Here is a 57,671-nt window from a genome sequence, read left to right as displayed (position 1 = left end):
GTAATCAACTATAAAGTCGTATTATGTTGCAATAGGGATAATTCTCCTCAATCAATATGAAAATTCTTTGCATAATGAATATAGAGTAAAAACATTCAGAATTTTATTTTTTAGAATACCATTACCGTCGGTATTGCAATTAAACAAAAAACCGAACCAATCTTTTATCTGAAAGCAACGATATAAAACTTTGCAATTTAGGAAAAAATACATATTGATAATGTAAATATACTGGACACAATAAAGCAAACCATAAATGATACACTGTGTATGCTGCGGCATAGATATATTACCAACCAAATAAAAATATGGGACAAAAAGATAAAAAAAATCTCTTAAAAATTACTCCAAAAAATCATAAAATGCAGGATTGAATAGTAAGATATATTTTGCAAGATAGATAATATTTGTGTGTTAAATAATATCTCTTAACAATACAAGCTGTATACAAATCAATGAATCAATGAACCAATGAGCAAATAATGACATAAAATGTGGGTTTTCTAATTTAAATATACTTAGAAAAAAAGCGAAACAAAATAGCACAAAAATCAAAACAATAAGACCCTATTAACACCCCACATAAATACAAACTAAAAACACTAAAACCTAAAATATCCTAAAATCCAACCAACGGCTTTAGTTTATTAGCTCCTCTGTTCATTTGCTTCAATTTTTGCTTTTTTGCCCAAAAAACCAGCCCAAACCACCATACACACAAAATAAGCACAAAAACACCCAAAAATCTTTATTTGCCCTCCACAAAAAACATTCGCGCAAAGCATTTTATTCACATTCCAAAGCCTTTTCACTTGCCGCACCCCAAGCAAACAATAACAAAATCAACCACAAAAAGCGCGGAATGCAATTCGCTTACAACATTAGCCTTAGTTAAGCCGTAAATTATCTTTGATATTATAAAATTACGCCCTAGCTAAATCCACACAAAGCAAACAACCAAACTTAAGGAGAATTGATGGCGACTTGTTTGGACTTTGAAAAGCAGCTAAAAAGTATCCAAGATGACATTGATATGGCATCTATGCGCGGGGACAACGCCGCGAAAGCTATCCTAGAAAAAGACTACCAAAAAGAGTTAAAAAAAGTTTTTGGCAATATGAGCGACTACCAAAAGCTCCAGCTTGCTAGACATCCAGACCGCCCCTATGCCCTTGACTATATGGAGCTACTGCTAAAAGACGCTTATGAAGTCTGTGGGGATAGGCATTTTAGAGATGATAAGGCGATTGTGTGTATGCTTGGCAAGATTGATGAGCAGCCCACTATGGTTATCGGCGAGGAAAAGGGCAGAGGGACAAAAAACAAAATAGCACGCAACTTTGGTATGCCAAATCCAGAGGGCTACCGCAAAGCCCTAAAAGCCGCAAAACTCGCTGAAAAGTTTAATATCCCAATCCTTATGCTTGTCGATACAAGCGGTGCTTATCCCGGAATCGGTGCAGAAGAGCGCGGACAGAGCGAAGCTATCGCTAAAAATTTACAAGAATTTGCCGTGCTAAAAGTCCCTACGATTTCGATAGTCATAGGCGAGGGAGGTAGCGGTGGTGCGCTAGCGATTGCGGTGGCTGATAGACTAGCGATGATGCAGTATAGCATTTTTAGCGTGATTTCACCAGAGGGGTGCGCTGCGATACTATGGAATGACCCAAGCAAGATAGAGTCCGCCACAAAAGCGATGAAAATCACGCCCGATGAGCTAAAAAAAGCTGGCTTGATTGATGATATTATCCCCGAGCCTCAAAAAGGAGCACACAGGGATTTGCAAGGTGCGGCAGATATGATAAAGTCCTACTATCTAAAAAGCGTAGAAGAAATCCTAAAAGACAGACAATACCTCCAAAAACGATATGACAAAATAATGCGCTATGGAGCATTTAGCGAAGACTAAAGCAAAAAATCAAAAAATAATCAAAATACCTTAAATCTAAAAACACCAATCTAGTATAAATCTTACCTAGCACAGCACCAAAATCCATAAGCAAAATCTATGCAAACCAACAAAACCAAGCCAATACACAAAATCTAAAAAAGGACAACACAAACTTATGTTTTTCAGCATAGAATTTGGACTAGCATTTTTTGCCTTTTTTGTCGCTTATTGGCTATGCCGTGCCAATCATCGCCTCCAAAACCTAGTCCTACTCATCGCAAACTACTCGATTTTGCTCCTACTTGGCAATGCCTTTGTAGCCATAGTGCTTGCTTGCTACACGCTATTTATCTATGCTGCGAGTATCGCCATAGCCAAAAGCGAGTCAAAAGCCGTATTTTTGGCATTTGTAGCCCTTAGCATTTGCAATCTTAGCTTTTTTAAATACTACGCCAATTTCAAAGACGGCTTTGAATCCATTTTGACATTTTTTCATCTAAATATCGCAAATATCGACATTTTGATGCCTTTAGGACTTAGCTTTTATACATTTGCTTCTATCACTTACCTGCGCTCTATCTATGAAGCAAAGCGCGACAAAGCCACCCTCTCATACCAAGCACCATCTGATGCTTCAAACATAAACCCCACCACACAGATTTTGCCAACTAGCCCTAGTGGCGTAGCTGATTATGTCATAGAACAAAACCCCAAACTACAATCCCTCCCAAATCTTGCAATTTATCTCTCATTTTTCCCCACTATCATAGCAGGTCCCATAATCCGCAGTGATTTCTTTTTCTCACAGCTCCACGCCACTAGATTTTGGCGTGCCAAAAATGCCCACCTCATCATCGTGCTACTTTGCTTTGGGATTGTCAAAAAGGTGCTTTTTGCCACCTATGCTTCTAGCTACTCCTCTCCCATCCTAGCAAACCCACTCAATCACAACTCCCTAGAGCTGGCACTTGCTATGTGTGGGTATAGTGTGGAAATCTATTGTGATTTTAGCGGATATGTGGATTTGGTAAGCGCGGTGGCTTTGATGCTAGGATTTGTCTTGCCACCAAATTTCAATATGCCCTATATGGCGCGAAATCTCAAAGACTTTTGGGCTAGGTGGCATATCAGCCTATCCACATTTATAAGAGATTTTATCTATATCCCGCTTGGTGGCTCAAGGTGTGGATTTTTGCGCACGCAGTTTGCACTGCTTGTGGCGTTTGTGCTATCAGGCATTTGGCACGGAAGCACGATAAATTTTATGATTTGGGGGCTAGCACACGGACTTGGAATTGTATGGCTAAACACACTAAAGCACTTTAGCCACAATAGCTACAAAAGCACCACACCAAACCTAACTCAACAAGAAAAATCTATCAAAACTTCTACTAAATCCACCTCCAAAGCCTCTGCCAAATCAAAAACCCACCAAAAAGATTCCAAAGATTCCACGCCAAAAGATTTTACTTACAAAGATTCCCTTGCAAGCCAACCAAAACAACCTAGCCCATATCTTTTTGGCTCTAGTGCCTTTGGAGTGTTTCTAAGCTCATTTTGCACCTTTGCTTTTGTAACGATAGCGTGGGTGTTTTTCCGCTTTAGGGAGCTAGATGAGTCGCTTGGATTTTTAAGCGCGTTTTGGGAAAATCTCTCTAAACCCATTTATCTAAGTGAAACACTTATCGCGCTTTGTGGCTTGCTACTCTTTGCGCTCTACCCCAAGCTACAAAACTTCAAGCGAAGCTGTATCTACACACTTTACAAAGTCCCACCCATTGCCAAACCACTTGTGCTAGCATTTGTTTGGCTTGTGGCGTTTTGCTTTATGCCAGATGGGATTCCAAACTTCATTTATGCCAATTTCTAGCAGGGTAGATTTTAGTATGGCGATTTTTGAGATTTAGAGCGGAGCAAAAAAGCAGATGAGAATCTATGATTTTATCCTAACCCTCATAGGAAGCTTTATCCTTGTGGCATTGATGATGAATGCTAGCATACACTCCTATATCGAGCAAAAATACCACCTTGATGTTTTTGATGCAAACGAGCCGATTTTGGAGATTTTGGGTAAGCCAAAGGCGTGGCTTGATGATTTGAGGGAGCTGCTTTTACCAAGCGTAGAGGAGCTAGCACTTTCCCAATCCCTCCAAGATGAGCGCGAAAAATCCACAAAAGAAAAATCCGTGTGGGAAAGGCTTATGGGCACAGAATCGCTTGATTCTTTTTTCACACCAAAAGAAGAAACGCGCTATCCATTTATAGACAAAGATGGCAAGCTAGTGCTAAAGCAGGATTCGACTTTTATTTTCATAGGCGATTCGATGATGCAAGGCGTGGGGCTTACTCTAGCTAGTGAGCTAAAAAAGCGCGGATTTAGCGTGATAAATATCGCTAAGCAAAGCACAGGACTTACTTATACGCATTTTTTTGATTGGAGAAAGGCTCTAAGGGAAGCCTTTGCCAAAAATCCGCACATAAATATCGTAGTGATGATGGTAGGGGCAAATGACCCCTATGCTATGCCAAAGATGAAGTATGGAAGTGATGAATGGATAGAGACCTACTCATCTCGTATCAAAGAAATCATCGATATTTCGCTAGAAAATGACGCGGTAGTGGTGTGGTATGACGCACCTTATGTGCGAAAAGAGCCACTAAACACAAGGCTAATCTTTCTAAACACGCTTTATAAATCCCAAGTAGATAGCGCAAAACAGCTACTTTTGCACGCAAATTCTGCGCTTGCCCCAGATGGAGTCTACACTTCTTATGTCAAAAATGAGCAGGGCAGAAGTATCCGCGTGCGTGGGGAAGATGGGATTCACTTCAGCGGGGAGGGCTCAAGGGCTCTAAGCAGACTACTACTAGAGAGGCTAGAAGTAGTGCAAGAGCAAATATCCCAAGATGAAAGCACACAAAGCACCACCAAAACTACCCCACACACACTAAACACCCCAAGCACACAAAAAATCCAATACACTTATGATATAGACAAGCCAAAATCAACCCCCGCCAAGCAAAAAACACAAGAGATACAAGAATCCCAAGAGCCAAAAGAAGAACAAGCAATAGATTCTGCCAAAAATGACTTAGAGCAATACAGCGATGAGCAATCAGCAGAACAAAACCAAAACAAAGATAAAAAAGAAAGCAAAAGAGAGCAAAGAAAAAACAAAAAAGCCCAGCAAGACAAATCCCAAGAAGAGCAAAAGTCCCAAGAAATAGTAGTAGAAAAAATCAAAGACACCCCACAAAAAGAACCAAAACCACAAAAACGCAAATGGAAAAATATCTTTGAGAATAATGAAAAAGAGCCTAGCGATGAACCCACAAAAGAATCAAAAAAACCACAAAAAGATTCCAAAAAGGATTCTTTAGAGTCGCCAAAAGATTCCCACATAGAAAAGGGAGTAGAAAAAGGAGTAGAAAAAATCAATGATAAAGCCAATGACAAAAATCCACTAGAATCAAACAACTCCACACCTAAGAAAAAAGGTGCGTAAAATGCAAAAGATTTTATGCTTTCTTATGGGAGATTTTAGGCACTTTAGGTGGGGTTTTGCACGATTTATAGGGGGATTTGTGCGATTTTGTGTGGCTTGCCTAGCGTTGTTTGTCCTTTTTGCAGAGCTAGCCAAGCCAGATGCACCAAAGCCACAAGCCAAGCCACAGGCAAAAACACAGCCAAAAGCACCACAAGCAAAATCCACCCAAAAACCAAAAAACACCAAATCCCCCCAAAAATCCCCAGCAAAAACAAACACAAAAGCTAAGCCAAGCACAAAATCCAAAACCCCCGCCAAATCCACCCCAAAAAGCAAAACCACTCAAAAATCCCAAAAAGCAAAGAAATACACACCAAAGCCTTTGCCAAACGAAAAAGAAGTGCAAGACATAGCAAGCAAAGCAAAAGTAATCAACTATGGCGAGCCAAATCTAGCAAGGCTAAAGCGCGCACTAGAGGGCAAAAATGAGCTAAAAATCCTAGTCTTTGGCGACTCGCATATCGCAGGAGATACCCTCACACACCAATGGCGCAAAACCATTATGCTACCAAATTCTGTTGGGTTTATCTATCCTGTTTTCCCCACCTATCATCAAAACCTATTAGTAAAAACCATTAGCAAAGACTTTGAAGTGCGAAATTCACGCATTGATGCCTATGATGACTATCCTTTCGGTGGCGTCATCGCTAGGGCAAAAAAAGAAAACGCTAGCGTAAAAATCACACTAAAATTCCCCCCCGAGCACCAAGACTTCCTTATCCGCATAGTGTTTAAAGCACCAAATAATACTTTGGGTGCGTTTCTCATAAGCGATTCTAGCGGGCAAAGCTATCGACTTCAAGCAAAAGAAGCAAATATATGGGAGATTTCCCAAGATTTTGCTCTGCGATTCCCCATAGAGATAAAATCCCTCCTGCCAAATGCAACGCTTGGAGGGTATTTTATCTACCAAGATTCCAAAAACATAGCCGACACTTCGCGCACGAGCAAATCTCGGCTAAGCAAGCTAGAAAAGCTCCCCATAAATGAGCAAAAAGAAAGCGAACTAGATTCTAGCGAAGAGACAAGCGAACAATCTAGCCAAGACAAAGATGATTCACAAAATCCACCAAAATCCCAAAATCCACAAAAATTCTCTTATGCAAATCTCACAAACCTACCCAAAAATACCAACAACCTAATCGCTCATATCGGCTCAAATGGCGCACGAAGCGATATATGGCGCAAGTGGAATCAAAAAGCACTTAGCGACACACTTTGCGCGTTTAGATATGATTTCATCGTGCTGTCCTATGGCTCAAATGACGCACTTGTGATGCCTCTAGACACAAAAGCGTTTGAACAAAATTATAGCTCCTTAATTGCCCTAGTGCGCAAGTGCAACGAGGGCGCGGCTATCTTGCTTGTAGGACCGCCAAAAGTCATCACCAAGCCAAGAAAAGCAAAAAACTATCGCATAGCACCATACTTTGTCGCCGTAAGAGAATCCGTAAAAAAAGTAGCAAAAAAAGAGGGAGTGCTATACTTTGATATGCACGAGTTTATGGAGGATAGCGGTGGCAAAGACGCGTGGGTAGCAAAATCTCTATCCAAAAAAGATGTCCATCTCACGCCTTTTGGCTATTCTCTTGTCGCTGATGGCATAGCTTATGGACTGCACAAAGTGCTAAATATCCAAACCAAAGAAATAAAAGAATCTATGGAAGCAAAAGAATCTAAAGAGACAAAAGAAAATGCCCCCGCCACAAAAACAAATAAAAGTGAGCAAAAACCAGAGCTAAACACCCCTGATGAAAGCTCCGCACCACAAGAAATATGGCAAAGCAAGATAGAGTGAGATTTCTCTAGTAATTTTTTAGCAATTTTTGCTACGCCTAAAAATGCTCCCAAATAGCTCCCATTTCAAACAAAAGCCACCAAACAATCCCGCCAAATGAGACTACCAACACAAAAAATACAATATGTCTTTATAGATTGCCTTGACGACTAAAGGCAGGCATTTTTACTTCCCATAGTTCACTATGAGATGATTATAGGGCTAGTCTTATTGTATCGGTAGTTTTATTGTGTGTTGATTTTGCTTATTTAGCTTTTTAGCGCGTGTATTTAGAATCCATCGCAAACATAATCCCACTTCCCAACGAAGCCCACCTAAAGCAGTCGCAATGCCTCTTTGATGATATTTTGGGTATCGCTAGCACTGATTTGTGGGAGGACCTTTTTGATTTCGCTTAGTTTGTAGCCTAAACTCTCAAGCGCAGCGATTGCTTCGGCTTTTTGAGTCTCATTTGCAGGCATTGCTTTATCACTAGAATCTAGTGCACTTTCTTGGAGTATTTGAGAGCAAAATCCAGCCAAGTCAAGCAAGATTTTGCCTGCAGATTTTGCGCCCACACCGGGCACTTTTTGGAGTAGTTTTATATCTTTGCTTTGGACTAATGAAGCAAAACTTTGCGGGCTAAATGTGCTTAAAATCGCCAAAGCCACCTTAGGTCCCACGCCATTTATCTTTAGCAATCGCTCAAATGTGCTTTGCTCGACTTTGTCTAAAAATCCAAAAAGTAGCTGCGCATCCTCACGCACGATATGTGTCGTGCGTAGCCTAGCGACTTGCCCTGCCTTTAGCTTAGCACTCGTTTGCACGCTCAAAGCCACCTCATACACCACGCCATTTGCCTCTATCTCCGCACTCATCGCACCTAGCTCGACTACATTGCCCACTAGCCCACAAATCATTTTTGCTCCTTATTTGGATTTTAGTTTGAAGTTCTCATCTAGGATTATTTCCCCGCTTTGCCCCTCTTTTAGCTCCAAGCTATCAAGCGCGTTTTGTGTATTTACCTTTGTAAATGCCTTTGCAAAATCGCTATCTAGCCCACTGCTACCAAAAAACCCACTACCAAAATCTAAATCCTTGCTAGAATCTAGCGCATTATCTTTTTGGCTACCATTTTGATTGCCATCTTGGATATTTTTTTTGCTAGCTTGGCTAGATTCTAGCGCACTCAAATCTGGCTTTGCCAAAAACACATAGTTATCATACCCCCACACTTCTTTTATGGCTAGGCTTGCCTCTTTTAGCCTAGTTTTTAGGCTAGTGATTGCTTGATTGCGCGTGGCTAGGACTTGCTTTTGCAAAGATTGGATTTTGCCTTGCAAGATTTGGCTTACATTTGCTTGGGCAAGTGCTTCTTTGTATCTAGCAGCATAAGCCTCATCTTTTAGGGCGATTTGCTTTTGATACTCGGTAAATCCACTCATTTTTTGCAAAAATTGTGTCGCGCTTCCTTGCTTGTTTTCCCACACTTCTGCAAGTTTGGCTAGCTTTGAGATACTAGCCTTTTGGGTGGCAAAATACGCACTTGCTTTTTTGCTCCATTTGGCAAACACCCCTCCCGCATTGGCGCAAAAAATCATCTCATTTTGTCCGCCTTTGTTTTGCCCTATCACACAAGACTTGGCAAAAAACACGACATTATTGCTTTTTAGCTCGTGGATTGTGGCAGTGTCTGTGGCGATTTTTGCGCCATTTGCTCGCAAGATTTTGGCATTTTGAGCGATGACTTCGCCATTATCTAGGTTTTCTATTGCGCAGTGTGTGCACTCTAGCTTGCCCTTGTGAGTGCGGATTTGGGCAGCGTAGGCTTTGATATGCGCGCTTTTGTGTGTAGAGCCTTGCACGATTAGGGTGTGGGCTTTTATCCGTGTATTTTCAGCGATACAGCCACGAGTTTTTAGGCTTCCCACCTCACACCACACGCCCGCACCTATCGCATCTTCTGCAATGTCATAGCAAGATATTTCTAAGTCTATGTGCCCTCCTGCTAGCAGTGGTGGAGTGTTGCGAGTATTTAGCGCACCGCTTGGGATTTGGAAAAACTTAAACTCGCCATTCTCTATGCGTATAAATCCCTCTTTTTTGGCAGTGTAGATAATCGCTTCAGCCGTGTCGCTAGAATCTATATATTCTTGCCTTGTAGTGATAAGTTTTTGTGCTTCTATACTATTTGGAGTCTCATACTCCCCAAAAAGATTCCGCCCAGCATTGCCTAAAATTGGCTTATAAAGAAACGCGATTTGCTCTCCCTCCCTCACACCAAATACCGCATTTTGAGGGGCTTTGCCATTGCTAGCTTCCCAAGTCTCTTGCGGGACAAATCTAAATCTTGCTTGCTTGCTAGGCACATATTTTTTAGCCTTTAGCAGGCAAAATATCTCCTTTTTCTTGGCAGGATTTTTGGCGATAGATTCTAGGATTAGCCCTAGATTTTGCTCTACTTCATTTTTGCAAGTAAGCATCACACCACCAAGCGCAAGCACGCTTTTGACTTGCTCATAAAAATCCTCGATAAAGCCCTTGTCCTCGACTATACAAAACGCCTCATCAAAGCAAATATCCACCTTGAAAGAATCTATCTCTAAAGCAAAAAGTGGCTCTAGCACGCGAGGAAACACCCTCATATCACACACTTGGCTAATGCTAAAATACGCGCTATCATATAGTGGCGAAGATATAAGCGCGTCTAGCTGGGCTTGGCTTAGCTCTATTTTGGTAGTGCCCTCACTTGAAGTGAAGTCTTTATCACTAGATTCTAGCAGGGCTAAAATATCTGCAAATTTTGGCGTTGGCTTTAGTGCGTTGCTTAAAGGTGGCTTGGGCTCTCTAGCTGGATTTTCCTCACTCAAAAAAAAGCGTAGGTTTTGGAGGCGAAAATCGATATTTTGCAGTGTGGTGTGCTGATTTTTGGCACAAAATTCAGCTAACGCTTTAGACACATTTGTGCAATCCTTGATTAGCTCAAAGCCCGAATTTTGTATGCTTTGGCTTTGTAGTGAGTGCTGCTTAGGTTGCTCTAGGATTGGTGTGTCGATATATTCTTTCATCGTTTTTAGCTTTTATCGTTTGTTGGCGGTGCTTTTTGCAGTGTTTTTGTGATATTTTTTGTGCTAGATTTTGAGGCACTTTGCGCTAGATTTTGTAGTGAATTTTTCTTTGCCAATACCTCTCTCACTACCTCCCTATCATCAAAATCAATAGTTCTTTCCCCCAAAATCTGATAAGTCTCATCGCCCTTGCCAAGTATGAGCAAAACCTCATTTGATTCTAGCTCCTCTATGGCTTGTGCTATCGCCTCTGCCCTATCGCTTTGGCAAACTACGCGCCTATGATTTTGCTTGTGATTTGGCTTGGGAATCCCGCTTAAAATATCCTCTATGATACTTTGTGGATTTTCACTTCTTGGATTATCGCTTGTGATATATAGCTTTTTGGCATATTTATAAGCACAAAGCCCCATTTTTGGTCGCTTTGTCCTATCTCTATCCCCGCCCGCACCAAAGACAACTGCGATTTCCCTCCCTCTAAAGCTCTCAAAAATCTGCTCCATACCATCGTGAGTGTGAGCAAAATCCACAATGATAAGCGGAGAGTGGCTTACAACCTCCATACGCCCCTCTACACCGCCGAAATTTTGCAATGCCGCACTGATAGATTCCAAAGAAATTTGCGAAGTGGATTTTTTTGGTTCTTTTAGGCTTTTCACACACAAAATCGCAGCTAGGATATTATATAGATTGTGTTTGCCATAAAGATGCGCATTTATGAGGGTTTGCTCAAAGTTTTTTTGCCCTTTTTTATCGCTATTATCTTTGTCTTCGTCACTTTTGCCACCACACTCACTGCTACCACCTTTGCCACCACCACTTTTGCACTCAAAGCTGATATGCGCACTTATGCCATTATCTAGGCTATAAGCATCTGCTTTTAGGTTTACTTTTGCTAGCCTACCCTGCTCAATAGCATAATACAATACAGAGTTTTTGAGAGTATTTTTAATAGCGTCTTTTTCTATGCCTTTGCTCGCCACCCCAAAATTTTCATTTAGCCACGCATTTGGCTCATCGGCATTGATGATGACACTCCCCCCGCAAGATATATTGCCCTCATCAAGCAAAAAGCTATTTTTCACGCGGATATACTCCTCCAAAGTCTTGTGGTAGTCCAAATGGTCGCTTGTGATATTGGTAAGCACCTTTGAAGCAAACTCTAGCCCTGCTACGCGCTCTTGGACTATGGCGTGAGAGCTAACCTCCATAATCACAAAATCACAATCCCCGCATTCTAGCAAAATCTCATACAGCTCCAAAAGGCTTGGCGTGGTAAGTCCTTTTGGGCGGATTTTTTTGTCATTTTTATACGCTCCACGCGTGCCAAGCAGCCCACAAGTATAGCCCAAATCAAGCAAAATCGAATAAATAATCGCTGCGGTGGTGGTTTTGCCATTTGTCCCTGTGATAGCCACAAGGCTAGGTAGTGGAGCAAACATAGTGGCTAAATCTTTGGGTGTGATGATAAAATCTCTCAAGTTTTTTAGAGGACTTTTTGCTAAAGAATCACAAAAAGAGCTATCCAAAGAATTACTACAAGAATCCCCCAAAAGTTTGTCGATAAATCCCTCATTACCCTTAGTGCGGATAAGCAAAGTGTCCTTATCTAGCTCTCTTGTATCATCGGTAATGTATTTTTTGTGAGCGTATTTTGGATTTTGCTTAGATAAAATGGATAGATTTGCAGGGATTTTGATTTTCATTAGGCTTGCTTTTGGTGGTTGTTTTTGTGGACTTGCTAGTTTGGTTTTATCTAAGATTTTGGCTTTTACTTTGTGGGTAGAATCTAGCTTTGCTAATTTTTAGCTTACTCTAGTTTTTTAGCTTCTTAGTTTTTTGCTAGTTTTTTAACTTTTTTCTAATTTTTTAGCTTCTTGGGATTGTGGGCTATTTTTTGGGCTAGCTCATTTTTGTTTTGGATAATGCGTAAAATCTCTTTGTTGCGCACAATTTGGGGCATATCCTCGATATAAGATAGCGCGATATTTTCAAACCCATTTTCAATCAAGTCTTTTAGAAAAGTATAAAAATCCTCCCTAGAAGTAAAAATCACTTTGGTGCTAAAGATAAGATTTTCAAACACTTCTTTGAAGCCCTTTGTCTCACACATTTTTTGGAAGTCCTTATACGCCACGCCATCTAGGACTTCAGACTCAAGGTTCTCCTCTTTTTGCATTGTTTGTGAGATTTCGCTTAGTCCCTCATCAAAGGAGGATAGCAAATCAAGCATCTGCCTTTGCAAATCCACCCTGCCCGCACGAGGTGTGGTGGATAGCAAAATATGATAAAGCTCATTAAACACTTCTGCTTTTTTTGGAAAATCTGTGGCTATATCGGCGATAAGCACGCCGATTTTGGCTTCCAAATCGCCACTATCTAGGCTCAAAGCCTCGCTAAAAAACTTCATAGCACCCAAATATCGTCTTTCACTTAGCGCGTCAAACCCCTTTTTGATGAGTTTGCGTTTTTGCGGGGTGTATGAGGGGATAGACTCTAGCATATTTCCTCCCTAAGTTGCATCGTGCTAGCATATCACTCTTTATGCCTTTATGCCACGCACCTGCTAAATAAATCATTTTGGCGTAATTCTAGCAAAATTTTCTACACATTTTGCACAATAGATTATAATGCGCTCTTTTTGCAAATCTGCAAAAAGTGCCAAAAATCTACTTTAAGGAGCAACCAAATGAAACACGACTTTAATCAAAAAATCCAAAATGTGCTTATTCTAAATGGCGGTATGGAGTATGGCGAAAGCAAGGGCAAACTAAACCTTGCGTTTTGCGAGATAATGCAAAAAGAGCTAGAAAATCTAGGCAAAAAAGTGCAGCTAACCCATATCGCGCAAGGCTATGACACAAAAGCAGAGGTAGAGAAGTGGAAATGGGCTGATTGCGTGATTTTGCAGTTCCCGGGCTGGTGGATGGGCGAGCCTTGGATAGTCAAAAAATACTTCGATGAAGCCATAGGACCTGATGCAGAGGGCGTGCTGTTTGCAAGCGATGGGCGCAGCAGGGGCGATATAAACAAACGATATGGTAGTGGCGGGCTGTGCACAGGCAAGGCGATGATGCTAAGCACGACTTGGAACGCGCCTTTGTATGCGTTTAATGAAGTGGGAGAGTTTTTTGATGGGCGCGGTGTAGATGAAGTGTTTGCACATATTTATAAGATTTTTGCATTTTTGGGATTCACGCGGTTTTTGCCAAGCTTTATGGCAAATGATGTGCATAAAAATCCAAATTTTCCCAAATGGGAAAGGGATTTAAAATCGCATATAACGGAGAATTTTGGGTAATTACTAGGGTAAAATCCAAAAAAGGAGAAAATCTTGCTAAAAGCAGAAAATGATATAGGCAATGTAAGAAAAGCTAAAAGCATTCAAATCAAGCGACATATAAGCCAAATGAGCAAAAAAGGTGTAAAAATTTTGATTGATAAATTTAGCAAGCTAGATATATCAAAAACAACGATTGATGACAAGCATTTATCCAAGAAATGCAGGCAAAGAAATGTCAGCTTCAAAAAGCAAGATATTTATGATTTGCTTCATAGAGCGAGTTTAGGGGGGGGGCAAAGATTGCAAATATGATTGTGGAGTATAATAACACTCACAAAGAGCAGGGCTATGATGAAAGGCTAGTCTTGCGAGATGACAAAGTGGTGCAGACAGATAAAGGAGGGCAAAATCTCTGCATAGTCATCTCACTAACGCAAAATGAAGTGATAACAGCGTATTATAACCCACCAAAAGATAAGCACGAGAACATAGATATGCGCAGGTATTGTCCTTATCCACTAAATGGAATCTAGTGAAAGAAATCTAGAATCTAGACCAAACTCCACTTGGATAAAATCCTCATAAGAGCGCAGAGGCATTATGTCAATGCGATAGATTCCCTCGCTCTCTTTTTCTACTATCACGCTATCAAAGCCCAAATTTTCTAGCTTCTCTAGCGTAGCAATCTCGCCCTCTTTTAGCTTTAAAATCTTTCGCAAAAGCCAATTTGACAAAGCAGAATTTGGATTTGTCATTAGTGCTTTTGCATTATCTTGGCAGAGTTTCGCGCTCAAAATTTCCCCTAATGGCGTCTGTAGAGTGAAAGGCACTTCACGCGGTGGAAAAAAGCTAGGATAAAACTTATGAATCTCGCTAGGCACAGGGATATACACTTCATCAAAACTCCTAGCTCTACCACCAGCATTCCATTGATTTAGCCCACTTTTTTGTGGCACATTTTTACCACCCTTTAGGCTAAATAGTGGCAACACCACAAAATCCACTCCAGCGACTTTTGGCGCAGTTTGCTTAGCTTGTAGGATTTTATCTTTTAGTAGCGATAGTAATTCAAACGGATTTTCAACGATTTGAATATTTAGGCTAGAGTATTTTTGCGGGATATAAAATTTGCGTTGCAACACGCTTTTTGAATAATTGAAAGAATAGTCATTTTGCCCATCGCTAAAGGATAGTGAGGCTTTAGAATCTTTGATATTTTGCAAATTTGCAATGTCGATTTTCTCATAATCGCTTTCAAAAAATACCAGCTCATTATCCCGCCGTGCGATGATATGATACATTGAATCGCTTATGCCATACAAATCATTTGCGAGTTGCATTCGCTCATTACGCAAAGTCGCTAACTTTTCTGCCAAATCTCTATGGCGAATATTTTTTAGTGTGCTTGAGTCTTTATTAAACTCCGCAATTTTTTCCAAACTATAATCTTTTTGACAAATAAAAGTTTTTAAGCCTATGCCTAATTTGTCAATTTTGGCATCATAGGCGGTATCAGAGCGTGAGAGATTTTGCGCACCAAAGCAGGAGCAAAAGAGATTTTCCATAACGCGATAATGCAAATATGGTGTGCTATTGTCGCTAAAAAGTTTTGATAAGCTAGAGATGATTTGGATAGATTTAACATAATTTTTTGAATTAAAAAATTTACTCATCACAACCACCACTTACAAAATTTGTAAAATCTGCCTTGCAATGCGCTCCACCAAAGGCAAAGTGATAGAGTTCCCCGCTTGGATATAGAGCTTTGAATTAGCGATATTTGGCAGTTTGAAAGATTTAGGATAGCCTTGAAAGTTAAAGCACTCTCTCGGCGTAAGTTTGCGAATCCCAAAATCATCTTTGATGATTGGCACATTATGCCCACCTGTGCCCATATTTGCTGTAAGAGTGGGGCAAAGATTTGATTTATTTTCGCGCACATAGATTCGGCGGAGCTGATAAATCGTGTCCTTTTTTACCACCGCTTTTTGCAGCCACGCATAATATTGACTTTTGGGCGTGTAGTAAAATCTCTCATCTTGCTTTGTGCTATCAATGCAGTGATGAATCGTCTTTGTAAGTTTGATAGGTTTGGGAAAAGTAAATGTTTCATAATTTGGCACTTGGGCTTTGTCAAATGCAATGATAAAAATGCGCTCTCTATTTTGCGGGATATTTGCGTGAGTGGCGGAGTTTAGCACTTCATCATAGACACCGTAGCCTAGATTTTCTAGCGCAGTTTTGATAGTCAAAAAAGTGCGCCCTTTGTCGTGGGTTTTTAGATTTTTGACATTTTCCAAAAACAGCACTTTTGGCTTGTGAATCCTAGCGATTTTTTCAACTTCAAAAAATAGCGTCCCGCGCGTGTCATTAAAGCCTTTTTGATACCCCGCAATGCTAAAGGCTTGGCAGGGGAATCCAGCGCACAACATATCAAAATTGTTTGGAATCTCTTTTTGCGTGGATTCTTGCGTAATGTCGCCAAAAAGTGGTGTATTTGGGAAATTTAGCGCGTAGGTTGCTTTAGCGTTTGAGTCAATTTCACTAGCAAATACACACCGTGCGTGAAGTTTGCTAATTTTGGTATTTTTGGTGTGGCTTGTGGATTTGGCAGATAGTTCCCCCCCCCCCCCGCAAGTGCAGGAAGTATCAGTGCTTGTGTGCGGAGATTTTGCCCCATATTGCGACATAGCGCGGCTTAGCGCGAGATGAAATCCCCCTACCCCAGCAAATAAATCCACAAAATCCATTAAGCCACCTCTAGCGTTATCCTAAGTCTTTATTAAGCTTTTCAAAGCACAAATACTAACTTGAAATGGCAGCATTTCTGCAAATGCAATGATTTAATGTAATGACTTTTGGGGATAAAAACTTTGTGAGGTTTTGCTTTGTCTTAGATTTTTTACGCGTATATTTTTTTACAAAGCCAAACGCAAATATTTACTTAAAAAAGGCTTGGGATTTTTTGCACGATTTTTGGATAGGCTTGATAGATTTTGCCACCTAGCAGTGCGCCATTTTCTTTCTTGCTTCGCTTCACTCCATCGCTCCCCCACGCACCCCACTGCTTGAAGAAAAACGCGACATTTTGCGCTTCGCACTGCCTTTTGATATTTAGCACCCACTCCTCTTTCATCGCCCTTGCATTAGCCCCGCTCTCACCCCCTGCGACAACCCAATCAATACCGCGCAAATCCAGCTCGCCCAAATCGCTTATGAGCGGTTCGCAAGAGAGCCACTTCACGCTTGCATTCAAATCGCGTATCAAATCTATGCGCGATTTTACCTTGCTAGATTCTACCGTAGTGCCTAGCCACACATTTGGCGGAATATCACGCTTAGAAAAATACTCTTTCATTGTGTGCGGACGCTTGGTTAGGATTTGGTATTGGTGGTGTGGAGTGTCGGCTATCACTTGCATTACGCGCTCCAAAAAGCCAAAATCCATTTTTTGATGAAACAAATCACTCATCGAATTTACAAAATACAGCGTGGGCTTTTTGTTGCGCTTGGGCTCATCTAGCCTTTGAGGGAGCATTTTAAACGCAAAGCCATCTTTATAGTCAGGATTGCCAATAGCTTGCAAACGGTTTGCCATAGCTTGGGCATAGCAGTTTTTGCAGCCACTGCTTACTTTGTCGCAGCCTATCGTAGGATTCCAGCTTGCTTGTGTCCATTCGATTTTAGTGGGCTTCATTTAAAATTTAAACCTTTTTATTGCCTAATATCTCATCGATAAAATTTAACTTAATATTTGTTTAAATTCAGTGATTCTTATAAATCCCCCCCTACTTAATCACAAAAATAATGTCAGCTAGCGTTTTGTATTGCTTTTGATTAAATTCAAACTCAACAATATTTTTCAAAAATTTTGTCCTATCAAAACTATCCAAATAATCTAAAATCTTTGGTTTAATCAACTTAAAATTTCTTTTTAGTTTCCACGCTTGAGTAAAATCATCTAAATCAATCAGCACGATAAAAATCCTATTTTCCGAGCCAAACCTCATCTCGCCTTGATTTTCATAAAGCCACTTGATTAGCGTGTGTTTATTTGCCATTGTTGATTGTATGATTTCTGTGTTTTGCCTTTTTAGTTCATCAAACTTTGAAATCGCCAAATCATCATCAGAATCCAAAATTTGTTGCGTGATTTGATATTTGATAATATCCTCTTTGCATTCTTTATCAAAAGCAAAAGAATGTATTTTTGCAATATTTTTTAGCAAAGTGAGTTCATTTTGTAGTCCTCTCATCTTTCTTTGCGCTTTCAAAAATTCTTTTGGAAAATAAGTGATTTTTAAATCAATAGGGATATTTTGAATGAAAAAATCCACACTTTTTATTTTGCCAACTGCTGATATTACCTTAGGGTGAGATTTAAAAATATGCTCGGTAAGTATTGTTGTCCAATTATTATACCAACTGCTTAGTGTGTAATTTTTTACATTTTGTGCTATATCATTATCAAGTTTGCACAAAATATCATCATATTTGTAAATCTCTTTTACAAAGGAAACGATTTGTTTATCTAGCGAATTACTAGAATCCCCGCCCCAAGCAAAATAATCCATTTTATAAAGCTCTGATTCTATAAACCCAAAGTCTTTTTCTAATGCCTTAATTTCATCTTTGTTGTATTGTGATAGCACAAAATCTATTTGCTGTTGTGTTATTTTGTTATCTAAGACAAGATTATAAATTTCTTTAAATTTTTGTGCTTGAGTTTTTGAAGTCAGTTTAAATTCTAATCTTTGCTGCATAAAATCCAAAATCTCATTTCTAATCAAAGATTTGATTTTAAGCCATAAAACACCGCTTTCGTAAAGATTGAATTGATATAAGTCTTGTGAAGCAAAAATCTTACTCCACTCCTCGTAAGTTTTCATTTTTGCATTCCTTAATTTAGCTCTTTGGACTACAAATAAGCAATATTTCCTTGCTACCCTTTACACTACCCTTTCCACCTACGCTATTTTGATATGACTTTTCTTTAATCTCTACATTCTTGTATTTTCCTGCCAACTCTTTCATCATATCAATACTTGGGAAACTTCTATCATTGTAGCTAATAATCCAATATGGTATTTGCAAAGCAGTGTCAAATAATTTTTCAAATGAGGGCAATATATCTGCTTTTGTGTCAAAGCCACTATATTTTTTGGGCGAATAACGCTTAGTGCCATTGATAAATTCTTTGTCTTTCCAATATTGCGTATATGTCTCAAGCAGATGATAAAAGGCTTGATAGTCAGCGTGGCTTCCACAATAAGGCGGGTCAAAATAAATTAAATCTACCTTATCTTTCATCAAATCCACAAACTCAATCGCATCTAAATTGTAGCTTTTGTTGTCCTGCAAATTATCAAAAATACTATTGTTGTATGGCTGTATGAGATTTAAAAATATATCCTTTATTGGGCGGATAAGGTTTGGATTTCGTTTGATTCTATCCTCATTCTTTGCATAGTTTAGCGCACTTGTATGGGCAAAATGTCCCATTGTTACCTTTCGTGTTATGCTTCGGTTGATAATGCTAAAGGCTAATGGTTGTTTTTCTTTGGGGAGTGATTCTATATTGCTCCTAAAAGAATCTAAAAACGCTGATTCCTCCTCCTTAAAAAAAATATCTGTAAATAATTCTCTCATCAAATTAAAATCATTTGGGTTTTGATTTTCTCTTAGTAATATCTCTATGTCATCGCTACTAAGTTTAAAACGCTTGTTTTCTACCAGCGATTGTCCTATTTTATGGCTAAAAGATAAAAAATCATTGGTATAAACCTGATAGCCATTTTGCTTAAAAAAATAAGCCACCGATTGAGAGCCAGCAAAGGCATCTGCTACACTTTTGATATGAGTAGGCAAACACTCTCTAATAAAATCCAAATGCTTATATTTAGAGCCAAGATATTGCGGTTGTGGAAAAGCAAAGTGATAAAAATCGCCAAATAAACTAGCAGACATTAGGATTCCTAATTGTTATATTTTGCGCAATTATAGCAACATTATCATCTTATTGTGTGCGTTTTTGGATATAGATTTTACCCTGCCATATCACCCCTTACACCAAGTCCCACCAAGCCTTGCTAAGATATAAAGTTTTTCAAAATACTTTCAGAATCTAGATTCTGAAAGTATTTCTTTTTGCGACTATCTTTTTACGATTAAGGGGGTGACTAAACCCCCAAATCCCCCCTACATTTTCTCGTGGAATGTCCTTGAGATGACATCAAGCTGCTGCTCTTTTGTGAGCTTTATGAAATTCACCGCATACCCACTCACGCGGATTGTGAGCTGTGGATATTTTTCAGGGTGCTCCATAGCGTCTTTTAGCATTTCTTTTTGCAGCACATTGACATTGAGATGATAGCCCTCATCGGCAAAATACCCATCCATTAGGGATACGAGATTTTGCTCTTGTGTCGCCCTCTCGCTTCCTAATGCGCTAGGGATTATGGAGAATGTATTTGAAATCCCATCTTTTGAGTATTTAAAGGGCAGTTTTGCTACCGAGCAAAAGCTCGCCACACACCCGCTCGTATCACGCCCGTGCATAGGATTTGCGCCCGGGGCAAATGGCTCTCCTGCCTTTCGTCCATCAGGCGTAGAGCCTGTTTTCTTGCCATACACGACATTTGAGGTAATCGTTAGCACACTCATCGTAGGAGTGGATTCTCGATAGGTGGGGTGCAAGGCTAGCTTTTGGCTAAAGCCCTTTACCAAATCCACCGCGATAGTATCCACCCTATCATCATCGTTGCCATACTTTGGATACTCGCCCTCTATCTCAAAATCCACCGCCAATCCCGCTTCATTCCTCACAGGCTTTACGCGTGCGTATTTGATAGCACTTAGCGAGTCTGCTATCACGCTAAGCCCTGCGATTCCCCCTGCCATAGTGCGCACTACTTCTTCATTATGCAGTGCCATTTCGATTCGCTCATAGCAGTATTTATCGTGCATATAGTGAATGACATTTAGCGTGTTGATATAGAGCCGCGCAAGCCAATCAAGCACAATATCAAGCCGCGCTTTTACCTCATCATAGTCCAAATACTCGCTTGTGATAGGTGCTATCATCGGTGCTACTTGCATTCCTAGCTTTTCATCTTTGCCACCATTTATCGCATAGAGTATCGCTTTTGCGAGATTACACCGCGCACCAAAAAACTGCATTTGCTTGCCGATTTTCATAGGGCTTACACAGCAAGCAATCGCGTAATCATCGCCAAATTCTTTAAGCATTATCTCATCGCTTTCATACTGAATCGATGAAGTATCGATACTAACCCTAGCGCAAAATTCCTTAAAATTCTTTGGCAAGCGCGTATTCCAAAGCACCGTCATATTTGGCTCGGGCGCAGGTCCTAGATTATAAAGCGTATGGAGGAAGCGATAGCTCATTTTGGTTACCAAATGTCGCCCATCCATACACATTCCCCCGATACACTCCGTAACCCAAGTGGGGTCTCCGCTGAAAAGCTCATCATACTCTGGCGTGCGCAAAAATCTCACCATTCTTAGCTTCATCACAAAGTGGTCTATCATCTCTTGGATTTGGTTCTCATCGTATTTGCCTAGCTTCAAATCGCGCTCGGCAAAAATATCCAAAAATGTGGAGATTCTCCCTATGCTCATCGCCGCACCATTTTGCTCCTTTATCGCGGCAAGGTAGCCAAAGTAGAGCCACTGAATCGCCTCTTTTATGTCTTTGGCGGGTGCGGAAATATCAAAACCATAGCTTAGAGCCATAGTCTTTAGCTCATTTAGTGCTTTTATTTGCTCGCTTATTTCCTCGCGCAAGCGGATTACCTCCTCGCTCATCACATCGGGAGTGAGCTTTTTCTTTGCTTTGAGTTTCTCCTCTATGAGCCTATCTACGCCATAGAGTGCCACTCGGCGATAATCGCCAATAATTCTCCCACGCCCATAGGCGTCTGGAAGTCCTGTGATGATTCCTACCTTGCGTGCTAAGAGCATCTCATCACTATACGCGTCAAACACGCCGTCATTGTGCGTCTTGCGATATTTAAAGACATTTGCCACTTGTGCGTCCTCTTGCTTATCATAAGCCTTAAGCGAGTTTAGCACCATTCGATACCCACCAAAAGGCATTATCGCGCGCTTTAGAGGCTCATCTGTCTGCAATCCCACGATGACTTCCAAGTCTTTGTCTATGTAGCCTGCCTTGTGCGAAGTAATCGTAGAGATAATGTCCGTGCTGACATCATACACGCCCTTGCGCTCTCGCTCTAGCTTCATAAGCCCACACACTCGCTCCCAAAGCTGCTTTGTCGCGCTTGTAGGAGCGCAAAGGAAGCTATCATCGCCGTTGTATGGTGTGTAGTTTTTTACGATAAAATCACGCACATTGATTTCATCTTGCCATAGTCCTTCTTCAAATTCCCCAAGAATTTGGATTCCTCGTATTTCACTCATCGCTACTCCTTTCGCGCTTTTTCGCGCTTAGATTGTGCCTCTCTGCTTTTTTGTCGCAAAATCTTGCATAAACACTGCAAAATCTTTTGCGTAGGCTTAATTATACACTTTCGCACTTTTAAAAAACCTTATTTGCAGATAAAATGCACGATTTTTAGACATTTTTTTACAAAATTGCACACTTTTTGGCAGGTTTTAAGATTTTTTATAGAATTACCAAAAATTCTAAGCAAAAAGATTTAGCACAATTTTTTGTGATGACTACGGCATATAGTTTTGCTTTTTTGCTTATAATGCCAAGCAAAAATGCACCAATACACCTCAAAATCTCTCCACAAAAAATCCTAGAATCTAAAAGGCACAAAATGTCAGCTGCTATGATAATGCTTTTTGCCGTTGGCTTCATCGGTGCGATAACGCCCGGACCAGATATGCTACTTGTAGCTAGAAATACAATACTCTTTGGTGCGAAACGCGCCCTAATCGTGCTAGGCGGAATCGCATTTGGGTGGATTTTTTATCTAGCTATTATCTACTTTGGGCTTACACACCTGCTATCAAATGCCTACTCTCAAATAGCACTAGGAGTGCTAGGAGGCTTGTATCTAGGCTATATTGGTATCAATATTTTGCGAACGCGCTATGATGAGAATCGTGATGAGTCTAGCGCAAATTCTGCTTTGGCTACATTTAGCACAAGTCCAAATGACAATGAGACAAAATCTAGCCTAGATTCCAAAAAATCAGATTCTAAGCCTGATACATTTTTGCGAGGGCTTGTGGTAAATCTCTCAAACCCCAAAGCGATTTTATTTTTTGGCGTGGTGGTTACGCAATTTATCGGGAAAGATTTAGCCCTTAGCATTGTTGTGCTTTTTGCCTCGCTTGTGAGTGCGTTTGTCTGCGTAGTAGTGGTATCTAGCTACTTTAGAAAGCACATTACCTACAAGGTGTTTTTCTACATAGATAGACTAAGTGCGGTGTTGTTTTTGGGATTTGCTTTGTCGCTTTTTTATCACGCCTTTTGCGTATATGCCAATATCACACACTAAAATACACTGCCAAGATTGTAGCCACAAGCCCAGCCCCAAGCACACCAAAGCTCACAAGCCTATCTTTTTTGCAAAACGAAGTCATAATAAGCCCAGAGAGATAAAAAAGCAGTAGCGATACACCAAACCCCATAGCCAAAAAGTCAAAAAAATGAAACTTAAACCCCCCCACCTCAAACTTGCTTCCATTTGACTTGTGCATAAGCAAAAGCACGCCATAGAGATTTCGCTTAGTTACTTGCAGTATGACTTCTCCATTGCGCTCTTTTATGATACTTGCGCCATAGTAGACATTGCCCATACTTGGATTTCCGCGAAACATCTTTATGTCTGTATCTTTTGGGATTTCTAGGCTATTTTCCTCTAGGAGTTTTAGGATTAGTTCTTTTTCGCTGCCCCTTTTTGGCATAGATTCTAGTGGGATTTTTACTATCTGCGCACCAGAGTTTTGACGAATATCATAGATATATCCTACACCTGTTATTGCGTAAATAAGTGCGAGAGGGAGAAAAAACAAGCTCAAATAAGTGTGTAGCTTTATCCAAAATTTTTTGGGGATTTTGGGGGATTTTCCTTTTTTTGTCAGCCTTCTTAGTCGTACAAATCGCCTTAGAAAACGCACATTTGCGATTTTTAGGATTTTTTTCACTATTGCTCCTTAAGATATGTTTTTGAGATACGCTTGGATTTTGTGCTTTTTATGAAATTTAAAGCGGGTATTATAAAACGAATTTGTAAAATAAGTGTGAATTGCAAGATTATTTTTATGTCCAAGACTATTTTTATGTCAAATATTTTATCTAATATTTTTTATGAAGCATTTTAGAGTTTTCGCTACAATTATGACTTTTTGAGATTTTGCCCCCGACTTTACCACTCCCAAAACCACGCCAAAAATGAGGGGAACAAAATATCAAAAAAAGCAAAGTAAAAAATGGCAAATACAAGGCACATAATGACAACTTCGACAACCAAAATAACACTACCAAGCACAAGCAAAATCATACAAACTCTCAAAGCTAAAAAATACATTCTAAGCGCAAACCCCACCGCACTTCCATTGATACTCCTCACAATCCTCATACTTTGCCTACCGCTAAATCTCAAAGCCAAAAGCGACTTTGAGCGACTAGGAGATGTGCTGACACTAGCCCCTGTGGGCGTGCTAATCGTAAGCGTAGGGATAAAAGACTACGAGGGAGCATTGCAGCTTACTGCTGGCTCTCTCATCACTCAAGGAATCATTGAAGTAGTCAAAAGAAGTTTTGAGCTAGCCCACAAAAACGGACACAGCATAGCCTTTGCCAAACGCCCTTGCTGTGATGACTACAAAGGAATGCCAAGCGGACACGCAGGAGGGGCATTTAGCGCGGCTGGATTTGTTTTTTATCGCTATGGGTGGAAGCCCGCACTACCACTTATCGGGCTTGGGATTTTGACAGACGCTTCGCGCGTATATGCCCATAAGCACTCTATTTGGCAAGTGCTTGTAGGAAGTGCGATAGGCTGGGGAGTGGCGTGGGGGCTTACCACCCGATACAAACCGCGCAAACTCCTAATCACGCCTGAAATCAGCACAGACATAGCAGGCAAAGGAGTGTATGGCTTGCAAGTAGCTTACACTTGGTAGTTTGATAGCTTTTTCTTTTGGCTAGTGATTTTAGGGCTAGTGAAAATCTCTCATTTCTTAAGTAAGTATTTGCTAGCTATTTGCTACAATAGCAGTTTTAGATTTTGACTTTTGCAATCAAAGGCTTACACTTATGAGCACACCACACAATTCCCCTACCAAATCAAAAACACGCAAAGATTCTACAAAAAAGACTTCTGCAAAGATTTCTACACAAAATCTCTCTACACAAAAAACAAAAAAGGTAAAATCCACAAAGACTTCCGTAAAACCCTCCATAGCTTCCAAAATCTCGGCAAACAAAATCTCCACAAAACAGCCAAAACAAACAAGGCAAACCTACACTATCCCCAAGCTCCCCAAGTCCAAAAACCTCCCAAAATCCACGCTAAATCTACACAAAGACATTAAGCACAAATGGAATCTATCCGCGCTTTTTGCTAGCAAAGATGAGTTAGCTCCTTTTAGCAAGCAAACAAAAAGACTTGCCCTAGATTTTGAGGCAACATACAAAGGTAAGTTAAGCGAGCTTTCCCCGCAGGATTTTGGCGATGTGATTACTAGATATGAGGGGCTTATTGAGCGTATTGAGCGGGTGCTGACATTTGCGTTTTTGGTGTTTGCAGAGGATACGACTAAAGGGGATTTTTATGCCAAGTATGAGCTGGAATCTAGCGAGATATATGAACATCTTGTGTTTTTTGAGCTAGAGTTTTGCGATATAGATTCTGCCAAAATCACAAAATTTATCGCTCAATGCGAAAAATACGCTTTCTACCTACAAAATCTCCTAGTCAAAAAATCCCACAAACTAGACCTAAGCGCAGAAAAAGCCCTCATCGCCACTTCAAGCGTGGGAGTTAGCGCATTTGGCAGGCTTTTTGATGAACATCTAGCGAGCCTAAAAATCGGCGCAGACAAAAAAGGCGAGGAAGAAATCCTATCCCTACTCCATAGCCCCAAGCGCAAGATAAGGCAGCAAGCCCAAGAGGATTTTACAAAAAGCCTGCAAGAATCCACGCCACTTCTTAGCTATATCCTAAATATGGTTCGCAAAGATTTGAGTATACAAACGCGCTTAAGAAGCTACCCAAACAAAGAAAGTTTCCGTCATATCAGCAACCAAATCAGCCAAAAAAGCGTGGATTCGATGATGAAATGCGTAAATGCAAACTTCCACCTTGTCCACAGCTACTACGCGCTAAAGGGAAGCATACTTGGGATAAATCTAAAAGATTTTGATAGATACGCGCCTATATTTGCAGAATCTAGCCCAAGCAAAACCTCAAAAGCCTCTCAAGCAAAAGCCCAAAAAGAATCCACCAAAATATCCTACGCTCAAGCCCTAAACCAAGTGATTTTAAGCTATGAGAAGTTTTCTCCTAGCTTTGCCAAAATCACACGCAGGGCAATAAAAGAAGGCTGGGTTAGCTCTCACCCCACGCCAAACAAACGAGGTGGGGCATTTAGCCACGGAGCCACGCCAAAAGCCCACCCCTTTGTGCTACTAAATTGGACAGGAAATAGAAGAGATGCCTTTACCATAGCACACGAGTTTGGGCATATGATTCACCAAGAGCTAAGCAAAAATGTCGGCACGCTAAACCACGACACGCCACTTACCACTGCAGAGACGGCTTCTGTATTTGGCGAAATGCTGTTTTTTGACTACCTAAAAAGAGAGCTAAAAAACAAAAACGCCCAAAAAGAGCTACTACAAATCTATGCAGGCAAGCTAGAGGATATTTTCTCCACCCTCTTTCGCCAAGTCGTGATGACAAACTTTGAGAGGGCTATCCACGCCAAAGATGGCGAGCTAAAGGCGCAGGATTTTGACAAAATCTGGCAAGATGAAAACGAAAAAATGTTTGGCAAAAGCCTAAAACTTACCCAAAACTACGCGAGGTGGTGGAGCTATATCCCGCACTTTATCCACTCGCCATTTTATTGCTACGCTTACTCCTATGGACAGCTATTGGTGCTAGCACTATTTGGGCTATACAAAAGTGGCAAATGCAAAGACTTCGTATCAATCTACACCGACTTTTTATCAGCAGGCGGGAGCAAATCCCCAAGCGAGCTAGTAGGAGCATTTGGCTTTGATATAGAATCTAGCGCATTTTGGAATATCGGTATAAACGAAGTGCAAAAACTGCTTTGGGAGTTTTGCACCCTCTGCAAAGAGCAAGGCATAAAAATCCCCAAAAACGCGCAATACTCCCTCGTAAATATCCGCAAAAAACCCACCAAAACCATAAATCCAAAAAGTAGCACTCTAAGCACAAAGCCAACAAAATCCACTAAAAAAGCCTCAAAAAATCCTATCAACAAAACCAAAAAGCCCAAAAAGCTACCCACCAAATCAAAATCTAGCGCAAAGCAAAATTGATTAAAGGCTAAAAATGAATTCTTCTGCGGAATTTGACGGAATCTACAACGCCTTTTGTGCCAATATCATTGAGTTTTTCAAGCAAAAAAGGCAGTTTTTTTCTATCGTGTGCGACATAGAGCGCGTGAGCTTTGAGCCACCTTTGAGTGAGGAAATCCTAAAGGGCTTTGGCTCGGGCGTGAAGTTTGCTATCGCTTATGACACATTTGAGAGCTTAGAGATTTTCAATGACGGATTGCACCCATTTAATAACGGCGGATATGTGCATTTCGCAGCGGGGTTTGGTAGCGATAATGTCGTAAGCAAAGTAACCGTAGAGATTCGCGGAATCTACCAAATCAGCACAAACAACACCCAAGATATGGAAATCGTAGCATTTATGAGGCTTGATTCTAAGCAGATTTTTACAAAAGAAAGACTAAAGGGCGAAGAGCAATTAGAAGACATAAAAGACCTAAACAACGATGAGCTAGACTCGCTAAAAGCTATCATCTCTAGCGATGAAAATAGAGAACTCCTAAAAAGCCTAAAATCCGCACTAAAAAAATAAACCCCCAAACAACTACAAAGCAACTAAAACTCTCTAAAAGGCTATCTATGAGAGAAATAAAGGACATAAAAGTAGGGCTTATCACTTGTGGAAATGGAGTGGGCGATACTATCATTTCCATAAAGGCACTCTATATCGCCAAAACACTCTATGGGGCGAAATGTGTGCTATTTGGCGAAAAAATAGCACACACTCTTTGCGCTGGCTTTGACTTCATTGATGAAATAGTGGTGCTACCATACAATAGGCAAGGATTTATACTAAATCAATACCAAGCCCAAGTCCTAGCCCAAAACAAAGAACTAACCGCGGCAAAACTCTGTGCGAAAAAGCCCAAAATCCTATCCAAAGTCCCACACAAAAATGACTTCAAAATCGACAAAAAAGCAAACAAAATCGCCACCCAAAATCTCATAAACACTTTTGATAGCTACCACCTAGACTACCTCATAGTATCCTCTCCTCGCTCTATCAATATCTCCCTAGCCAAAGCCACAAATGCCAAAAAAGTCTTATGTGCAACCAAACTAACGAGCCTTTTTTCGCTCAAATGCAAAACCCTGCCCATCTATGCCAAAAAAGAGACTTACAAAAGAGTATCCTTTGAAGAGATTTTGTGCCTTTTTGTGCGAATGATAAACTCCAAAATCTATGATGAGAGTATCTCTAGCTTAGATTTTGCCCCTACTGCGCTTGCCACCACCCAAGCGCACAAATCCCGCATAGCAGAATTTCTACATAAGCAAAAACTAGGCAAACACCTCATACTGCTAAATCCATTTAGCGTTAGTGGGCTATATAGCCTTAGCAAAAATGCCTTTTTAGGCATAGCAGAGCGCATAGAGACAAAATTTGGCGATTGCACCTGCATAATCGCTACTTACCCAAAAGTGCATAGTGAGTTTGTGCACTTTTGTGACAAATACCAAAAAAAGCTAAAAAACCTACTAATATTCCCAAATGATGATGATATATTCAATCTCATAGAGTTGTGCAAGCGCGTATCTTGTGTGATAACCCCTAGCACAGGGGTAGCCCATATCGCAGCAAATGTAGGGACTCCTACCGTAGCCCTCTGTGGAAAGCAAGATATGAATAGGTGGATTCTAGGAGGGGGGGGGGGAGTAGCACACAGCTACACAAAGGCTCGCTATGTGCTTTTGGAGCAAAATCTATCCTATCTAATAGCACACCCTAGCGAGGAGGAGTGCTACATTGATAAGGTAGTAGAATCCTTAAAAGAAGTGCTACAAAGTGAATCTTAAAAAATATTTATAGAAATATCACAGCGACAAATCCTATAAAATCCAAAATAAATTAGAGCAGCTCATAGCAAGCAAGTCGTTAGGATTTTTTGGTAAAATATCGCCTTGCAAAACCTCGCAAATGACAAGCGCGACACAAGCCCACAGCAAATCCACACAATCCATAGAATCCACAGCAAAGGAACAATACTATGACTAAAATAGGCTTTTTACACTTAGAAATTTTTTGCTTTGACCCTAAGGCAGACTATGAGTTTTACTTCAAAAAACACAAGATTTCTTATACGCAAGCCAAGCCTAGTGGCGAGCAAATCAGCACAAGTCAAACTTTGGGCGAAATCTTAGCGCGTATCTCTAGCACGCTAGATATATGCGTGGATACAAGTGTGGGGCTAAAAATCAATGGCATAGCCCTGCTAGGCGATAATATAAGCGATGAGCTAGACTACAAAGCAAGCAAAGAACATAAAGAGATTTTAAGCAAAGAAACTTTGGGTGCGCTTTTGGAGAGATTTGGCAATGAGTGGCGCATAGAGCCACTAAGCACACTCTATGTCAAAAAAGACTTGACTCTAGATTTGCAGGCTATGCACTCCAAGTATGAGGAGTTTTTTGACAAACATCACTTCATAACGCAAGATGAAAGAAAATCTCTAAGCAAATATCTCCCGCTAAACCTCATCAGCACGCGAGATGATGACTACTTAGGAGATGGATTTTTCCTCTTTGTGAGGCGGCTTGCACAAAGACATAGCGAGCATTTAGATGATTTGCTAGAATCTATAAGCGATACCAAAAATGGCGTCCTCTCATACTCAAGTATCCAAAACCTGCTTTATAAGCCAAATCCACAAATCGATAGGGATATAGAGTGGCTTATAAACGCACTTCTAGCACAAAAAAGAGAAATCAGCCAAGCCCTAGTCAAAAAATCCAAAAAAGATTTTGATGATACTAGCAATTTGGCAAAATCTAACGCTTCTACAAATATTATGGATTCCACAAAGGACACGACTTACATACTATTTGACGGCTATGATAGCAGTGTAGGCAAAGAATCTAGCGAGCTTATCACTTCGTGTCAAAAGCTGTGTGAGAAGCTAGAAATCCCGCTTGCTAGCAAAAGCGCACAAGCAAATATATCCTTTGCCTATAATGGCGGGCATTTTACTCGCATAGCGGATTTTGACTTTTTTATCAAATGCACTTTAGGAAACATTTTGCAAGCCAATTCTTGTGGCTATACACTTTTGTTTGGCGACTATGCGAGCTTTTGTGAAGCAAGGCTAGCACTACAAATGCTAGCAGTAAAATCCAAAAACGAGATAAAAGATTTTATGGCAAACAACAAAGAAAAAATACATTCTATGAAAGAGCCTATTGCATATATCGGGGATTTGCTAAAGGAGCGTTTGCACACCTTTGCACATAGTGATGAGAGTAGTGCGCTTAGCGTAGTGTCTTTTGTCTCAAACACAACTTCCGCGCTAGAATCTATCCTAAATGAAACTAGCTACATAGAGCGCATACAAGGCGTTTTTGACGCACTAAATCAAAGATCAAAAAAGATTATCCTAAAATCTTATATTGCGCAAGACTTTTCTCATTTGGCGCACCTAAATGAACAATGCTATTTAGAAGAATCTGCTAAAATTCGCTTCGCAGGAATTGATGAGGGTGCGGATTTATTGCTTGTAGATAGCGTTGAGCAATTCCGCGCCTTTGATACGCAAGCCAAAAGCAGTGCCAAAGCCTACGGACGCGATATGGATAGCACCAAAGCGATGTTTTTGCCAAACCTTGTCCTACTTGTGCTAGAAGAGATTTTGGGTGCGGAGTCAAAGCAAAAATCAAAAGCGGTGTAGCCAAATCATAAGCTTAGTGTAGTGTGGTGGCATAATGTAGCAGTGCGACATAGCTTTGGCATAAGCAAGCAGGGATTGTATTTTGGCATAAAGAATGCTTTGTTTGTAGATATGCTTACAAAATATTTTGCGCAAAAAGGAATCGCCAAATGAAGCTTTTTTTGAAAATATTGCTTGCCTCGCTAATCGCTATGTGCTGGAATTGGATAGCACCAAATTCTAGCGATGTAACAATCACGCTTTTTATCTTTGTGCTAGCAGTGCTTATGATGAATCCTGTGAAATTCCAATCCCCCGAGAAGCGTGAGGAATATATCCAAAAGATACGAGAGAAAAAAGAGCAAAAGCTCGCCATAGCACGCAAACAGCAAGAAGAAAAAGCAAGACTACGCAATGAAAAGTTTGAACGCGAGGAGCGAGAGAAAAAAGAACTTCAAGCAAAAGTCAAAAGCAATAGAGGATTTTAGATAAACCTCTAGCTTGCTTTGAGGGTGCTTTTAAGCCCAATCTCTAAGCTAGTCTAAATAAAAAGATTTTGCGCTACATTTGCACAAAGATAGATTTCACACAGATTTCGCGCATTTGCATAAGCCAAAAACCAATCAACACAAAAACCAACGACAAGCCAATAATAAGGAGTAGTAAAATGACGAGTTTTATCCTACTTGTGATAGCTGGAGTGGTAGTGTATTATCTCTACACCACTTTTGAAGAATACCTAAAAAACCCGCTTCCCTCCCCACAAAAGCCACAAGAAAGACAAGATTATTCCCCAAAAGACAATCCATACTCCCTCCCCACTCCCCAAGATAAGCTCAAAAACTCCTACGCAGGTGCAAGCGTAGCAATGCTAAATATCCTACTCCAAGCAGGCATAAGCCAAAAAAATCCTAGCCTTTTGCAAGTCGTCCTACTTGATAACTTCATAAAAAATCTACACCTCCAAGAATCCCAAGAAACCATCCTAAAGCAAATGCTAAATGGCATAGATTTTAGCCAAATCATCTCCAAAAAAAGCACCACTCAAAGCCCTGCTACTAGCACAGATTCTAAAGATAGCGATACTCCCATTTCTAACTTAGCACAAATATTTTTAGACAACACCTATGGCGAATACAAAAAACGACTGCATTTTGTGGGGTTTGCCCTCACTCTTGCGTGGAGCGATAGGGTGCTAGAGGAAAAAGAAAGGGAGGTTATTTTGGATATTGCAGCGTTTTTGCAGCTAGAAAATGACGAGTTTAACGAGCTATATGACAGCTTTGAAAATAGATTTGGCGAAGCGACTAGCGAAGCGGATAAAGCAGATACAAACCTAGTAGAGCAATACAAAAAAGAGCTAGAAGCAAAGCAAGAGCAATCTAGCTTGCAAGAAGCCTATCAATCCCTTATCCAAAAACTATGCTCAAAATCCCAAGTAGCAAGCGAGCCTCAAGCCGAGCTTTTAGCTAAACTCTTAGCATTAGAGAGTGCGTATAACGCCAAAAATGCTTAAGCCCACAAAATCTAATAACCATAAAATCTCTGCAAAAGTGCTAGCAAGCTATCAAAGTGAGGCAAAAATAGCGATAAAAACCAAAAATTATCACAAATAAAAAACCATAAATCTGCCTAAATCCACCCACAAACCCCACTCCAAAACCACTTAAACCCCCTCACTAAAACCTACAAATCTTAAAAATCACTTTACCCACAAAATCTATAAAATACACCAAACCTAATGTAAGTCAAATCTCCACAAACACCACTCGCCCAAAAAACAAAAACGACTTAAACCTGCGCAATGCCTAAGCCACATAGCTTACGCAACCCCACTCAAACACCCACCCAAATCTACCTAAAAAGCAAAATATAATCATATTGACTTAAAATCTGCACTCCATACTTTTTGAAGTATCGTTTAGAAGTTAGATATTTTGCCTTTAGCATTCCTACGCTTAGTGTCTTTGGTGTTTTACCTATATTTGCCACTTCCTTTGGACTTATAGCATTTTTATCTAGGATATTCTCTTCTTTCGCGCCCAAAGTGAGAAAATCCTCTATATGAAGCGGAATCCCAAAAGTCTTTGTGATATGATAATTCCCCGCTAGCAGTAGCGCGAAGTCGCTCGATTTAAGCAGCATATCAGCCATACGCCTATCCTTATACTGCTGCACTTGCGTTAGCCTCTCTAGCAGTGTCGCGTCATTTGTCTTGTGAGATTTTGAGATGATTTTGCTTATGCGCTCTTTTACCTCCGTGCTTGTAGAGACATTGCCCGCTATGGGCTCTGCACCCTTATAAATCGTGCTGATTTCTTGGCGTGAGAGATTCCCCGCGATGATGTCAAAATTTGGCGCGTAAAAGGCGTATTCTACAATGTCCCTATACTGCTGATAGTCCCACTTTCCCCAGCCTAGCGCGGTTTTTAGATTTTCTTTTTGTATTTGTTTTTTGCTCTTGCTTGCCTCATCTATGTGGCTTTGTGCCTCGCTACCTAGCATTTCTAGCACAAGTGCAAATCTCTTGCACTCCCCCGCTTGCCAAGCGAAATACGCATCCAAAGCCTGCATAATCAGCAGTTGGGCTTTGTGATGGGATTTTTCATCGTGCTTTTCGCCTAGCAGGAGGATATTTGTATCCGCGATTTGAAATATAAAATCCGCAAATGACAGATTTTGCGTTTGATTTTGATTTGCTAGATTGATTGGCGTTTTAGCGTCTTGCTTAGCACTAGATATGATAGAAACGCGCAAATTTTCAAAAAGGCGTTGGACTTCTTGGAATCTATCTTGTGCGATTTTTTGGAGATTTTGCGTTTGATTTGCTAGCACTTCATTACTTGGTTGTGCGTCTTTTTGCGCTTGCTCTTTTGCGTACTCTTGCTCTTTTATTTGCTTTTTTTGGACTTGATTTTCCCTACTCTCACAGATACTAGATAGCCCTGCACTCCCACTAGCCAAAGTCTTTGCTTGCAAACTTCCCTGCAAACTCATCTGCAAATCCACCTGCAAATATGGCAGACAAGGCAGGCACGCCAAAACCCACACAGCACAAAAAAATGATTTAAACGCCTGATTTGATATTTTCTTAAAATTTTGCATTACGATTACCTTTCATTACCATTACATAATTATAAGAACTTTTTGCGTATTATGCCTATTTTTTGTAATAATACTTGCCTAAAAATGCCTAAAATACCCAAAACTACCTAAACTCATCTACATAATTTTGGCTAGCCTATTGGCTTATACACGCTCTCTTTTGCGATATGATAGCACAAGCCACGCTAGCAAAAAACAAAATCCACCGATGATAAAAAACGCAAAAAAATGTCCCATAACGCTAGCAAACTCCGCACCCATTTGATTTAGGCTAATAAGCCCGCGAATCCCGTGAAATGCTGGAATCAAATACGATAGCTCACGCAAAAATACAGGCAAAAGCTCGCTAGGCCATATAAACCCCATAATAAACACCAAAGGCATCGATGATACAAAAATCACTTGCGTGGGGATACTCTCATCACTAAAAAAGCTCCCCAAAGCCACGCCGCACGCCACACAGCACGCCATAAATGGCAAGCTAAAGCACCAAAAATCACTAGCAAGTGCGTGGATATGTATGCCAAGCGTAGGAAAAAGCACACCAAAATAAAGCAAAAACAACACACTATAAATGCCAACAAATGCCAAAATCCTACCAAAAATAAGTTTCCAAATAGGCACAACCTCGAAATACTGCTCTCTCTCATAGCCCCCACTAAAATCCACGCTAGATTTTAGCCCGACATTTTCGCCGATATTTTTCCCGCTTTGCCCCCTCATTTTGTCTTTGCTTTGCCATTTTTCTTTCTGCCATTTTTCTTTCCGCACTCTGTTTTGATACGCGCTTAGGATTCCACTCCCTGCGATAGAAGTCTGATGAAGTATAAACACAAGCACCGCTGCAAGCGCGTAGTTTGCATAGCCTAGATTTGTATTATATAGCGGTATAGATTCTAGGGTGATGATTTCACTAGAGCGCAAGGAGGGCTCTTTTTCCTTGCGTAGCTCATCGCTTAGAGCGTTTATGGCGTTATGCACGCCCTCGACTATCGCGCCATATATGAGGAAATACGAGGCATTTCCCATATATGACACCACAGAGCCTACGCCCTTTTTAGCATTTGCTTCAAAGCCCTTAGGGATAAGCATAACCCCATCAGCTTCAAAGGCTTCGATTAGGCTTTGCGCCTTTGAGATAGAATCCACCTCTTTAAGCAGGGCGATTTGTGGTGTGCTAGAAGCAAGAAAAATAAGCCTCCTGCTTAAATCGCTTTTGTCCTCATCGATGATGACCAATCTCTGCTTGGTAACGATGTCATTTAGATATGGCATAGGATATAGCACTCCATACACAAGCGAGCCGATAAAAACCACCATTACGACAAGTTTATTACTAAGTATGGCTTTGTATTCGCATAGCAAAATCTGCAAAAATGATATGCCTTGCTTATTCATATTTTTGTCCTACTTTTTTTGCTACACTTGCTACTAGATTTTTAGGCAAAATCTCCCAATCATTCCTTAGCGCATAAATCCCCGCTCCAAGCGCAAAAAATAGCAAAAACCAAAGCATTCCACCCAAAATCTCAAACCCCAAATCCGCTCCGCCACCATAGTTTGCTTGCTGTATAAAAAGCTCCATAAAATGTGAGATAGGCAAAAATTTGCTCCAAAAAAGTGCTAGCACATTCATCGCACTTTGCGGATAAGTAACGCCCGCAAACGCAAGCGATGGCGCAGTATAAATCGCCACAAAGCCCACCGCCTTTTTAAAATCACTTAGCACTGATTGGATAAACACCACCACACCATTTACACCAAGCACAAGTAGCACACTCCCGCACACTAGCAGTCCCAAATCCCCTCGATTTTCAAAGCCTAGCTTTTTTAGTAGCACGATTTCGCACAACGCCCAAAACACAAACACAAGCGAATTAAAAACATAGCGTATAAAAAGGCTTTTTAGGCTGCTTGGTGTGTGTCGTAGTAGATGAAGCATACCTAGTGCGCTTAGGATTTGTAGCATACAGGGCAGAAGCAAAGTCAGCATAAACTGCGAGTAGTTGTTGCTAGAATTATACAGAGGAATGATTTGAGAAAATATCGGCATAGAACTTGCAATGGCAAGGTTTAGATTTTTTGCTTTGATTAGATTTTTGCCACTCCATTGCTTTGCATTTAGAGTGCCTACCACTCCCTCCAATGCCCCACTTATAGCCTTGCCTATAAGCACAAATTGAGCGTTAAAATACAGCACTATTTGCACGCCATTGCCCTGCTTTATGTCCCTCTCATAGTTGCTTGGAATCACCACAAGTGCGTAGATTTGGCTAGTGGCTAAATCCTCTTTTGCTTCTTTTATGCCCTCATAAGATTTTGCGATTTTCACCGCCGCACTAGAATCTATCATAAACAACGCTTCTTTGCTCTCCACACTTCTGTCAAAATCTACCACACCTATGGGCAAATCTCTAGGCAAGCTAGCCATAAACACCGCATATATAAACCACCCAATAAGCAATGGCAACACAACATAAATCAAAAACAACACCTTATGAGTGCTCAAACATCGCAATGCTTCTTGGATAGCAAATTTCCTAAAAAACCTCGCTTTGCGAATCACAGGATTTTGCATACGACTTTGGTAAGTGCCGATATTTTGTGCTCTTTGCGTGCTTTTGGCGATTTGCACACTTTGGGTAGATTTTCTCTCTTCTAATGATTTTTGTAAGCTACCCAAAAGTCCTATCTTGCTAGAAATCATTGTGGTGATTTCTAAGGCTTTTATCTTTACTGATTGTGCAAAATTTGCCACAAAATCCACAATATTTTTTGCAAAATCAATATTTAAACTTGAAAGTTTAGATTTTGCTAGATTTGATTGTGAGTGTGCAAAATCCAAAATCACATTTTTTGTAGTTTTTAGATTTTGCCAAAGCTGCGCTATAAACCACATTATGCGGTTTTTTAGCAACTCTATTTGTGGTTTTTTGGTGTTTTGCAAAATTTTTAGCGCGATATTTTTTAGATTTTGGGAGAATTTTGCAGATACATTTGCAGAAGTATTTTTTGCCTCGCTCCACACACGCAAGCAAGTATCAAAAAACTTCTTTAGCCATTTCTCTAGCTTCATTTATATGCCCCTTTTTTATCGCTTTTGGCTATTTTCGGATTTTGCCAAATCTAGCCTTTGCTTTTCTAGCTATTGCAAAAATTATTGCCCAAAATCTACTTGCTTGGCAAAGTTACCACCGCGCTCATTCCTACGCGAAATTCGCCATTATTTTCTAGTGGCACAGCCTCTATCTCAAAGCTTTTTAAATCATACCCCTTAGAAGTAGAAGTAGCCCTCCAAGTGGCAAAATCCCCCATAACCGCGACATAGCGCACCTTGAAAGACACTTGCTTGTTTAGTGCAGGGATATACGCGCTAAACTCACTTCCCACGCTAAAGCTAGACAGATATTCCTCTTGCACACTTAGCTTTAGCCAAGCATCTTTATTATCCACCACCATTACCACAGGAAATCCACTAGGACTTAGCTCGCCCTCGCTTAGCAAGATATTTGCCACCTCGCCATCAGCAGGAGAAAACGCCTGCATATCCTCGATATAAGCCTCCACTTCGCTTAGCTGCCCAGCTGCAGCGATTTCTTTTTGGGTGGCGGCTTCTTTAGTTTCTTTTGTCGCGCCATCTAGGGCGATTTTGTATTGCTGATAGGCGGTGTTTTCGCTAAATTTCGCATTTTGATAGGCAGTATAGGCTTCATCTTTTCTTTGCAGGCTTGCCACGCCGTTTTGATATAGCTCCTCGATTCTCTTATAAGTCTTTTCGGTTAACTCTCTCATAGCCTTAGCACTATTATAAATATCTCGCGCAGATATGATACTCTCTACGCGCGCACCTTTGTGCGTCTCCTCTGCGATAGCCTTTGCTGCTTCATAGCCTGCTTTTGCTTGGGTTAGCTTAGCTTCTACTTCGGGGGATAGTATAGTGAAAACCAAATCGCCCTTTTTTACCATATCGCCCCTTTTTACAAGCACAGAGCCTACGCGCCCTGCGAGCTTGGAGCTTACAGAGTATTGCTTAGCTTGTATTTGTCCTTGTATGATTTGAGGTTTGGGAGCATAAGCCTTATAAAAGCTAATCACTAGCCAAAGCACCAAAATCGTGGCGATTACCACCACAAACCCCACTTCAAATCTCTTTTTCATTTTCTCACTCCTTTTGTTAGATTGTTGTTAGATTGGTAGCTTTTGGCAAAATCGTGCCCAAAAGCACTGCGCTACTCCAAATATCCATAAAACTCATCTATCTCATCACTTAAGGCAAACAACTTCGCAAGGGCTAGAATCGCTCTATATGCAGAAGTTTTTTGCTCAATCAAAGCTGATTGCAAGGCGTTTTGCGCATCAATTACTTGCGTGCTTGTCGCCATTCCCTGCTTAAAGGCATTTTGCTGAAGTTTTAGATTTTCCCTCGCTAGAGATATGGAGGATAGCAGGCTTTTATACTCCTCTTTTAGATAGCTTGCTTGGGCGTAAGTCTTTTGGGTTAGTAGCGTTAGCTCTTTTGTAGCTTGGGATTTTAGGCTTTGCGCTTCTAGTTGGGAAATCTTTGCGGCTTGGTATTTTTGCACCCTTGCTGCAGGGGTGAGGATAGATACCTTTGCAGCCAAGCCCACACTGAAAGTAGGCATAGCTTGGATAAGCAAAGATTTTTGACTATCGTGGAAAATGTAGTTCCCAAAAGCAACCACTTGAGGCATAAACGAGCCAAAAGAGAGCTTTTTTGCTTCCTTTGCCGCATCGATTTTTAAATCCGCGCTAGCAAGTAGTGGGTAGCTAGAGAGTGTTTTTTCTATGAAATATGATTCTGGTTTGAGCGGTTTATCAAGCAGGCTTAACGCCGAAGTGGGAGATACATTTGGCGTATCTAGCGCACTATCCAAAGCTAAAGAAGCGATTTTGTATGAATTGGCAGCTTCTTTTTGCTTGTTGGTTGTTTTATCTAAGGCTACTTGCGCGACTAGCACTTCAAGATGAGCGATTTGCCCGCTTTTTTCTAGATTTATAGCATTCTCATAGTGTAGCTGTGCGCCATCTTGGGCTTGTGCTAGCACTTCTTGGACTTCTTTTGCCAAAATCGCACCATAATAAATACTTGCCAACTCTTCAAAAGCAAGTAGCTTTTTTAGTCGCAAGGCTTCTAGCGCATCTTTTTGGGCGATTTTTGCTAGCTTGATTCCGTGCAATCGCACTCCACCTGCATAAAGCGGGTAGATGATATTTATCGCACCTATGATGACATCTTGCTTTAGGAATGTGATAGGCTGGGATAATAGCCCCAAAATATGCTGCATCTGTGGCTGTGAAGCGATAGCAGGCGGGATAGAAGCAGAATTTATAGGGAGCTTTTCTTGGATAGGTGCGTCCAAATGCGTATAGAGCGCACCCACGCTAATATCTGGCAAAAAGCTAAGTTTCGCGCCGAGTGAGAGTTTTTTGCTTTTTTGCAGATTGTAGTCTTGGGCTTTGATAGAATCGCTATTCTCCAAAAATGTAGAATACGCACTCGCAAAATCTAGCTTTGTAATTTTTGTGGAATCTTTTGTGTCTTGTGCTGATTGTTGTCCTGCTTGAGTGGCTTGTGTCTCTACTTGCGAGGTGGCATAGACAAAGTGGCTAGATACTCCACAAACCACACAAACTACGCAAAATACACGCCAAATTGTGCAAACCAAACTAAAAAAACTTTTTGAAAACTCATCAAACAAAAATTTCATTGGCTTTTTACCCCGCTTGTGATTGCTTATATCAAGCAATCTGCAAAAACACCAAAGGTGTATCCACACTTTAGCCACACAAGCTATAAATACTTAATTATACACAAATGGTAATAATATGTTAATAAATATTTAACTTTTGTAGATTTTATGTTGAGATTTTATGGATTTTAGCAAAGCCTTATTTTTGCGTATTTCACGCTATTTTTACTTACACAAGGCTACTTAGATGTTGTAAGATTTTATTGTGTAATTATTGTGCGACAAATTTGTTATACATCATCGTGTAGATAACGACAAACACCGCACAAGTCATCGCTAGTGCCAAAGAATTGGCATAAAAAAGCGTAGCAAGTGCGATAAAAGGAATCTGCGCACACAGCATAAGCAAAGAAGTGAGAGGGTTGCTCCCCAAACGCCTAAAAAGAAGCGTATGAAAAGGCAAGGAGTCTTTTTTCTCCAAGATTTTGCGTCTAAAAAATAAAAACAGCATTTCCCACACAGGATATATCACCACACATAGCGCATACCAAGGGCTAACGATAGAATAGCTAGTCTGTGTAAGTATCACCAAAATCATCGCTAAGCAATATCCCAAAAAATACGCCCCACCACTACCCAAAAACACTCTACCACTCGGGAAATTTAGCACCAAAAATCCAAGCACCGCACTACCCAAAATCGCTGAAATAATCGCTAAAGAAAGTATATCTACGCTCATAGCGACACTCATTATGGAGAGGCTCACACATAGGACAAATCCACCGCTTAAGCCATTAAATTTATCAATTAGATTCACTGCATTGCAAAGCCCTACGATAAGGACAATGCTAAGCATTAGCCCACCGATATATGGTAGCTCAAATCCAAGTCCTAGAGATTTTAGCCAAATATCAAGTCCCAAAAGGCTCAAAAACACCCCGACACATTGCAAAAATACGCAAACTTTGAGCCCAAACCTAAACCCCATATCTTTGATAAATCCGCTTAAAAACACGATAAATCCACCAAGCATATAAAAAGTGAAATGCACATATAGCCCCGCACCCAAAAACACCGCGCACACGCCAAGTATGATTCCCACTCCGCCAGCTTTTGGCGTGGGATAGTGAGATGATGGGCGCGTAGAAAATGGAGAAAAAACACAAGCTAATTTCTTTGCAAAATCTAGGGAATCTGCTCTACTAGATTTCGTAATGGGATTTGCAAGTGGGTTTGAAATAGGGGTTGAAATTGGATTGGGGTAAGAATCTCTATCCATAAGCGAATCTGCCAAAATCGTGTGCTTTTTGCTAAAGCGGATAAGCAAAAACACCGCAAAAAACGACACACAAAAAGCGATAGCACAAAAAGGAAGCGCAAAAAGAATCTTTTGCGTAAAAATGGTGCTTTCTAAAATCGTGCTATGCAGTGTATGTGCCAAAGATTTGCTCCGTTTTCAATATTTTGTAGCTATTTATGTGGTTTGGCATAGTGCTATTTAGTCAAATAATTCTGCTAAATGAGACTGCCAGATAGACTTGCCTCAAACAAAAATCCTAAATGAAATGCAAATTAAATATAGCTTAAAAGACTCTATCTTTTTGGGATTTGTAAATGAATTGTAACAAAATTTACTTGGTAGTAGGCTTAAAGCAAGGCAACAAAAGCAAATTTTTATAGATTTTTGTTTGAATGGCGTTTATTTTTCGCACACAAAAATGTAGGGAAAATAGTTAGTGGGTGCATTGCAGATTCTAAATATTTAGTGTGCTAGATTTTGTGCTAAGTCTATCAAAGCTATTTATAAAAATATGTGCCAAGAGTATATAGCAATAATATATAAAGAGATTTTAGGATAAATCCCGACAAAAACGCAAAAGCGCAAAAACGAAAAAGGGGTAAAAACCAAAAAACTATACTAAGCGACACACCAAAGCAGCTAACCCACCTAGTCGTCCTCATCATTTGTGCTATGCTTTTTGTAGCTATATCTTGGGTCATCTGCTAGTGCATCTAGCTCGGCTTTTGTGCGCTTATAGGCTTTGTGGATATTTAGCCCCGCTGCTGCCACTCCCCAAAAAATCCCAAGCCACAATAGCCACACACTTCCGCTGATTCGCTGCAATACATACCCTATCCCAAGTCCTAGCAGTATCGCCACCACGATAGATATGCCTAGACTCAAATCATACGCACCATTGATGACTTTTTGGACTTTTTGAGCACGAGCAGAATCTGCGGTGTCTTTAAAATCTATCAAACCCTCAAAATCTGCAGATTCTGTGGATTTTGAGGGTTTTGTTGATTCTAAAGATTTTGCCGTGTCAGTCTTGCTTGCAGAGTCAGCCAAATCTAGCGACTCTTTTTCTTGTGTGCTTTTTTCTTGCTTCTCTTGCATTTATGTGCCTTTTTGCGCTACCCTAGTGTCTTAAAAGAATCACTTGCCCTATCTAGCACGGTATCAATTAGCTCTTCATTCATCGGCTCGCACACAAACCCCGTCTCAAACTGCGAACAAGCAAGATACACGCCACGACTTAGCATTTCCCTATGAAATCGTGCAAATAGCTCGGTATCTGCTTTTTTTGCATCATCAAAGTTTTGCACGCCGTTGCTAGATTTTAGCCATTCCTCGCCCCTTTGCCCCTGCCCCATAAAAAACACCCCAAACATACTTCCCCTCACAGAAGTTTCTAGCACGATATTGTGCTGCTTGGCTTGGGATTTTAGCCCCTCTGTCAGCCGTGTGGCTAGGGATTGAAGCCGTGAGTAAAGCTGCACACCTTTTGACTTTATGAAGCGAAGTGTGGCTAGCCCTGCACTTGTAGCGATAGGATTGCCACTTAGCGTGCCTGCTTGATATACAGCACCTTGTGGAGAGAGAAGTCGCATTATCTCCTCACTTCCACCAAACGCCGCTAGAGGCATACCTCCGCCGATGACTTTGCCAAATGTAGCCAAATCAGGTTTTAGATTTATAAAACTTTGGACACCATTTAGCCCTGCGCGAAATCCACTCATCACTTCATCTATGATTAGCACGATTGCGTGTTTATCACATAGCTCTCTTAGCCCACTCAAAAACTCCTCTTTTGCAGGCACAAGCCCCATATTCCCAGCAATAGGCTCTATGATTATGCAGGCAACCCCTTTGCCATTTGCCTCGCTAGCAGATATGCACGAGCGCACAGAATCTATATCATTATACCTTGCCACAAGTGTATGCTTGCCCAAATCCTCTATAACGCCCGGCGAGCTAGGATGCCCAAATGTCGCACACCCACTTCCCGCACTCACTAGCAAGCTATCGCTATGCCCGTGATAGCAGCCATCAAACTTGATAATGTCCTCCCTGCTAGTATAAGCTCGGGCTAAACGAATCGCACTCATCGTAGCCTCTGTGCCAGAATTTACAAGGCGCATTTTTTCTAGCCCCTCATAGCAGGGCAAAATCTCCTTGACAAGCGCAGTTTCTAGCGTAGTTGGCGCACCAAAACTTAGTCCGTTTTTTGCCGCTTCTATCACGGCAGATTCTACCTCTTGGTGAGCGTGCCCTAGTAGCAATGCCCCCCAGCTTTGGACAAAATCCACATAGCAATTCCCATCAATGTCATAAATCTCATAGCCCTTACCCTTTGCGATAAAGGGCGGTGTCCCACCCACACTTTGAAACGCCCTCACAGGCGAATTTACCCCACCTACAATCACTTGCTTTGCTTCATTAAAACTATTGATACTATTTGTTAGCTCCATTTTTGCTCCTTTTGATTTGCTTGGGATTTATGAGCATTTTTTGTGGCTTATTGTAACAAAATTTTTCACAAAAAATATCCTCATTTACTATGAGTGGATAAAATCCGCGCGCTTTTATCCAGCCTTTGTAATGTTTGCCAATCTTTGCCACAAGCCACACAAATAACGCAAAAGATAATGAAGCAAATGGGCTTTGCAAAATGGCAAAACAAAATGCAAAATCATAACAACAATCCAAAGGAGTAATAATGCAGGCAATCTACCCTTATGCGCAAATCGTGCATTTATTCTGTGCTATCATTTTCATAGGCTATTTGTTTTTTGATGTGGTGGTGATGAGATTTGTAAGCAAACACCTTGACAAAGACACCTTTAGTCGTGTATGCGAGAGTATAGAGGGGCGTATCACAAAGTTTATGCCTTTTGTGGTGCTTACTTTGTTTCTTAGTGGTGGAATGATGGCAAGTAGCTATATCGGGCTTGAAGCGGGATTTTTCACTACGACATTTCAAAAAATCTTTATGATAAAGATTTTGCTAGCAAGCTGTATATTTGCGCTTGTGATAATGTCGCTATCATTTCACTTTATCCTAAAAAAGCCAAATCCTATCGGCAAATATATAGGAATCCACACGCTTGTATTTGCTATCGGCGTGGTGGTTACACTACTAGCAAAGATTATGTTTATGGTGTGATGGGGATTTAGGGGAGTTTAGCGTTGGGGAGGTGAGATTAAGTATAGAAATAGGGCGAAATATATGAGATTTTGCTTTTGCCAAAATACTTCAAAACATACTCCCCACGCTAAAATAAAAATGCCTTTTATCTAGCTTGCTAGGATTATATAGCGGGACATATCCCCACACTTCTGCGTTGAAATATTTGGAAACATATAGCTTTAGCCCCACTCCACCACCTGCTAGTAGCTTATCTAAAGTGGGCTTCTCATATAGACTTAGGCTATATCCCATATCTAGCCCAATACTTGGCACAAACCTAACACCATATACGGATTTGGCATAGTAGCTAAAGTCATTGCGATATAGCACGCCTACTTCCCCACTTAGCACCAAGCTATCAAACCCCCTCACACTATATATACCACCCAAGCTTAGTTTCTCGCTAGCATATAGTTGCGTGCGAGAAACCTGCGTTTTTACAAATCCTGTGTATACAAATCTATGATTTTCACTCCCAAATGGAATATACGCCGAAGTGTCTATGGTAGGAATCGTATAAAAGAAATTCGGCTTAGAATCATTAGAAGTGGTAGGGAAATTATCCATAGCACCAAGTGCCTTTATACCCTGCTTTATGCCTATACTTATGTCAAATGAAGCCTGCCTAAAAGAGCGTAGATAATGCACTCCTGCATAGATATTGCTTAGATTTCGCCTCTGTGTGATAAGCTCAATTTTTTCTAAGTAGTTTTTTGCCCATCTCTTGCCAAGCCCTAGACTTAGGCTTAAGCGATGATTTGCATTCATAAACACAAGAACCTGCGCTTTTATGTCCATATTTGCTAAGTATCCATTATAGCTAAGTGTGTTTTTGGCTATATCTATGCTTTGGGCATACCAAGCATAAGAGCCAGACGCGCTCAAAAGCACTCGCCTAATAGGCATAGAAAAATCCAAAGAAGTATAAATGCTACTCTTTTGCTTATCCCAAAGGGGTGTAGAGACAAAATACGCACTTAGCTTCTCTGCTAGTCCTGCTAGATTTTCTAGCCCAAACTGCAAAGAAGTTTGGTAGATATTTGTTGCCCTGCTACCTGCATTGTCTATGCTTATAGCTCCATAAAATGGCGCATAGATTTTACCTAAAGTTTTTGCTTGGTGGTGGAGGTGGATTTTTGTTTGGGGGATTTGGACTGCTTGGGTGGTGTCTTTGCTAGATTGGGTGTCTTGTGTAGATTGTGGAGTTTGTGGGTTTGATTTGGTGTTTGACTCTAAACTAGATTGCAAGTTTGGTTGTTGGTTAGATTGCAAGTGAGATTCTAAGTGAATCCTAGGCGAGACACTCCGCAGTCGCTTGTAGCTATACAGCCCACGCTCAATAGCAGTGATATTTAGAAAATCCCCTATCTTTATGCCATAGTCTTTGCGCAAAAGTCGCGCATATTTGGGATTGTCTATGAGTATGTCGCTTATGGTAGAAGTCTGCAAAGTGATTAGAAGTCTTTTTGTGCTAAGATTTTGTGGCTTTAGTCCAAAGCTAGTGGTTATGTAGCCCTTTTTTATGGCTTTGTGCTTTAGGGCATTTAGCAAGGTAGCTATGTCGCTAGACTCAAGGCATTTGTGCGAATAGGAGTCAAATATCGGCTGCAAAAAACCAAACTCTTTTTGGACTTTTTGCTTAGGAAATGGCGAGGTAAGCGCGATATAATCCACCCAAAAGCAAGTTGGATTGGATTTTTGCGAGTATTGAAGTGTGTCTTGGCTTTGCCCATCTACTTGCCTTTGTATTTGCTCCTCCATTCGCCCCTCTCCCTCTGCTTGTTGTCTTTCTGCTTGTTGGTTTGCTTGATTTTCTTGGCTATCTTGTGAGATTTCATTGGTTTTTTGGCTTGATAGAGAGGGGATAATAGCGTCTTTTAGGGATTCTTGGTAGGAGTTGTATTGATTTCTTTGCTGATTTAGCTGCTCTATATTATCCGCAGATATGCTATCACCAAATGCACTAGACAACACAAGTAATATCAAAAGTGCTGTGGTAAGTTTTGGTATTTTGCAATCTATGTGAGTTATACCACTCTTTTTAGTCATTGTATGTAGATATTCATCTTTGTTGATTGTATGATTTTGCAAATTCTTATTTTCCTAATTCTTAATGTGTCTTGCAGATTTTAGTAACTTTGGCAAATAGAACCAAATAACTACAAAATTAGTCATTCAAAAATCCTTTTTGAGCTAAATCATCGCATAATTTCTTTAATGCTTCATACTCATTATCAATTATGTCTATCTCATAGATTTCTTTCCATTGGAGATTATTTTTAGACTTGATACCCCTATCTACAAAAATCTTGTTTCCTCTGTCGTTTTGGATTTGTATGTATTTTTCGTCTTTTTGAAGCACAATGACAAAATTGCCAAAACTTCCACTATCATAATGCAGAGATTCTATCTTGTAGTCCAAGTCCAAAACTAACTTAATACTCTCATATAATCTTTTAAAATCAAAAGAATCCAAAATAACTCCATTTAAAAATCTTAATTTCTTATTCTAAACAATCTCAATCTCTATCTGCGCTCCATCGGGCAAATCTTTTGTCTGTGTGTAAATATCCGCATACAATGTGCTAAATTCACCAAAATCTAGCCTAGTTAGCCCGCTATCCTCCCCGCCCAAAATGTAGGGAATCTTTGGACACAATACTTTACCAAATTCAATCACTTCTCCTTGTCCTCTATACGCTTGTGCTTCATCATATCCACACAGATGAGGATAACACTCAAGCATAATGCCTAAAAATTCCTCAAAACTACTAGCAATCTCTCTTACATCTCCCAAATCGGGGAAAAACTGAATAATATGCGTTGAATTTAGCCCAAAATGCTCTCCTAAGACATTGCGCGCAAACAAGAAACACTCCTCAATGCTGCGATAGGCTTTTTTCCACTCGCTTTTGTTTATGGATAAAACACTATCAACTTCTGCAAGGTTTGTCATCCTCTCGCCCGCTAAATGATATGGATACAAAATCAAGCATTCCTCAAAAGCACAAAGTCCATTTGCCACCTTTGCAATCTCTAAATATTCTTTGAGGATTTTAGAATCCATATCTATATATGGCAAAGTTTCTAGAGATTTGACAAAATCCGCATAGATTTTGTCCGTGCTGTGATATAGCCTTTGTCCAATCTGTAAGAATCTGCTTATGTTTGTCATTCTACAACCTCTATTTTGATTTTTGTCCCAATCACTTCCAAATATTTTTAAAATCGCTTTGTGCTCTGTCATAGCATTCATTTTTAGATATTCCTTATAAAGCATTTGTTATGTATTTGTTCGTAGCGGTTTTAGAAGAATGCAAGCGATATTCTTAAAAATATTGCCACAAAATGACTTTATTTTTGAATGGCTACCTTTCTTTATTTCATAGTATTCCATTTCAAGCGTAGATATAAAGTCTTTATTTATGATTGTGCCACTAGGGTATGTGTCCTCGTCCAAATACACACTAAGCTGCGTATTAGTGCTATTTTTGCCTGTATAGTCTATTTCCCATATTAGCTTATCTTGTTTGTATTTAGCGAGAAACATTATCTCACTTTGTTGAGAAAAAATTACAGATATTCCCTCATACAGCCCATTTACAAATCGAACTTCCCTCTCTAGCACTCCATTATCATAATCCCTAGCCACCCCGAAATATAGTCCATTCTTCACTTCCCATTCACTGATTTTTTCATCTTTTTCATATAGCTCTATTTTTCCATTTATGTATTGCCCATCAAGTGTTTTAAATATGGTTATTCCATTTTTGCTCTCTAGTCTTGTGTATTGCTTAGAATAATATGTTTTTGGCTCACTTACTAGCTCATTTTTGTCATTTTTCCAAGCAAGAAACTCATATTGCAAATATATAGCAAAATCCTCATCTAGCGTTTCATTTTCTGCAAAATCACTATCAATATCTATATTTAGAGCGATTGGCTCGATACTCCATAACAATTTACCTTTTTGATATTTTTGGATTTTGGAGAGAACCCTTTTAGATTCACTATTTGTAGTGTATTCTTCGACAAAATCATTTATAAAATCCTCTGCAAATGATTTTGCAATGGGCTTTGCAAGATTGGTTTTACAAGAGTTTTTTGCAAGGGATTTTGCAGATGTTTTTGATTGTGTGTTATTCATTTTTCCACCTTATTTTTTATTTTTTTAACAAAATCTGTCTTTCTTTGCTTACTTGATTTCTTTACCCACCTCATTTGCACTACTCAAAATCCCCAACTTCAAGCAATTTATCTATCAAAGATTCTATTATTATTCCTTTTTGTGTGGGATTATTTTGTATATCAAAGCTATGTAGCATAGATTCTAGTAAATAATTGACGATTCCTAAAACCTCCTCAAAAGTGCATACCAAATAAACTACTTCATTAAAATCTATTTGTAGTCTTATAGCACTAATCGCACGAGATTGGCTTAAAAACTTTGCATTATAGCCTTTCCACATATCCAAAACTACATTATTTGTATTTTTTAAAATGACAATGTTTTCATCACAAATAATCTCTCCACTTTGTGATATAGCACCTTTGTTGCATATATTTTGACTAAAAAGTTCTAGTTTCTTGTGCAATACCTCACTATCTCCAATGTCATCTTCGCAGAGAACCTCTATCTTTATATCAGAGCTATATAGCACGCTAGCTTCTTGTAGGGATAATTTTATTTTGAGCGTTGTCTCCATACCGTTATGACCTCTCTTGTGCGCAGGTAGGCTATCCATACACGATAGCATACAGATACTTTACCACCTCTGTCAAATCATTATTTATCGCAAGGGCTAGCGGATAATTGCCCTTTTTTGTTTTTGAGAGAGGGTTTGAGCCTTTTTGTATGAGCTTTTTGGTAAGCCTAAGGTTGTCTATATGATTTGCAAATACAAATAGGCAGGCAAAATGCAGTGCTTCACAGCCCTCATTATCTGCGACAAAGACATCTGCGCCAATATCTACATAGCGCATTGCTACATTTACATTGCCAAACATTATCGCGTAGTGAAGTGGGGTAAATCCCTCTTTGTTTTGGTGGTTTATAGAGTGCAAGCTATGAGGGTAGAGCGATAAAAGTAACTCCACCCGAGATACTTCATCGCAAAAAGCCATACTATGCCAAATCCCCTCTCCAAGAGCATTTATATGCCCTATATCTGCACCATTTTCTAGTAAATATTTATACGCGCTAGAGCCTTTGTCGCTCATAGCATACAAAAGCAAGTTATCATTATCCTCATCTGCAAAACAATGATTTATATCGTATTTGTCTCTATATGTCTGCAAAAAATCTATATCGCTATTGCATAGTGCATTTTTTAGATTTTCATAAAAATTTTGATTCATTTGCCTCATAGTCCTTGTCTATCTGTTTTTATGACTTGTCATATTTATCTAAATCCCCACAACAAACGCTAATCATTACCCCTATGGATAGATAAAACATTTGAAAATATACAATCATACACCAAAGTCTGTCCAAAATTACTGCATTGTGTCTCTATATCCTCCAAACGATGCGTAAGAATTTCTTTTGGCACAAATGCAAATCCCATCTTTTCTAGCCTCTCATCAAGCATTTTTACCTGCGGAATATCAATCAGCTTATTTTGCACTTTTTCAAACTCACAATCACAAAAAATATCTCTAAAAATCCACGCATTTTCACTTTCTTTGGCTTCTGCATTGTGCTTAGAAAAACTCACAAAATAAAAATAATACTTTGCCAAATAGCTTATCACTACCTGAAGATAATAAAAACACCCACCTAGTGCAATAGCTAAATCTGTATCAAAATCTAATGGCTTTTGATTTTTGTGCAACAAAACATAGTATAGATAAGACACATCATTGCGCAAATCTACACAATCTTTCAAGGCATATTGTGGGCTAAAAATATCTTTCATAAGTGTGGAGAGATTTTCTTTTGTGTCCTCATCTTTGATTGCCATTTTCCTTACTTGACGCAATCGCTCTGCTTGTGGCAAAGATTCGTATTTTTTACGCTCATTGTATGAGACATTTCTAGGATAATACTCATAAATTGTCTGCAAAACTTCGTAAAGCCTAGCATATCTCATTTTCTATTATCTCCTTTTTGTAATCTTTAATGCTTATCCCAATAAAATCTAAGCCTTAGCGTTTGTTTGTTGCCACTATCCTCTGCTTCAGCATTTTATGCGCGACAAGCCAAAAATCTTAGTGCAGTATAAACAAATCACGGTTTTTTGCTTCATTTTTTATTTTTGTAGCATTGCTAAAAGATATAAAAGTCAGCACATACTCCTCGCTTGCGATAACCCAAGTTTTTTCCTCTGTGATATACCACCAAAAGCCACCTCCATTTCTCACTAGCCTATAAAAATCCAAAACAAATTCATCATAAGAGGTTTGATAAAGCAAGATTGTATCTTTATATCTATGAATACCAGACTTATAAACGCTAAAACTCTTATATATCCAAAGCATAAAATCTAGCAATTTTTGCTCACACTGCATTCTGTGTTTCATTTTTTGCATATCACTTTTTAGAGCACCTTTATCAAATACATAATCTTGTATGCACTTCTCACGCTCACTAGCACTAAGCCAATGACTCCACAAAGTAACATAAAAGCACTCCGCATATTGTGTGATATATTTTTGGCTATCAAAGTCCTTATAAACCCTTATATCCTCCAAATCAGGGGAGATTCCAAAGTATTTTAGCATTATTGTTTGCATATTTTCATCTATGAGTTTTTGAAGTTTGCGGTAATGTATAGCCCTTGTAGAAAAGCGTGGCTTTTGTGCTTTTGACAAAGTATCATCTACAATGCACGATAAATGATACTTTGTAGCCAAAGTGCTTAATTGTTTTTGTGGTATTTTGTCCTTAGAGTAGGCATAAAGCACTTGCCCACACACAACAAAATAAAAATCCAGCTCCTCAACGAAATACACATAATCATTTCTCTTTCTAGCCATAGACAAATACAAATCATAAGTTTGCCAATTTTGAATATCTGTGCTTGGCACGATAAATCTATTAAGTTTCAAAAAATTTTTAAGATTTTTGATAGCCACTTTTTGATTGCGAACATTTCTCCATAATCTTTCATTCTCCCCCTGCCAAACGCTGTATTGGCTTGATAGCTCCATTATGAAAGCAAATAGATTGTTATCAAAAAATATTTGTGAATTTTGAGAATCTAGATGACTGCTAGGGATATACGCACAATACTTACTCATTTATTTTACCTGTATGACATTGCCATATTTATCTAGCGCACCGATAAGTTTGCCATTTTTGTAAATTTCTCTAAACATTTTATGCTAGCTTGCGCAAGCAAGATTTTACAAGTCCTCACAGCACTACTCCGCAATGCTTTTGTAAATTCTCTAGCAACACAACATTTAGAAATTGCACGATTTCGCGCAGGTTTATAGCACCTCCATAAGCACTTAAGCACGAATGGTCGTAATGCAGTTTTACCCAATTTTGTTGGGATTTTGATAGCTTTGCATCATATTGCTTCATCTTTGGATTTTCATATTCGCAAGTGAGTTTTGCCTCATCTATCCCGTCCTCTATGTCTGCGTGTATCCTCCAGCCACTGCTTGTAGTCTCTACAAAAAACATCGTATCGCTATCCAAAATAACACCCTCGCTATTTTTGCTATACATTTTTTCGCATATTTTATAAAGCGTTAATAATTCTTCATCAATTTTTATGCTACTAAAATCCACACCATCATCTAAAATGGCACATATCTTTTTCATATTTTTTGTAAAATCTGTGCTACTTCGTGTTTCGCTTATAGTCTCGTATTTAAGATAGCTTGGCGATATATTATCCATTAAAATCTTACAATGGCTAAAAAGCGCGGAGTCCAAGCACTTCTCATCGCTATATTGCCCAAATAGGCTAAAACACAAAATCGGCTCGCTATTTGTGCATTCATCAAGTTTGCCCTGAACGCTTCCAATGTCAAAATTAAAAAATCTAGGATTTTGTGTGTAGCGCGTGATATTCATTTGGTGCGCTTTGTCATTTAGGCAATAAAGCCATAGATAATTATCATACCATTGCTCTAAAAATTCTAGAATGCTCACTTTGTATTCCCCCTTTGGTATTTCATTTTGTGATTTTAGCATTTGCCACCTCTCATAATCCAAAAAACCAACCAAACACGATAAAGCAAATGAATTGGACTATGATAAATAATATCAAGGCTTTTATCCTTGCTATGAAATTTTTGTCAATCAAGTTTCCTAGCAAACACACGCAACCATACATACAAATAAAAAACAATACAAATAATATCGTATTTGTGAGGCTTAAGCCACCAAAAATATAAACAAATGTGCTAAAAACAATGAGTGCTAATAGTATAATTCCTATGTATGTAAAAATCTGTCCTAAGACATTGCGCCAAATATGAGTTTGACTTCGTAAAGAACAGTAAGATTCAAAAGATAGGTATGATACATATAGGATTATTGTAAGCGGGACTATAAGCATTACATAAATTAGGCTAATTTCGCTATCCCTATCAAACTCATAAAAATCTATTCCCCAAACCAAACAACTCATAGCCACAAAAATAGCCAAAGATAAGTAACTAGAAATGGCAAATATTGCTGATTTTATAATTTCGGCTTTTATCATATAGGCTAGATACATTGTCGCGGTGAATGGAACACATAACGACATACTAACTAATGTGAGATTGAAAGATTCACTGCTCTCGCTATCAAGTTTGGCGACTAAGTATAATCCAACATAAAAGATACTAAAAAGAGTGCAAATAACACAACCAATCAAAGTAGATTTTAGTAGCTTATCTTTCATTGTTTTGCTCGCTCACAAATAAGCAACAAAAATTTATAAGCATTATAAAGCATCATTATAGAAACATTTAACCCAAATATAAAAAATATTGTCATAATAAATGGAAATCCAATATCAAAATAATCATCAGGCAATGCGAAAAGTGCAAAAAACATCGTAGTAATAATTCCGTAACCAATAATACAGATAAAAGACCAAAGAATTAAACCATTTGCTTTTATTGTAGATAATTTTTTCATTATTAAAATAGCAGATATGCTCATCAAGGTAGGAAAAATAGCAAAAATCATATAACTGATATTCAACTTTGCTGTGGCGGCACAACACAATAAAGTAGCAATATAAAGATAATTTACATAATTTTTGTGTGCTTTTTTCCACTTACCCTTGTTTAGGGCAATAAAAGAATATATGAAAAATAGGAATGGAATACACACAGTAAAAAAAACGAAAAAGATAATAATATAAAAACCAAGCGTTGACATTTCGTTTGTAGCCATTATCTATCCCTATCCATATACCTTTTTAAAACTTCTAAAGTTTGAATATCTTTGAAATTTGAGTGGTTGTCATAACCTCCTTTAAATAAAATATAATTCATTAACAAAAGACTAGGAACAAAAATTTTTATAGTTGAATCTCGTTTGACAGCCACATTTATTGCGTTTGGTTCTATTGCTTCTTGTGTTAATTTTATTCTAAAAATATCAGTATCTACACGCCCAAGAAGTCCTTGCACAAGCCAATCGTGTTCGTTGTAAATATTATAAAATTTTTCTACTTTTGGGCTCATTACATAATCCTCCCTATTTGGCGTGCCAAAATTAAATATATTTAGCTTTGGACTATTATCATAATCATACGCTTGACTAAGCAGTTTTGCTATATTTCCTCCGTGAGAATGAGTTATGATATTTAGCTCCTCTCCGTCTTTGTATTTGTATGGCTGATTTATTTGTAGAAGTAAATCTCTAGCGGCTTTTTCTCTATAACTATTTAGATTCTTGCCACTCCAAACAAAGTCCTCTTGTCTATCATCTTGCAAAATATCTCTAACACCATCTCTAAAAGAACTATCAAAAGCCTTTTTAGGATTAGACCAAGTCCCGTGAACAAATATCGTCCTCTCATCAAGCACACCATTGCCATTGCTAGCATTAGTAGTGCTTTGTGTATAGGTGTCATTGCCACGCAAAAGTATAGCAGAATCCGCATATATTTCATTCCATTTCTGCGTGGTAAGTTTTGTTTGTGTTGGGTGGTTATCTATTGGTGTTAGGTTATTTTGTGCGGTGCGGATTGCTTGTGTTTGTGTGCTTTGCCGTGTTGTTTGGCTTACTTGATTGTCATTTGCCTCTTTTGTAAATGCTTTTTGTTCTTGTCGTAGTTGCTTTGCAATCTCTCTTTGCTCTCTTTTGGATTCTTTTGTGTAGTTGAAGTTTTTAAGTTTCCATATACCCTCAGCAGTGTTGCCTCTATTGATAGCTGATTGTTCATTTGAAGTATGAAGTGGTTTGTTGGTTGTTTCGTGAAATATCGTGTTTATCACAGAGCTAGAGCTGTTTAGATTGTTTGTGCGTGTATTAAACCCTATGGTGTTTTGAGAATGTGAAGTGTATAGTGGCTGTGAGGACTGACTAGAGTGATATTGCATAGATTGATTAGGTTCATAAGCATAGCCTAGATTTGTATCTGTGTTGTTATATAGGCTAAGCCTAGCACCAAACCCATCACCCACACTTGCTATATCACTTGCTTGCTGAAGTGTGTCTTGTAAGTGTTGTGGATTTAGCGTGGTTAGGTTGTTTAGATTGTGCGTTAATGTGGCATCTTGCGCTAAATTGTTGATAGCATTTGTGCTAGATATGTATCGTTGTATTTCTTTGTTTAGCGTTGTGCCAGAATCTAGAAGAGTGTTTTTGATAGATTGGCTTATGATATTGTAGCGCAGAGCATTTCCTACCTGCCCGATATTATCATTTAGCTCCAAAAAATCATTTTTTATATCCCCTCTACCATTCCTACTAAAGATTCTATTATCTATACTTAGACTAGAATCTAGTGCGTTTGTTTGAGTATCTTTGGTTATAGTAGTGCTACGAGATAAATCTCTATTTAGCCCTGATAGTGGTTTAGGTAGTGTGGGGGTGCTTGTAGTATCTAGGGCATTTGGTGTGTTTACTTCATCTGCTAGGTTTATAGTAGAGTTTGGCATATTCGCGCTAGATATTGCTTGATTGTTGTTTGATAATGTGCTTGGCATATTTGTGGTGTTTAAAATGTCTAGCGTGCTTGTAGAAATATTCTCTATTGTGCTTATAGAAAGAGAATCTAGGGTATTTGCTACATTTTTGGTGTTTATAGTATTTGGAGTGTTTGTGGAATTTATGGTATTCGTAGCGTCTATGTTATTTGTAGCACTTGGCATATTTGCAATGTTTGGCGTGTGGATATTGATATGTCCATATCCTAGTGTGGCATAAGCTATACCCTCTTTTTTGTGTCCTTGATTGTGTAGGTTTAGCCCTGTATCACTAGCACTTAGCGATAGGCTAAACGCTTTGGAGTCATTATAGTCTTTGCTTGATAGATGAGAGTGAGTGAGGGAGTGGGTGTTTAGAGATAGTTTTTCTTGTCTGCTAGAGAGGATTCCACCTGCAAGGTGAGTGTTGCCTCGTATGTTGATAGTGGCACTGCCTTGTGATAGTAGTGATGCTTGAGTTTGTATCCATTCTTTATCTGTGTTGCTAGAGCTTATTCCTAGAGATAGGTTTAGAGATTTGGCATTTTTGGCAAATCTATTTAGCGGGCTTTGTGGTGCAGTGCTAGCATTGCTTGTAGTGCTACCATAGCCTAGTGAAGTTGATACACCATTGCCCTTAGCATATTGACTAGAGTATTTGGATTCTATTCTTAAAGAGTTGGCGTTTGCTTCTAGGGTGTTTGATTCTACATTTGAGCTAATGATATTTAGAGATTTATCAGTATTTAGTGTGATATGTTTGGCATAGCTTGTGGAGTTGTTTTGTGATATGGAGTTTGCTTTGGAGTTCTCTTGCGAGTAGCTAGCTTGCATTCCAAAGCCGTTTGTGCCATACTCTATGGAAGTAGAGAAGTCCTTGTATGAGTGTTTGCTTGAGTAGGTGTCCTCGCTAGATTGCAGTGTTATGTCATTATTTGCCTTATAAGATATAGAGTTATCAGCTAGTAGATGAGAGCCTTTCTGCGTGATAGAATTGGTAGCATTTAGAGATATGTCATTGTTTGAGCTCAAAAATGAAGCGGTGTGGATAGTAGAAGCACTATCCGTGCTTTGCTTGCTACCTGCTAGGCTAAGCCCTGCACTCACATACATACCTGTGCCATAGCCTGTGGTAGCTGCTGTGGCAGCAGAAGCAGTAGCATTTGTGAGGTTTATCATAGAAGTAGTGAGATTTGCAGTTGCTAGGGCTACATTTAGCTTGGCATCTTCTAGGGCAGCACTTGAAGCCTTGCCTTGCTTGTGTAAGGATTTGATATGCTCATAGTCTTTGCTTGCTTTGGCAAGGGCAGTGCTAGCCTGATATACTCCATATCCTGCATAGCCCGCATCTACATAGGCATTGCCCACGCTTAGAGTAGTGCTTATACTACCTTGTGTATGTGATTGGCTTGTAGAGTAGGAGTTTTTTGCAGAAGCTATCACTATATCATTAGCAGAATCTAGTGAAATATTGTTTGCTTGCAAGTTTGAGCCAAGTATAGAGATATTTGATGCAGATGAGCTATTGCTTGGAATAGTATTCTCGCTTGCAAGGGAGATATTGCTTGCCTTGCTATTACTTGTAGCTGTATTATCGCTTGAAAGTGCATTACTACTTGTTGGGTTACTAGCATTGCTTATTACTAGATTGTTGCCTATGTTTAGGTTTGAGGAGATGACTTCTTTGGCATAAGTGCTTGAAGTGTCCTCTTTGTAGTCTGCGATAGTGGTATGCAAGCTACACTTACCACCATTGCATTTTGTGTCTTTTAGTAGGCTTATGCCACCTGTGAGAGCTGCTTTTAGCCCTTGAGTTATGGCTTGGCTAAAGTCTGTTTGCTTCTCATAGTGAGTGGTGGTAGTGGTAGAGTAGGCATTGTGTATATTTATATTGCCCTTGCTAAGTAGTAAAGCATCGTTGCTTATAGTAATATCTGAAGCGATGATATTTATGTCATTATCGCTATGAAGTGTGAGATTTTTGCTTGTGAGATTGGATTTGTGTGCGAGGGACTTAGAGAGAGTATCTTTTTGCTCGCTATTTTTTAGCCCAAACACTCTTTTAGATTTGCTAGAAGTGCTTAGATAGTGGCTATCTTGCACATTTGCTAGGCTAAAGCTATCTGTGGATATGCTTGCTTCATCTTGTGAGTGTATATCTACCCCTAGCAAAGTGGTGTTTTTTGCATTTATGCTAATAGAGCTAGCCTTTAGAGTAGAGTTTGTGTGCGTAGTGTCTTTTGCAAAAGTGTGCGTGTCTTTGGTATTTATAGGGATAAATCCTAGCACATTATCACTTGTGTTTGTGGTGGTGTCTTTGCTCGTGCTATGAGAGAGGGCAGATTCTATGTAGTTGTTGGTAGCATTTAGCGATAGCGCATTGCTAGCGTGGTAGTTTGTGCCATTTGAGAGGATAGAATCTTGCGCGTTTAGAGAGATAGTGCTAGCCCTTAGGCTACTCCCCCCTTGCACCTCACTTTGTGTCGTGGTGGTGGTAGTGGTGTCTTTGGAGTAGAAAAAATGCTCCTTAGTGCTATGGTGCGTATAAGTAGCATA

46 protein-coding genes and 2 pseudogenes are annotated in these 57,671 nt (G+C 39.6%); 17 read left to right on the top strand and 31 right to left on the bottom strand.

The window, feature by feature from the left end:
• The first annotated feature begins 976 nt into the window (after positions 1 to 976).
• The 4 genes and pseudogenes from accA (at position 977) to CQA40_RS01675 (ending at position 7,237) form a co-directional block, all read left to right on the top strand.
• Complete coding sequence (gene accA / locus CQA40_RS01690) at positions 977 to 1,909, top strand: acetyl-CoA carboxylase carboxyl transferase subunit alpha (RefSeq protein WP_023926937.1); 933 nt, start codon at positions 977 to 979, stop codon at positions 1,907 to 1,909.
• Positions 1,910 to 2,066: 157 nt separating this feature from the next.
• Positions 2,067 to 3,206 (top strand): annotated as a pseudogene (locus tag CQA40_RS11785) (MBOAT family O-acyltransferase); the annotation flags it as partial.
• Positions 3,207 to 3,816: 610 nt separating this feature from the next.
• Positions 3,817 to 5,397 (top strand): DUF459 domain-containing protein, encoded by a 1,581-nt coding sequence (locus CQA40_RS01680; protein ID WP_115519262.1) that lies wholly within the window; start codon positions 3,817 to 3,819, stop codon positions 5,395 to 5,397.
• A 1-nt stretch (position 5,398) separates the two neighbouring features.
• Positions 5,399 to 7,237: a GDSL-type esterase/lipase family protein gene (locus CQA40_RS01675; RefSeq protein WP_115519261.1), complete on the top strand. Its 1,839-nt coding sequence runs from the start codon at positions 5,399 to 5,401 to the stop codon at positions 7,235 to 7,237.
• Positions 7,238 to 7,551: 314 nt separating this feature from the next.
• Here the strand turns inward: CQA40_RS01675 and ruvA are convergent, their stop codons facing one another.
• The 4 genes from ruvA to CQA40_RS01655 all read right to left on the bottom strand — a co-directional run bounded on the left by ruvA (position 7,552) and on the right by CQA40_RS01655 (position 12,787).
• A complete protein-coding gene (gene ruvA, locus CQA40_RS01670; protein WP_115519260.1) occupies positions 7,552 to 8,136 on the bottom strand; it encodes a Holliday junction branch migration protein RuvA in 585 nt (194 codons plus the stop codon).
• 9 nt (positions 8,137 to 8,145) lie between these two features.
• Positions 8,146 to 10,284: a FapA family protein gene (locus CQA40_RS01665; RefSeq protein WP_115519259.1), complete on the bottom strand. Its 2,139-nt coding sequence runs from the start codon at positions 10,282 to 10,284 to the stop codon at positions 8,146 to 8,148.
• Positions 10,285 to 10,289: 5 nt separating this feature from the next.
• On the bottom strand, positions 10,290 to 11,990 hold the full coding sequence (locus CQA40_RS01660) for a UDP-N-acetylmuramoyl-L-alanyl-D-glutamate--2,6-diaminopimelate ligase (RefSeq protein WP_115519258.1): 1,701 nt from the start codon (positions 11,988 to 11,990) through the stop codon (positions 10,290 to 10,292).
• A 155-nt stretch (positions 11,991 to 12,145) separates the two neighbouring features.
• Positions 12,146 to 12,787 (bottom strand): histidine kinase, encoded by a 642-nt coding sequence (locus tag CQA40_RS01655; RefSeq protein WP_115519257.1) that lies wholly within the window; start codon positions 12,785 to 12,787, stop codon positions 12,146 to 12,148.
• A 210-nt stretch (positions 12,788 to 12,997) separates the two neighbouring features.
• On the opposite strand from CQA40_RS01655, the gene CQA40_RS01650 reads away from it, so the two are divergent.
• Genes CQA40_RS01650 through CQA40_RS01640 form a run of 3 tightly spaced genes read left to right on the top strand, consistent with a single transcriptional unit; the run spans position 12,998 to position 14,100 of the window.
• On the top strand, positions 12,998 to 13,585 hold the full coding sequence (locus tag CQA40_RS01650) for an NAD(P)H-dependent oxidoreductase (RefSeq protein WP_115519309.1): 588 nt from the start codon (positions 12,998 to 13,000) through the stop codon (positions 13,583 to 13,585).
• A gap of 33 nt (positions 13,586 to 13,618) precedes the next feature.
• Positions 13,619 to 13,879, top strand: a complete 261-nt coding sequence (locus tag CQA40_RS01645; RefSeq protein ID WP_115519256.1) for a hypothetical protein — start codon at positions 13,619 to 13,621, stop codon at positions 13,877 to 13,879.
• On the top strand, positions 13,876 to 14,100 hold the full coding sequence (locus tag CQA40_RS01640) for a hypothetical protein (RefSeq protein ID WP_115519255.1): 225 nt from the start codon (positions 13,876 to 13,878) through the stop codon (positions 14,098 to 14,100). Before CQA40_RS01645 ends, CQA40_RS01640 begins: the two co-directional genes overlap by 4 nt.
• Here the strand turns inward: CQA40_RS01640 and CQA40_RS01635 are convergent.
• From CQA40_RS01635 to pflB, 6 genes are all read right to left on the bottom strand, one after another.
• Positions 14,086 to 15,240, bottom strand: a complete 1,155-nt coding sequence (locus CQA40_RS01635) for an NgoFVII family restriction endonuclease (RefSeq protein ID WP_115519254.1) — start codon at positions 15,238 to 15,240, stop codon at positions 14,086 to 14,088. The genes CQA40_RS01640 and CQA40_RS01635 overlap by 15 nt on opposite strands.
• 12 nt (positions 15,241 to 15,252) lie before the next feature.
• On the bottom strand, positions 15,253 to 16,317 hold the full coding sequence (gene dcm, locus CQA40_RS01630; RefSeq protein WP_115519253.1) for a DNA (cytosine-5-)-methyltransferase: 1,065 nt from the start codon (positions 16,315 to 16,317) through the stop codon (positions 15,253 to 15,255).
• 194 nt (positions 16,318 to 16,511) lie between these two features.
• The gene (locus tag CQA40_RS01625) at positions 16,512 to 17,264 is read right to left on the bottom strand and encodes a phage Gp37/Gp68 family protein (RefSeq protein ID WP_115519252.1); all 753 of its coding nucleotides are present in this window, start codon (positions 17,262 to 17,264) and stop codon (positions 16,512 to 16,514) included.
• A 91-nt stretch (positions 17,265 to 17,355) separates the two neighbouring features.
• On the bottom strand, positions 17,356 to 18,456 hold the full coding sequence (locus CQA40_RS01620) for a hypothetical protein (RefSeq protein WP_115519251.1): 1,101 nt from the start codon (positions 18,454 to 18,456) through the stop codon (positions 17,356 to 17,358).
• A 16-nt stretch (positions 18,457 to 18,472) separates the two neighbouring features.
• Complete coding sequence (locus tag CQA40_RS01615) at positions 18,473 to 19,534, bottom strand: DNA adenine methylase (RefSeq protein ID WP_115519250.1); 1,062 nt, start codon at positions 19,532 to 19,534, stop codon at positions 18,473 to 18,475.
• A 231-nt stretch (positions 19,535 to 19,765) separates the two neighbouring features.
• On the bottom strand, positions 19,766 to 22,009 hold the full coding sequence (gene pflB, locus CQA40_RS01610) for a formate C-acetyltransferase (RefSeq protein ID WP_115519249.1): 2,244 nt from the start codon (positions 22,007 to 22,009) through the stop codon (positions 19,766 to 19,768).
• Between the two features lie 185 nt (positions 22,010 to 22,194).
• On the opposite strand from pflB, the gene CQA40_RS01605 reads away from it, so the two are divergent.
• A complete protein-coding gene (locus CQA40_RS01605) occupies positions 22,195 to 23,061 on the top strand; it encodes a LysE family translocator (protein ID WP_115519248.1) in 867 nt (288 codons plus the stop codon).
• Here CQA40_RS01605 and CQA40_RS01600 read toward each other — a convergent pair.
• On the bottom strand, positions 23,051 to 23,710 hold the full coding sequence (locus CQA40_RS01600) for a hypothetical protein (RefSeq protein ID WP_258864417.1): 660 nt from the start codon (positions 23,708 to 23,710) through the stop codon (positions 23,051 to 23,053). The genes CQA40_RS01605 and CQA40_RS01600 overlap by 11 nt on opposite strands.
• 306 nt (positions 23,711 to 24,016) lie before the next feature.
• On the opposite strand from CQA40_RS01600, the gene CQA40_RS01595 reads away from it, so the two are divergent.
• From CQA40_RS01595 to CQA40_RS01565, 8 genes and pseudogenes are all read left to right on the top strand, one after another.
• A complete protein-coding gene (locus CQA40_RS01595; protein ID WP_115519247.1) occupies positions 24,017 to 24,691 on the top strand; it encodes a phosphatase PAP2 family protein in 675 nt (224 codons plus the stop codon).
• A gap of 133 nt (positions 24,692 to 24,824) precedes the next feature.
• Positions 24,825 to 26,879 (top strand): annotated as a pseudogene (locus CQA40_RS01590) (M3 family oligoendopeptidase); the annotation flags it as partial.
• Positions 26,880 to 27,093: 214 nt separating this feature from the next.
• Positions 27,094 to 27,630 carry a hypothetical protein gene (locus tag CQA40_RS01585; protein ID WP_023926911.1) on the top strand — a complete coding sequence of 179 codons (537 nt, stop codon included), beginning with the start codon at positions 27,094 to 27,096 and terminating at the stop codon, positions 27,628 to 27,630.
• A 47-nt stretch (positions 27,631 to 27,677) separates the two neighbouring features.
• Positions 27,678 to 28,895: a glycosyltransferase family 9 protein gene (locus CQA40_RS01580; RefSeq protein WP_115519245.1), complete on the top strand. Its 1,218-nt coding sequence runs from the start codon at positions 27,678 to 27,680 to the stop codon at positions 28,893 to 28,895.
• 191 nt (positions 28,896 to 29,086) lie between these two features.
• Positions 29,087 to 30,760 carry a DUF5644 domain-containing protein gene (locus CQA40_RS01575; protein ID WP_115519244.1) on the top strand — a complete coding sequence of 558 codons (1,674 nt, stop codon included), beginning with the start codon at positions 29,087 to 29,089 and terminating at the stop codon, positions 30,758 to 30,760.
• A 21-nt stretch (positions 30,761 to 30,781) separates the two neighbouring features.
• Positions 30,782 to 30,913, top strand: a complete 132-nt coding sequence (locus CQA40_RS11495; protein WP_258864416.1) for a hypothetical protein — start codon at positions 30,782 to 30,784, stop codon at positions 30,911 to 30,913.
• Positions 30,910 to 31,227 (top strand): hypothetical protein, encoded by a 318-nt coding sequence (locus CQA40_RS01570; RefSeq protein WP_115519243.1) that lies wholly within the window; start codon positions 30,910 to 30,912, stop codon positions 31,225 to 31,227. The genes CQA40_RS11495 and CQA40_RS01570 overlap by 4 nt, the downstream gene beginning before the upstream one ends.
• Before the next feature lie 179 nt (positions 31,228 to 31,406).
• Complete coding sequence (locus CQA40_RS01565) at positions 31,407 to 32,255, top strand: hypothetical protein (protein WP_115519242.1); 849 nt, start codon at positions 31,407 to 31,409, stop codon at positions 32,253 to 32,255.
• A 338-nt stretch (positions 32,256 to 32,593) separates the two neighbouring features.
• Here CQA40_RS01565 and CQA40_RS01560 read toward each other — a convergent pair whose 3' ends face one another.
• From CQA40_RS01560 to hemL, 8 genes are all read right to left on the bottom strand, one after another.
• Positions 32,594 to 33,844, bottom strand: a complete 1,251-nt coding sequence (locus tag CQA40_RS01560) for a ChaN family lipoprotein (protein WP_115519241.1) — start codon at positions 33,842 to 33,844, stop codon at positions 32,594 to 32,596.
• Positions 33,845 to 33,988: 144 nt separating this feature from the next.
• Positions 33,989 to 35,242, bottom strand: coding sequence for an ABC transporter permease (locus CQA40_RS01555; protein ID WP_115519240.1), 1,254 nt, complete (start codon positions 35,240 to 35,242; stop codon positions 33,989 to 33,991).
• Positions 35,235 to 36,920, bottom strand: a complete 1,686-nt coding sequence (locus CQA40_RS01550; RefSeq protein WP_115519239.1) for an ABC transporter permease — start codon at positions 36,918 to 36,920, stop codon at positions 35,235 to 35,237. The genes CQA40_RS01555 and CQA40_RS01550 overlap by 8 nt, the downstream gene beginning before the upstream one ends.
• Before the next feature lie 95 nt (positions 36,921 to 37,015).
• On the bottom strand, positions 37,016 to 38,002 hold the full coding sequence (locus CQA40_RS01545; protein WP_115519238.1) for an HlyD family secretion protein: 987 nt from the start codon (positions 38,000 to 38,002) through the stop codon (positions 37,016 to 37,018).
• Positions 38,003 to 38,073: 71 nt separating this feature from the next.
• Positions 38,074 to 39,573, bottom strand: a complete 1,500-nt coding sequence (locus CQA40_RS01540) for a TolC family protein (RefSeq protein WP_115519237.1) — start codon at positions 39,571 to 39,573, stop codon at positions 38,074 to 38,076.
• A gap of 253 nt (positions 39,574 to 39,826) precedes the next feature.
• On the bottom strand, positions 39,827 to 40,996 hold the full coding sequence (locus tag CQA40_RS01535) for an MraY family glycosyltransferase (protein WP_115519236.1): 1,170 nt from the start codon (positions 40,994 to 40,996) through the stop codon (positions 39,827 to 39,829).
• A 507-nt stretch (positions 40,997 to 41,503) separates the two neighbouring features.
• The gene (locus CQA40_RS11780; RefSeq protein WP_115519235.1) at positions 41,504 to 41,953 is read right to left on the bottom strand and encodes an AtpZ/AtpI family protein; all 450 of its coding nucleotides are present in this window, start codon (positions 41,951 to 41,953) and stop codon (positions 41,504 to 41,506) included.
• 17 nt (positions 41,954 to 41,970) lie between these two features.
• Positions 41,971 to 43,308 carry a glutamate-1-semialdehyde 2,1-aminomutase gene (hemL, locus tag CQA40_RS01525; protein ID WP_115519234.1) on the bottom strand — a complete coding sequence of 446 codons (1,338 nt, stop codon included), beginning with the start codon at positions 43,306 to 43,308 and terminating at the stop codon, positions 41,971 to 41,973.
• Between the two features lie 248 nt (positions 43,309 to 43,556).
• Here hemL and CQA40_RS01515 point away from each other — a divergent pair, with 248 nt between their 5' ends.
• A complete protein-coding gene (locus tag CQA40_RS01515) occupies positions 43,557 to 44,003 on the top strand; it encodes a hypothetical protein (RefSeq protein WP_023926897.1) in 447 nt (148 codons plus the stop codon).
• A gap of 90 nt (positions 44,004 to 44,093) precedes the next feature.
• Here CQA40_RS01515 and CQA40_RS01510 read toward each other — a convergent pair whose 3' ends face one another.
• The 12 genes from CQA40_RS01510 to CQA40_RS01455 all read right to left on the bottom strand — a co-directional run.
• On the bottom strand, positions 44,094 to 46,118 hold the full coding sequence (locus CQA40_RS01510; RefSeq protein WP_115519232.1) for a ShlB/FhaC/HecB family hemolysin secretion/activation protein: 2,025 nt from the start codon (positions 46,116 to 46,118) through the stop codon (positions 44,094 to 44,096).
• A 76-nt stretch (positions 46,119 to 46,194) separates the two neighbouring features.
• On the bottom strand, positions 46,195 to 46,503 hold the full coding sequence (locus tag CQA40_RS01505) for a hypothetical protein (protein WP_115519231.1): 309 nt from the start codon (positions 46,501 to 46,503) through the stop codon (positions 46,195 to 46,197).
• A 33-nt stretch (positions 46,504 to 46,536) separates the two neighbouring features.
• Positions 46,537 to 47,283 (bottom strand): SMI1/KNR4 family protein, encoded by a 747-nt coding sequence (locus tag CQA40_RS01500; RefSeq protein ID WP_115519230.1) that lies wholly within the window; start codon positions 47,281 to 47,283, stop codon positions 46,537 to 46,539.
• 27 nt (positions 47,284 to 47,310) lie between these two features.
• On the bottom strand, positions 47,311 to 48,174 hold the full coding sequence (locus CQA40_RS01495; protein WP_115519229.1) for a hypothetical protein: 864 nt from the start codon (positions 48,172 to 48,174) through the stop codon (positions 47,311 to 47,313).
• A 79-nt stretch (positions 48,175 to 48,253) separates the two neighbouring features.
• Complete coding sequence (locus tag CQA40_RS01490; RefSeq protein ID WP_147290135.1) at positions 48,254 to 48,784, bottom strand: hypothetical protein; 531 nt, start codon at positions 48,782 to 48,784, stop codon at positions 48,254 to 48,256.
• Positions 48,765 to 49,385, bottom strand: a complete 621-nt coding sequence (locus tag CQA40_RS01485; protein WP_181882789.1) for an ankyrin repeat domain-containing protein — start codon at positions 49,383 to 49,385, stop codon at positions 48,765 to 48,767. The genes CQA40_RS01490 and CQA40_RS01485 overlap by 20 nt, the downstream gene beginning before the upstream one ends.
• Before the next feature lie 68 nt (positions 49,386 to 49,453).
• Positions 49,454 to 50,119, bottom strand: coding sequence for a hypothetical protein (locus CQA40_RS01480; protein ID WP_115519226.1), 666 nt, complete (start codon positions 50,117 to 50,119; stop codon positions 49,454 to 49,456).
• A gap of 118 nt (positions 50,120 to 50,237) precedes the next feature.
• Positions 50,238 to 51,269 carry a hypothetical protein gene (locus tag CQA40_RS01475; protein ID WP_115519225.1) on the bottom strand — a complete coding sequence of 344 codons (1,032 nt, stop codon included), beginning with the start codon at positions 51,267 to 51,269 and terminating at the stop codon, positions 50,238 to 50,240.
• A 115-nt stretch (positions 51,270 to 51,384) separates the two neighbouring features.
• Positions 51,385 to 52,176 (bottom strand): hypothetical protein, encoded by a 792-nt coding sequence (locus CQA40_RS01470; protein ID WP_115519224.1) that lies wholly within the window; start codon positions 52,174 to 52,176, stop codon positions 51,385 to 51,387.
• A 10-nt stretch (positions 52,177 to 52,186) separates the two neighbouring features.
• The gene (locus tag CQA40_RS01465; RefSeq protein ID WP_115519223.1) at positions 52,187 to 52,873 is read right to left on the bottom strand and encodes a hypothetical protein; all 687 of its coding nucleotides are present in this window, start codon (positions 52,871 to 52,873) and stop codon (positions 52,187 to 52,189) included.
• Positions 52,870 to 53,373, bottom strand: a complete 504-nt coding sequence (locus tag CQA40_RS01460; RefSeq protein ID WP_115519222.1) for a hypothetical protein — start codon at positions 53,371 to 53,373, stop codon at positions 52,870 to 52,872. Before CQA40_RS01460 ends, CQA40_RS01465 begins: the two co-directional genes overlap by 4 nt.
• On the bottom strand, positions 53,373 to 57,671 hold a 4,299-nt coding region (locus CQA40_RS01455), incomplete at its 5' end, for a hemagglutinin repeat-containing protein (RefSeq protein ID WP_147290134.1). The genes CQA40_RS01455 and CQA40_RS01460, both read right to left, overlap by 1 nt.

It is taken from the genome of Helicobacter sp. MIT 01-3238 (assembly GCF_003364135.1).
GTDB lineage: Bacteria > Campylobacterota > Campylobacteria > Campylobacterales > Helicobacteraceae > Helicobacter_B.
Note: the sequence above shows the minus strand (reverse complement) of the source record. Positions and strands in the feature narration are given on the sequence as shown.

What these genes read in the sequence shown, in the direction of transcription:
- CQA40_RS01480 (WP_115519226.1), bottom strand. Translation starts at nt 50,119, where the DNA reads ATGAGATATGCTAGGCTTTACGAAGTTTTGCAGACAATTTATGAGTAT.
- CQA40_RS01580 (WP_115519245.1), top strand. Translation starts at nt 27,678, where the DNA reads ATGAGAGAAATAAAGGACATAAAAGTAGGGCTTATCACTTGTGGAAAT.
- CQA40_RS01585 (WP_023926911.1), top strand. Translation starts at nt 27,094, where the DNA reads ATGAATTCTTCTGCGGAATTTGACGGAATCTACAACGCCTTTTGTGCC.
- CQA40_RS01680 (WP_115519262.1), top strand. Translation starts at nt 3,817, where the DNA reads ATGAGAATCTATGATTTTATCCTAACCCTCATAGGAAGCTTTATCCTT.
- CQA40_RS01640 (WP_115519255.1), top strand. Translation starts at nt 13,876, where the DNA reads ATGATTGTGGAGTATAATAACACTCACAAAGAGCAGGGCTATGATGAA.
- CQA40_RS01515 (WP_023926897.1), top strand. Translation starts at nt 43,557, where the DNA reads ATGCAGGCAATCTACCCTTATGCGCAAATCGTGCATTTATTCTGTGCT.
- CQA40_RS01565 (WP_115519242.1), top strand. Translation starts at nt 31,407, where the DNA reads ATGACGAGTTTTATCCTACTTGTGATAGCTGGAGTGGTAGTGTATTAT.
- CQA40_RS01675 (WP_115519261.1), top strand. Translation starts at nt 5,399, where the DNA reads ATGCAAAAGATTTTATGCTTTCTTATGGGAGATTTTAGGCACTTTAGG.
- dcm (WP_115519253.1), bottom strand. Translation starts at nt 16,317, where the DNA reads ATGGATTTTGTGGATTTATTTGCTGGGGTAGGGGGATTTCATCTCGCG.
- CQA40_RS01485 (WP_181882789.1), bottom strand. Translation starts at nt 49,385, where the DNA reads ATGAATCAAAATTTTTATGAAAATCTAAAAAATGCACTATGCAATAGC.
- CQA40_RS01545 (WP_115519238.1), bottom strand. Translation starts at nt 38,002, where the DNA reads ATGAAAAAGAGATTTGAAGTGGGGTTTGTGGTGGTAATCGCCACGATT.
- CQA40_RS01560 (WP_115519241.1), bottom strand. Translation starts at nt 33,844, where the DNA reads ATGCAAAATTTTAAGAAAATATCAAATCAGGCGTTTAAATCATTTTTT.
- CQA40_RS01495 (WP_115519229.1), bottom strand. Translation starts at nt 48,174, where the DNA reads ATGAATAACACACAATCAAAAACATCTGCAAAATCCCTTGCAAAAAAC.
- CQA40_RS11780 (WP_115519235.1), bottom strand. Translation starts at nt 41,953, where the DNA reads ATGCAAGAGAAGCAAGAAAAAAGCACACAAGAAAAAGAGTCGCTAGAT.
- CQA40_RS01470 (WP_115519224.1), bottom strand. Translation starts at nt 52,176, where the DNA reads ATGCTAAAATCACAAAATGAAATACCAAAGGGGGAATACAAAGTGAGC.
- accA (WP_023926937.1), top strand. Translation starts at nt 977, where the DNA reads ATGGCGACTTGTTTGGACTTTGAAAAGCAGCTAAAAAGTATCCAAGAT.
- CQA40_RS01465 (WP_115519223.1), bottom strand. Translation starts at nt 52,873, where the DNA reads ATGAAAGATAAGCTACTAAAATCTACTTTGATTGGTTGTGTTATTTGC.
- CQA40_RS01475 (WP_115519225.1), bottom strand. Translation starts at nt 51,269, where the DNA reads ATGAGTAAGTATTGTGCGTATATCCCTAGCAGTCATCTAGATTCTCAA.
- ruvA (WP_115519260.1), bottom strand. Translation starts at nt 8,136, where the DNA reads ATGATTTGTGGGCTAGTGGGCAATGTAGTCGAGCTAGGTGCGATGAGT.
- CQA40_RS01555 (WP_115519240.1), bottom strand. Translation starts at nt 35,242, where the DNA reads ATGAATAAGCAAGGCATATCATTTTTGCAGATTTTGCTATGCGAATAC.
- CQA40_RS01570 (WP_115519243.1), top strand. Translation starts at nt 30,910, where the DNA reads ATGAAGCTTTTTTTGAAAATATTGCTTGCCTCGCTAATCGCTATGTGC.
- CQA40_RS01655 (WP_115519257.1), bottom strand. Translation starts at nt 12,787, where the DNA reads ATGCTAGAGTCTATCCCCTCATACACCCCGCAAAAACGCAAACTCATC.
- CQA40_RS01550 (WP_115519239.1), bottom strand. Translation starts at nt 36,920, where the DNA reads ATGAAGCTAGAGAAATGGCTAAAGAAGTTTTTTGATACTTGCTTGCGT.
- hemL (WP_115519234.1), bottom strand. Translation starts at nt 43,308, where the DNA reads ATGGAGCTAACAAATAGTATCAATAGTTTTAATGAAGCAAAGCAAGTG.
- CQA40_RS01595 (WP_115519247.1), top strand. Translation starts at nt 24,017, where the DNA reads ATGACAACTTCGACAACCAAAATAACACTACCAAGCACAAGCAAAATC.
- CQA40_RS01665 (WP_115519259.1), bottom strand. Translation starts at nt 10,284, where the DNA reads ATGAAAGAATATATCGACACACCAATCCTAGAGCAACCTAAGCAGCAC.
- CQA40_RS01460 (WP_115519222.1), bottom strand. Translation starts at nt 53,373, where the DNA reads ATGGCTACAAACGAAATGTCAACGCTTGGTTTTTATATTATTATCTTT.
- CQA40_RS01500 (WP_115519230.1), bottom strand. Translation starts at nt 47,283, where the DNA reads ATGAATGCTATGACAGAGCACAAAGCGATTTTAAAAATATTTGGAAGT.
- CQA40_RS01575 (WP_115519244.1), top strand. Translation starts at nt 29,087, where the DNA reads ATGACTAAAATAGGCTTTTTACACTTAGAAATTTTTTGCTTTGACCCT.
- pflB (WP_115519249.1), bottom strand. Translation starts at nt 22,009, where the DNA reads ATGAGTGAAATACGAGGAATCCAAATTCTTGGGGAATTTGAAGAAGGA.
- CQA40_RS01540 (WP_115519237.1), bottom strand. Translation starts at nt 39,573, where the DNA reads ATGAAATTTTTGTTTGATGAGTTTTCAAAAAGTTTTTTTAGTTTGGTT.
- CQA40_RS01620 (WP_115519251.1), bottom strand. Translation starts at nt 18,456, where the DNA reads ATGAAAACTTACGAGGAGTGGAGTAAGATTTTTGCTTCACAAGACTTA.
- CQA40_RS01490 (WP_147290135.1), bottom strand. Translation starts at nt 48,784, where the DNA reads ATGCTATCGTGTATGGATAGCCTACCTGCGCACAAGAGAGGTCATAAC.
- CQA40_RS01615 (WP_115519250.1), bottom strand. Translation starts at nt 19,534, where the DNA reads ATGTCTGCTAGTTTATTTGGCGATTTTTATCACTTTGCTTTTCCACAA.
- CQA40_RS01625 (WP_115519252.1), bottom strand. Translation starts at nt 17,264, where the DNA reads ATGAAGCCCACTAAAATCGAATGGACACAAGCAAGCTGGAATCCTACG.
- CQA40_RS01635 (WP_115519254.1), bottom strand. Translation starts at nt 15,240, where the DNA reads ATGAGTAAATTTTTTAATTCAAAAAATTATGTTAAATCTATCCAAATC.
- CQA40_RS01660 (WP_115519258.1), bottom strand. Translation starts at nt 11,990, where the DNA reads ATGAAAATCAAAATCCCTGCAAATCTATCCATTTTATCTAAGCAAAAT.